Source organism: Pseudomonas sp. J452, assembly GCF_024666525.1.
GTDB lineage: Bacteria > Pseudomonadota > Gammaproteobacteria > Pseudomonadales > Pseudomonadaceae > Aquipseudomonas.
In genome coordinates, this window is record NZ_CP088294.1 from 2551868 (window position 1) to 2609538 (window position 57671).

The 57671-nt window shown below is 62.7% G+C and carries 48 protein-coding genes, 1 pseudogene and 1 riboswitch (2 of these 50 running past the window's edge); of the genes and pseudogenes, 34 read left to right on the plus strand and 15 right to left on the minus strand.

The window, feature by feature from the left end; genetic code table 11:
* From LRS11_RS11585 to LRS11_RS11600, 4 genes are all read right to left on the minus strand, one after another.
* A protein-coding gene (locus LRS11_RS11585; protein ID WP_260493148.1) for a SufE family protein crosses the window boundary here: on the minus strand, positions 1-234 show its 5' portion. The gene continues 174 nt to the left of window position 1, outside the view; only the first 234 of its 408 coding nucleotides appear in the window; the start codon lies at positions 232-234; its stop codon lies beyond the left edge, outside the window.
* Positions 231-1436, minus strand: coding sequence for an aminotransferase class V-fold PLP-dependent enzyme (locus LRS11_RS11590; RefSeq protein ID WP_260493149.1), 1206 nt, complete (start codon positions 1434-1436; stop codon positions 231-233). Before LRS11_RS11590 ends, LRS11_RS11585 begins: the two co-directional genes overlap by 4 nt.
* A 223-nt stretch (positions 1437-1659) precedes the next feature.
* On the minus strand, positions 1660-2694 hold the full coding sequence (dapD, locus tag LRS11_RS11595; protein ID WP_260493150.1) for a 2,3,4,5-tetrahydropyridine-2,6-dicarboxylate N-succinyltransferase: 1035 nt from the start codon (positions 2692-2694) through the stop codon (positions 1660-1662).
* Positions 2695-2764: 70 nt separating this feature from the next.
* Positions 2765-3106, minus strand: a complete 342-nt coding sequence (locus tag LRS11_RS11600; protein ID WP_260496905.1) for an ArsC family reductase — start codon at positions 3104-3106, stop codon at positions 2765-2767.
* Between the two features lie 234 nt (positions 3107-3340).
* Between LRS11_RS11600 and LRS11_RS11605 the strand changes: the two genes are divergently transcribed.
* Positions 3341-4006, plus strand: a complete 666-nt coding sequence (locus LRS11_RS11605) for a polysaccharide lyase family 7 protein (RefSeq protein ID WP_260493151.1) — start codon at positions 3341-3343, stop codon at positions 4004-4006.
* Here LRS11_RS11605 and dapC read toward each other — a convergent pair whose 3' ends face one another.
* The 3 genes from dapC to map are packed head-to-tail and all read right to left on the minus strand — an operon-like array spanning position 4007 to position 8778.
* Positions 4007-5200 carry a succinyldiaminopimelate transaminase gene (dapC, locus tag LRS11_RS11610; RefSeq protein ID WP_260493152.1) on the minus strand — a complete coding sequence of 398 codons (1194 nt, stop codon included), beginning with the start codon at positions 5198-5200 and terminating at the stop codon, positions 4007-4009.
* A gap of 41 nt (positions 5201-5241) precedes the next feature.
* The gene (locus LRS11_RS11615) at positions 5242-7944 is read right to left on the minus strand and encodes a [protein-PII] uridylyltransferase (RefSeq protein WP_260493153.1); all 2703 of its coding nucleotides are present in this window, start codon (positions 7942-7944) and stop codon (positions 5242-5244) included.
* A 33-nt stretch (positions 7945-7977) separates the two neighbouring features.
* The gene (gene map, locus LRS11_RS11620; RefSeq protein WP_260493154.1) at positions 7978-8778 is read right to left on the minus strand and encodes a type I methionyl aminopeptidase; all 801 of its coding nucleotides are present in this window, start codon (positions 8776-8778) and stop codon (positions 7978-7980) included.
* A 295-nt stretch (positions 8779-9073) separates the two neighbouring features.
* Here map and rpsB point away from each other — a divergent pair, with 295 nt between their 5' ends.
* The 23 genes from rpsB to ispD all read left to right on the plus strand — a co-directional run bounded on the left by rpsB (position 9074) and on the right by ispD (position 34586).
* Positions 9074-9814: a 30S ribosomal protein S2 gene (gene rpsB / locus LRS11_RS11625; protein ID WP_260493155.1), complete on the plus strand. Its 741-nt coding sequence runs from the start codon at positions 9074-9076 to the stop codon at positions 9812-9814.
* A gap of 122 nt (positions 9815-9936) precedes the next feature.
* Positions 9937-10803 carry a translation elongation factor Ts gene (gene tsf / locus LRS11_RS11630; protein WP_173204175.1) on the plus strand — a complete coding sequence of 289 codons (867 nt, stop codon included), beginning with the start codon at positions 9937-9939 and terminating at the stop codon, positions 10801-10803.
* 175 nt (positions 10804-10978) lie between these two features.
* Complete coding sequence (gene pyrH, locus LRS11_RS11635) at positions 10979-11722, plus strand: UMP kinase (protein WP_260493156.1); 744 nt, start codon at positions 10979-10981, stop codon at positions 11720-11722.
* The gene (gene frr / locus LRS11_RS11640; RefSeq protein WP_173204180.1) at positions 11719-12276 is read left to right on the plus strand and encodes a ribosome recycling factor; all 558 of its coding nucleotides are present in this window, start codon (positions 11719-11721) and stop codon (positions 12274-12276) included. Before pyrH ends, frr begins: the two co-directional genes overlap by 4 nt.
* A 13-nt stretch (positions 12277-12289) precedes the next feature.
* On the plus strand, positions 12290-13045 hold the full coding sequence (uppS, locus tag LRS11_RS11645) for a polyprenyl diphosphate synthase (protein ID WP_260493157.1): 756 nt from the start codon (positions 12290-12292) through the stop codon (positions 13043-13045).
* The gene (locus LRS11_RS11650; protein WP_260493158.1) at positions 13045-13860 is read left to right on the plus strand and encodes a phosphatidate cytidylyltransferase; all 816 of its coding nucleotides are present in this window, start codon (positions 13045-13047) and stop codon (positions 13858-13860) included. Before uppS ends, LRS11_RS11650 begins: the two co-directional genes overlap by 1 nt.
* Positions 13857-15047, plus strand: a complete 1191-nt coding sequence (gene ispC / locus LRS11_RS11655; protein WP_260493159.1) for a 1-deoxy-D-xylulose-5-phosphate reductoisomerase — start codon at positions 13857-13859, stop codon at positions 15045-15047. Before LRS11_RS11650 ends, ispC begins: the two co-directional genes overlap by 4 nt.
* A 15-nt stretch (positions 15048-15062) precedes the next feature.
* Positions 15063-16415 carry an RIP metalloprotease RseP gene (gene rseP, locus LRS11_RS11660; protein ID WP_260493160.1) on the plus strand — a complete coding sequence of 451 codons (1353 nt, stop codon included), beginning with the start codon at positions 15063-15065 and terminating at the stop codon, positions 16413-16415.
* 74 nt (positions 16416-16489) lie between these two features.
* Entirely contained in the window at positions 16490-18898 is a 2409-nt protein-coding gene (gene bamA, locus LRS11_RS11665) for an outer membrane protein assembly factor BamA (RefSeq protein WP_260493161.1), read from the plus strand.
* A gap of 42 nt (positions 18899-18940) precedes the next feature.
* Positions 18941-19444, plus strand: coding sequence for an OmpH family outer membrane protein (locus tag LRS11_RS11670; protein ID WP_173204193.1), 504 nt, complete (start codon positions 18941-18943; stop codon positions 19442-19444).
* Entirely contained in the window at positions 19444-20505 is a 1062-nt protein-coding gene (lpxD, locus tag LRS11_RS11675; protein WP_260496906.1) for a UDP-3-O-(3-hydroxymyristoyl)glucosamine N-acyltransferase, read from the plus strand. Before LRS11_RS11670 ends, lpxD begins: the two co-directional genes overlap by 1 nt.
* Positions 20506-20552: 47 nt before the next feature.
* On the plus strand, positions 20553-20993 hold the full coding sequence (gene fabZ / locus LRS11_RS11680) for a 3-hydroxyacyl-ACP dehydratase FabZ (protein ID WP_260493162.1): 441 nt from the start codon (positions 20553-20555) through the stop codon (positions 20991-20993).
* On the plus strand, positions 20990-21766 hold the full coding sequence (lpxA, locus tag LRS11_RS11685; protein ID WP_260493163.1) for an acyl-ACP--UDP-N-acetylglucosamine O-acyltransferase: 777 nt from the start codon (positions 20990-20992) through the stop codon (positions 21764-21766). The genes fabZ and lpxA overlap by 4 nt, the downstream gene beginning before the upstream one ends.
* 3 nt (positions 21767-21769) lie before the next feature.
* Positions 21770-22903 (plus strand): lipid-A-disaccharide synthase, encoded by a 1134-nt coding sequence (gene lpxB / locus LRS11_RS11690; RefSeq protein ID WP_260493164.1) that lies wholly within the window; start codon positions 21770-21772, stop codon positions 22901-22903.
* Positions 22903-23505: a ribonuclease HII gene (rnhB, locus tag LRS11_RS11695; protein ID WP_260493165.1), complete on the plus strand. Its 603-nt coding sequence runs from the start codon at positions 22903-22905 to the stop codon at positions 23503-23505. The genes lpxB and rnhB overlap by 1 nt, the downstream gene beginning before the upstream one ends.
* Before the next feature lie 80 nt (positions 23506-23585).
* On the plus strand, positions 23586-27104 hold the full coding sequence (dnaE, locus tag LRS11_RS11700) for a DNA polymerase III subunit alpha (protein WP_260493166.1): 3519 nt from the start codon (positions 23586-23588) through the stop codon (positions 27102-27104).
* Positions 27105-27222: 118 nt separating this feature from the next.
* The gene (gene accA / locus LRS11_RS11705) at positions 27223-28173 is read left to right on the plus strand and encodes an acetyl-CoA carboxylase carboxyl transferase subunit alpha (protein WP_260493167.1); all 951 of its coding nucleotides are present in this window, start codon (positions 27223-27225) and stop codon (positions 28171-28173) included.
* Positions 28174-28243: 70 nt separating this feature from the next.
* On the plus strand, positions 28244-29560 hold the full coding sequence (gene tilS, locus LRS11_RS11710; RefSeq protein WP_260493168.1) for a tRNA lysidine(34) synthetase TilS: 1317 nt from the start codon (positions 28244-28246) through the stop codon (positions 29558-29560).
* Positions 29561-29720: 160 nt separating this feature from the next.
* Positions 29721-31349, plus strand: a complete 1629-nt coding sequence (locus LRS11_RS11715) for a CTP synthase (RefSeq protein WP_260493169.1) — start codon at positions 29721-29723, stop codon at positions 31347-31349.
* A 10-nt stretch (positions 31350-31359) separates the two neighbouring features.
* Complete coding sequence (gene kdsA / locus LRS11_RS11720; protein ID WP_260493170.1) at positions 31360-32205, plus strand: 3-deoxy-8-phosphooctulonate synthase; 846 nt, start codon at positions 31360-31362, stop codon at positions 32203-32205.
* Between the two features lie 45 nt (positions 32206-32250).
* Positions 32251-33540, plus strand: coding sequence for a phosphopyruvate hydratase (gene eno / locus LRS11_RS11725; RefSeq protein ID WP_260493171.1), 1290 nt, complete (start codon positions 32251-32253; stop codon positions 33538-33540).
* Between the two features lie 57 nt (positions 33541-33597).
* Complete coding sequence (gene ftsB / locus LRS11_RS11730) at positions 33598-33879, plus strand: cell division protein FtsB (RefSeq protein WP_173204216.1); 282 nt, start codon at positions 33598-33600, stop codon at positions 33877-33879.
* Positions 33876-34586: a 2-C-methyl-D-erythritol 4-phosphate cytidylyltransferase gene (gene ispD, locus LRS11_RS11735; protein WP_260493172.1), complete on the plus strand. Its 711-nt coding sequence runs from the start codon at positions 33876-33878 to the stop codon at positions 34584-34586. Before ftsB ends, ispD begins: the two co-directional genes overlap by 4 nt.
* A gap of 87 nt (positions 34587-34673) precedes the next feature.
* Here ispD and LRS11_RS22500 read toward each other — a convergent pair whose 3' ends face one another.
* Together LRS11_RS22500 and LRS11_RS22505 are read right to left on the minus strand one after the other, a co-directional pair.
* Complete coding sequence (locus tag LRS11_RS22500) at positions 34674-35516, minus strand: methyl-accepting chemotaxis protein (protein ID WP_409519811.1); 843 nt, start codon at positions 35514-35516, stop codon at positions 34674-34676.
* A 15-nt stretch (positions 35517-35531) separates the two neighbouring features.
* Positions 35532-36875: pseudogene (locus LRS11_RS22505) on the minus strand (HAMP domain-containing protein); the annotation flags it as partial.
* Between the two features lie 254 nt (positions 36876-37129).
* Between LRS11_RS22505 and LRS11_RS11745 the strand changes: the two are divergent.
* Positions 37130-37951: a M48 family metallopeptidase gene (locus tag LRS11_RS11745; protein ID WP_260493174.1), complete on the plus strand. Its 822-nt coding sequence runs from the start codon at positions 37130-37132 to the stop codon at positions 37949-37951.
* 34 nt (positions 37952-37985) lie between these two features.
* On the opposite strand, the gene LRS11_RS11750 is transcribed toward LRS11_RS11745, so the two are convergent.
* From LRS11_RS11750 to LRS11_RS11765, 4 genes are all read right to left on the minus strand, one after another.
* Positions 37986-38429 (minus strand): ketosteroid isomerase-related protein, encoded by a 444-nt coding sequence (locus LRS11_RS11750; RefSeq protein ID WP_260493175.1) that lies wholly within the window; start codon positions 38427-38429, stop codon positions 37986-37988.
* Positions 38430-38534: 105 nt separating this feature from the next.
* Positions 38535-39116, minus strand: a complete 582-nt coding sequence (locus LRS11_RS11755; protein WP_260496907.1) for a TMEM165/GDT1 family protein — start codon at positions 39114-39116, stop codon at positions 38535-38537.
* Positions 39117-39209: 93 nt separating this feature from the next.
* Positions 39210-39323: riboswitch (yybP-ykoY riboswitch) on the minus strand.
* Between the two features lie 68 nt (positions 39324-39391).
* Positions 39392-40390: a class I SAM-dependent methyltransferase gene (locus LRS11_RS11760; protein WP_260493176.1), complete on the minus strand. Its 999-nt coding sequence runs from the start codon at positions 40388-40390 to the stop codon at positions 39392-39394.
* A gap of 34 nt (positions 40391-40424) precedes the next feature.
* The gene (locus LRS11_RS11765; RefSeq protein WP_260493177.1) at positions 40425-41393 is read right to left on the minus strand and encodes a 2-hydroxyacid dehydrogenase; all 969 of its coding nucleotides are present in this window, start codon (positions 41391-41393) and stop codon (positions 40425-40427) included.
* Positions 41394-41472: 79 nt separating this feature from the next.
* Between LRS11_RS11765 and LRS11_RS11770 the strand changes: the two genes are divergently transcribed.
* Positions 41473-42102, plus strand: coding sequence for a LysE family transporter (locus LRS11_RS11770; protein WP_260493178.1), 630 nt, complete (start codon positions 41473-41475; stop codon positions 42100-42102).
* A 151-nt stretch (positions 42103-42253) separates the two neighbouring features.
* On the opposite strand, the gene LRS11_RS11775 is transcribed toward LRS11_RS11770, so the two are convergent.
* Positions 42254-43429: a thiolase family protein gene (locus LRS11_RS11775; protein ID WP_260493179.1), complete on the minus strand. Its 1176-nt coding sequence runs from the start codon at positions 43427-43429 to the stop codon at positions 42254-42256.
* Positions 43430-43601: 172 nt separating this feature from the next.
* Between LRS11_RS11775 and LRS11_RS11780 the strand changes: the two genes are divergently transcribed.
* The 4 genes from LRS11_RS11780 to LRS11_RS11795 all read left to right on the plus strand — a co-directional run bounded on the left by LRS11_RS11780 (position 43602) and on the right by LRS11_RS11795 (position 51678).
* Positions 43602-45284, plus strand: a complete 1683-nt coding sequence (locus LRS11_RS11780) for a fatty acid--CoA ligase (protein WP_260493180.1) — start codon at positions 43602-43604, stop codon at positions 45282-45284.
* A gap of 217 nt (positions 45285-45501) precedes the next feature.
* Positions 45502-47406, plus strand: coding sequence for a DUF1302 domain-containing protein (locus tag LRS11_RS11785; RefSeq protein WP_260493181.1), 1905 nt, complete (start codon positions 45502-45504; stop codon positions 47404-47406).
* A 32-nt stretch (positions 47407-47438) separates the two neighbouring features.
* Complete coding sequence (locus tag LRS11_RS11790; RefSeq protein ID WP_260493182.1) at positions 47439-48806, plus strand: DUF1329 domain-containing protein; 1368 nt, start codon at positions 47439-47441, stop codon at positions 48804-48806.
* Between the two features lie 133 nt (positions 48807-48939).
* The gene (locus tag LRS11_RS11795) at positions 48940-51678 is read left to right on the plus strand and encodes a LuxR C-terminal-related transcriptional regulator (RefSeq protein ID WP_260493183.1); all 2739 of its coding nucleotides are present in this window, start codon (positions 48940-48942) and stop codon (positions 51676-51678) included.
* 42 nt (positions 51679-51720) lie between these two features.
* Here LRS11_RS11795 and LRS11_RS11800 read toward each other — a convergent pair whose 3' ends face one another.
* A complete protein-coding gene (locus LRS11_RS11800; protein ID WP_260493184.1) occupies positions 51721-52554 on the minus strand; it encodes a metal-dependent hydrolase in 834 nt (277 codons plus the stop codon).
* A 122-nt stretch (positions 52555-52676) separates the two neighbouring features.
* Here LRS11_RS11800 and LRS11_RS11805 point away from each other — a divergent pair, with 122 nt between their 5' ends.
* The 4 genes from LRS11_RS11805 to LRS11_RS11820 all read left to right on the plus strand — a co-directional run.
* A complete protein-coding gene (locus LRS11_RS11805; RefSeq protein WP_260493185.1) occupies positions 52677-53705 on the plus strand; it encodes an AraC family transcriptional regulator in 1029 nt (342 codons plus the stop codon).
* Between the two features lie 10 nt (positions 53706-53715).
* Positions 53716-54363 (plus strand): MBL fold metallo-hydrolase, encoded by a 648-nt coding sequence (locus tag LRS11_RS11810; protein ID WP_260493186.1) that lies wholly within the window; start codon positions 53716-53718, stop codon positions 54361-54363.
* Positions 54364-54486: 123 nt separating this feature from the next.
* On the plus strand, positions 54487-55173 hold the full coding sequence (locus tag LRS11_RS11815; RefSeq protein ID WP_260493187.1) for an OmpA family protein: 687 nt from the start codon (positions 54487-54489) through the stop codon (positions 55171-55173).
* 181 nt (positions 55174-55354) lie between these two features.
* Positions 55355-57671 carry the 5' portion of a CHASE domain-containing protein gene (locus tag LRS11_RS11820; protein WP_260493188.1) on the plus strand. 1436 nt of this gene lie beyond the right edge of the window, so 2317 of the gene's 3753 nt are visible here — the first part of the coding sequence; the start codon lies at positions 55355-55357; the stop codon falls past the right edge of the window.

The window sequence follows — 57671 nt, forward strand, 5'->3', positions numbered from 1 at the left end:
ACGAATCAGCCGTGCATCGCTGGTCGCGCGGAACTGCCAGCGACTCTCCTGCGCTGCACCGACCAGCCAGACCTGACTTTCGCAGCCCGATACCCGGTTGGCTTCCTGCTTTTCCTCTTCGCTCAGCGGCGCCAGGCGTTCGCCCCACTGCATCAGCAGGCGCGCGCGCTGTTCCCAGCCGGGGCATTGGCCAAAAACGTCGAGCGCCTCGCGGGCGCTGTCCGGCAGGCTCATCGCAGCAGCTCCAGGGCCTTGTCCAGGGCGACGAAGAAGCGCGCCAGATCATCGTCATCGTTGTACAGACCGAGTGACACGCGGATCGCTCCGGGCAGGCCGAGGCTTTTCAGCAGCGGCATGGCGCAGTGATGACCGGCGCGCACGGCGATGCCTTGCTCGGTCAGCAGGTGGGCGAGGTCGGCGCTGTGCACCTCGGCCACGGTGAAACTGGCCAGGGCTGCCTGCGGCTCACCGAGCAGCTGGATGCCGTCACGGGTGCTCAGACCGGCCAGCAATCTTGCGTGCAGGGCTGCCTCATGGCCGGCCACGGCCGCCTGATCCAGCCCGGCCAGGTAATCCAGGCTGGCGCCGAGGGCGATCACGCTGGATATCGCCGGGGTGCCGGCCTCGAAACCTAGCGGCGCCGGGCGGAAACGGGCGTGCTGGTAGTCGGCGTCCAGGACCATTTCGCCGCCGAACTGCCAGTGGCGCAGTTGCGCCAGGGCCGTGCTGCGCCCGTAGAGCAGGCCGACGCCGTCCGGGCCATATAGCTTGTGGCTGGAGCATACGTAGAAGTCGCAGCCCAGCGCCTGCACGTCATGCCGCCCATGCACCACGCCCTGGGCGCCATCGACCACGCTTAGCGCGCCTTGCGCCTGGGCCAGGGCGAGCAGTTCGCGCACCGGTTGCCAGCAGCCCAGCACGTTGGACAGCTGCGATACGGCCAGCAGGCGGGTGCGTGGGCCGATCAGCGTGGCGGCCTGCGCCAGGTCGATCTGCCCGCTGTTATCCAGCGGCAGGATCACCAGCTTGAGGCCGCGGCGCAGCGCCAGTTGCTGCCAGGGCAGCAGGTTGGCGTGGTGCTCCAGGGCGCTCACGACGATTTCGTCGCCGGGCTGTAGCAGGTGTTCCAGGCCATAGGCCAGCAGATTGAGGGATTCAGTGGTGCCGCGGGTGAAGAGGATCTCCTCGCTGCTGGGTGCATTCAGCCAGTGCGCCACCTTGCCCCGGCTGGTCTCGAAGGCGCGCGTGGCGCGTTCGCCCGGTAGGTGCTGGGCGCGGTGCACGTTGGCTGCGCCGCTGGCGTAGTAACCCAGCAGGCTGTCGAGCATGGCCTGTGGCTTCTGCGCGGTGGCGGCGCTGTCCAGATAGGTCTGGCCTTGGTTGTCGAGGGCCAAGATGCCGGGGAAGTCGGCGCGCCAGGGGGAAGTCAGTGACATGGGCTTTGGCACCGCAGGAATGTCTGCTGAGTATAAATAGACAGGCCGGGCATGAGCCCGGCCTGTTCACTATCACGCGGCCGAAAATCGGAGCTGAAGCGTTGCGAGCGACGGCCAGGCAAGGCGAAATCAGGCGAGGGCGCGGAGTTTACTGAGTGTAAATGAGCAGCCTGAGCCTGATTTCAACGCCGAATGGCCTAGCGCAGCAGCTTCAGCCCGATTTTCAGTTGTGGGCGTGCAGCGCCTCGTTGAGTTCGATCGCGGTCTTGTTGGTCTTGCACTCCACCGCACCGCTCTGCGAGTTGCGGCGGAACAGCAGGTCCGGCTGGCCAGCCAGCTCGCGGGCCTTGATCACCTGGACCAGATTGTTCTGCTCGTCGAGCAGGGCGACCTTGGTGCCGGCGGTGATGTACAGGCCGGACTCCACGGTGCTGCGATCACCCAGCGGGATGCCGATACCGGCGTTGGCGCCGATCAGGCAGCCTTCGCCGACGCTGATGATGATGTTGCCGCCACCGGACAGGGTGCCCATGGTCGAGCAGCCGCCACCCAGGTCCGAGCCCTTGCCGACGAATACGCCAGCGGAGACGCGGCCTTCGATCATGCCCGGGCCGGCGGTGCCGGCGTTGAAGTTGACGAAACCTTCGTGCATCACCGTGGTGCCTTCGCCGATGTAGGCGCCCAGGCGCACGCGGGCGCTGTCGGCGATACGCACGCCGGCCGGCACCACGTAGTCGGTCATTTTCGGGAACTTGTCAACCGAGAACACTTCCAGCAACTCGCCCTTCAGGCGCGCTTCCAGCTGGCGCTCGGCCAGCTCACTCAGGTCGACGGCGCCCTGGCTGGTCCAGGCCACGTTTGGCAGCAGCGGGAAGATGCCGGTCAGGTTCAGGCCATGCGGCTTGACCAGGCGGTGCGACAGCAGGTGCAACTTGAGGTAGGCCTCGGGGGTGCTGGTCAGGGCGATGTCGGCATCGAGGAAGGTTGCCACCAGCGGCTTGTGGCTTTCGGCCAGGCGGGTGAGCAGGGCGGCCTGGGTGGCATCGATGCCTTTCAGGGCTTCGGCCAGCTCGCCCGCCTGCTGGGTGGTGAAGGCGATGGCCTGGTTGCCGCCGGTGTAGCCGAGCTTCTGCGCGACCTTGTCGGACAGGGCGGCGGCCGGGTGCAGCAGCGGCTGGGCGTAGAAGATTTCCAGCCAGCTGCCTTGGCGGTTCTGGGTGCCGACACCGAAGGCGATGCTGAACAGTTGGGTAGACATGGCAATTCCTCTTGCTGAATTAGGTTGGATCAGGCCGGCGCATCAGCAGCCAGGCGAATTCGTGGGTGGCTCAGTTCAGTGCGGCGGCGTACAGCTCGGGCTTGAAGCCGACCAGGGTCTTGTCACCGAGGTCGAGCACCGGGCGCTTGATCATCGAAGGCTGGGCCAGCATCAGTTCGATGGCGCGCGCTTCATCGAGATCACTCTTCTGCGCCTCGTCGAGTTTACGGAAGGTGGTGCCGGCGCGGTTCAGCACGGTTTGCCAGCCGTGCTCGGCGCACCACTGCTGCAGGCGGGCGCGGTCGATACCGGCGACCTTGTAGTCATGGAAGGCATAGATGGCGCCCTGCTCGTCGAGCCAGGTGCGGGCTTTCTTCATCGTGTCACAGGCCTTGATGCCATACAGGTACAGGCTTTCGCTGGTTTTGCTCACTCTGCGCGCTCTCCGCAAGCGATTGAACGTTCGGTGCAATCAGCCGGCAATTATGCCACGCCCGGCTGCTTTCGGCCGTTTTCAGGCTGCTTTCAGTGATTCGCCTGAAATATGGCGTCAGACGAACGGCGGCTCAATATGAGACCTGGTCGAAAATTAGCCAGGCGTTGCCTCTCTATCCTGCGCGAGGTGCGAAGTAGAGAGGTGCACGCCATGATTGATCTTAGCTATTGGGATCTGTCGATCCCGGAAGGTAACCCCGTTATCGTCATTGAAAGCCCGCAGCTGGTGGCAGGTTACAACGACCAGTATTTCAAGCCTGCGGGCGGCTCCATCCAGTTCTGGGCCCCGGTCAGCGGTACCAGTACCAACCTCAGCGACTACCCGCGTACCGAGCTGCGTGAGGCTTATGCCGATGGCAAGCCACGCAATTGGCTGTACACCGAAGGTACTGCCACCCTCAGCGCGCGGTTGGAGGTGAACCAGCTGCCGTCCGTGGGCGGGGTGATCGTCGGGCAGATTCATGCCAAGGATAATCCCTACCCCTTCCTCAAACTGAGTTATCGCCTGGATCGGGGTGTCGGCTACCTAGACGTCACCCTGCGCAAGAAGCCGACGGACAGTGCCAGCCCGGTGGTGCTGACCTACAAGAGCATGCCGCTCAACACTGCCTTCGACTATTCCTTCAAGGTTTCGCCGAGCGGTCGCCTGGATGTGAATGTTGCCGGCATGCAATACAGCACCACGGTCAATAGCGCCTGGGCGAAGAAGGCTTTCTACTTCAAGACCGGCAACTACATCCCGGACAACCAGGGTCCGACTACCGAGGGTGGGCGGGTGACCTTCCATGACATCAAGGTCGGCCACCAGCCCAAGTAGTCAGCCGCGGATGAACTGGCGAATGCGCTCGGCGGCTTCCACGCACTCGGCCAGCGGTGCGACCAGGGCCATGCGCACGCGCCCGGCGCCCGGGTTGTCGCCGTTCACCTCGCGTGACAGGTAGGAGCCGGGCACCACGGTGACGTGCTGCTGGGCGAACAGTTCGCGGGTGAACTGGCTGTCGTCGCCCGGCGTCTTGGCCCACAGGTAGAAACCGCCGTCGGGGCGTTGCACGTCGAGCACCGGGCCGAGGATGTCGAGCATGGCGGCGAACTTCTCGCGGTACAGGTCGCGGTTGGCGCGTACGTGGGCTTCGTCGTTCCAGGCGGCGACACTGGCCAGCTGGGTCTGCACCGGCATGGCGCAGCCGTGGTAGGTGCGGTACAGCAGGAAGGCTTTGAGGATGTCGGCGTCGCCAGCCACGAAGCCTGAGCGCAGGCCTGGCAGGTTGGAGCGCTTGGACAGGCTGTGGAACACCACGCAGCGCTTGAAATCGCTGCGGCCCAGTTCGGCGCAAGCGCTGAGCAGGCCCGGTGGCGGGTTGTCCTCGTCGAAGTACAGCTCGCTGTAGCACTCGTCGGCGGCGATCACGAAATCATGCTCATCGGCCAGGGCGATCAGCTTATTCAGCTGTTCCAGCGGCACCAGGGCGCCGGTGGGGTTGCCGGGCGAGCAGAGGAAGAGAATCTGGCAGCGCTGCCAGACAGCGGCCGGTACGGCGTCGAAGTCCGGATTGAAACCATTGTCTTCCAGGCACGACAGGTAATGCGGGGTGGCGCCGGCGAGCAGGGCCGCGCCTTCGTAGATCTGGTAGAACGGGTTGGGGCTGACCACTAAGCCGCCGACATCACGCTGCACCACGGTCTGGGTGAAGGCAAACAGCGCCTCGCGCGTGCCGTTGACCGGCAGCACGTGGCGCGCGGCATCCAGCCAGCCGGCGGGCACCTTGAAGCGGCGTTCGCACCAGGCGGCGATGGCTTCGCGCAGGGCCGGGATGCCCAAAGTGGTCGGGTAGACGGCCAGCTGTTCGAGGTTGGCGCTCAGTGCCTCGGCGACGAAGGCCGGCGACTTGTGCTTGGGTTCGCCGATGGACAGGGCGATCGGGCGCTTGTCTGCCGGTGGCTGGGCGCCGGCGAGCAGGGCGCGCAGTTTCTCGAAGGGGTAGGGCTGCAGCTGGGTCAGGGCGTGGTTCATAACGTCTCTTTACTTGCGCGGGGCGGGCCGTGCGGCCCAGGTCAGATGCGGATGGCGCCGGTGGTCTGGGCTTCACCGTTGGCCTGCGACAGTTGCTGGACGATGGCGTCCTGCAGGTGGGCGCACAGTTCGGGGTCGGCCAGTGGCTGGTTGTGCGCGTCGGTGATGAAGAAGATGTCTTCCACGCGCTCGCCCAGGGTGGCGATCTTGGCGTTCTGCAACGACAGGTCGAAGTCCAGGAAGATCTTGCCGATACGTGCCAGCAGGCCGGGGCGGTCCGGGGCAGTCAGCTCGATCACCGTCACCGGGCGCTGCGCATCGTTGTGGATGCTCACCTGCGGGGCGAAAGCGAAGTGCTTGAGCTGGCGCGGCACCCGGCGCTGGATGATGTTCGGGTAGTCATCCGGGTTCTTCAGCGCGCCGATCAGGCCTTCGCGGATCTGCTTGATCCGCGCCGGGTTGTCGCCAATGCGCCCGCCCTCGGTATCCAGAACGATATAGGTGTCGAGGGTGAACTGGCTGGTGGAGGTGATCACCCGGGCGTCATGGATGTTCAGGTTGAGCTGGTCCATGGCGGCCACGGTCACGGCGAAGAAGTCGTGCTGGTCCGGGGCGTAGATGAAGATCTGGGTGGCGCCCTCGAACTCGCGCTGGGCGGTTTCCTTGATCAGCACCAGGGGGTCGTTGCCGGCCGGGTGCTGGAGGATGGCCTCGGTGTGCCAGGCCACATCGGCGGCAGCGTGGCGCAGGAAGTAGTCGTCGCCGAGCTGGCTCCACAGTTGCTCGGCGTCGTCCTGGTCGATGCCGCCGCGGACCAGGATGTCGATCGCCGAGCTCTGCGTCTGGCGGATCTGTTCCTCACGGTCCAGCGGGTTCTCCAGGCCGCGGCGCAGGGCGCGCTTGGTCTCGGTGTAGAGCTGGCGCAGCAGGCTGGCGCGCCAGGAGTTCCACAGGCTGGGGTTGGTGGCGTTGATGTCGGCCACGGTCAGCACGTAGAGGTAGTCGAGGCGGGTCTGGTCGCCGACCAGTTGGGCGAAGTCGAAGATTACCTGCGGGTCGGAGAGGTCCTTGCGCTGGGCAGTGGTCGACATCACCAGGTGGTTCTGCACCAGCCAGGTGATCAGGCGGGTGTCCCAGGTCGGCAGCTGGTGGCGCACGCAGAAGGCTTCGGCATCCACCGCGCCCAGTTCCGAATGGTCGCCGCCACGGCCCTTGCCGATGTCGTGGTAGAGGCCGGCGAGGTAGATCAGCTCGGGCTTGGGCAGCTTGCCAATGACCTTGCTGGCCAGCGGGAATTTCTCCGCCAGCTCCGGCCACTTGAGTTTGCGCAGGTGCTTGATCAGGTTCAGCGTGTGCGCATCGACCGTATAGATGTGGAACAGGTCGTGCTGCATCTGTCCGACGATCAGGCCGAACTCCGGCAGGTAGCGGCCGAGGATGCCGTAGCGGTTCATCCGTCGCAGGTTGCGGTGGATGCCCTGGGGCGACTTGAACAGCTCGATGAACAGGCTGGTGTTGCGGATGTCGCGGCGGAAGTCGTCGTCGATCAGGTGGCGGCTGTCGCGCAGCAAGCGAATGGTATCGGCGCGCACGCCCTTGATCTCGGGGTGCTGGGCCATCAGCGCGAAGACTTCGAGGATGGCGAACGGCGTGCGTTTGAACACCCCCGGGCTGGTCACTTCGATATAGCCGTCGCGCAGCTGGAAGCGGCTGTTCAGTGGCTGTGCCGTGCCGCATTCGCCAGCGCGCAGGATGACTTCCTCGAAATGCTGGTTGATCAGCTCGCTCAGCTCGGCGACGCCCATCACCACCCGGTAGTACTTCTGCATGAAGCGCTCGACGGCCATCCTGCCGTCGCCGTCTTCGAAGCCGAGCAGGGCGGCGATCTTGCGCTGGTGGTCGAACAGCAGGCGGTCTTCGGCGCGGCCGGCGAGCATGTGCAGGGCGTAGCGCACCTTCCACAGGAACTCCTGGCTGGCGGCGAGCATGCTGTACTCGCTGTCGACCAGGAAGCCTTCCTTGACCAGTGAGTGCAGGTTGAGGGTGGCGAGCTGGCGACGGGCGACCCAGAGGATGGTCTGGATGTCGCGCAGGCCGCCGGGCGAGCCCTTCACGTTGGGCTCGAGGTTGTATTCGGTGTCGTTGTACTTGCGGTGGCGGGCTTGTTGTTCCTTGCGCTTGGCCAGGAAGAAGTGCTTGCTCGGCCACATCTGCGTGCTGCTGGTGACCTCCTGCATGCGCAGGCGCAGGCGTTCGGGGCCGGCGATGGTGCGGCTTTCCATCAGGTTGGTGATCACCGTCAGGTCGGCGCGAGCCTCCTCGGCGCATTCGTCGACGCTGCGCACACTCTGGCCGACTTCCAGGCCGATGTCCCAGAGCAGGGTGAGGAAGCCTTCGATGGGGTTGCGGAAGACTTCGTGGTCGGCGCTGTCGAGCAGGATCAGCAGGTCGATGTCGGAGTTGGGGTGCAGCTCGCCGCGACCGTAGCCGCCGACCGCCAGCAGGGCGATGTCGGCGTCCTCGCTCCAGTCGAAGCGCTTCCAGGCCTCCTGCAGGATCTGGTCGACGAACCAGGCGCGGTCCTCGACCAGGCGGCGGATGTCGCGGCCTTCGCGGAATCGCCCGTCGAGCACTTCGCGGGCCTGCTTGAGGGCTTTCTTGAAGGCGGCGATGGGGCTGGACTTGAGCGCCAGTTCTGCCTGGAACTGGCCGCGATCAAACAACTCCGGGTCCATCTGCGGCATGCGTGCCTACCTTCTCTCTATATATGTGTGGGCTCAGGCGGAAGTGCGCGGCAGGGTATCGTCGCTGCGCAGGGTGAGAATCTCGTAGCCGTCGGCGGTGACCAGGATGGTGTGCTCCCATTGGGCGGAGAGCTTGCGGTCCTTGGTGATGGCGGTCCAGCCGTCGCCGAGCAGGCGGGTTTCCGCGCGGCCCTGGTTGATCATCGGCTCGATGGTGAAGGTCATGCCTTCCTTGAGTTCCATGCCGGTGCCGGCGCGGCCGTAGTGCAGCACCTGTGGTTCTTCATGGAAAACGGCGCCGATGCCGTGGCCGCAGTACTCGCGCACCACGCTGAAACCATGCTTTTCGGCGTGTTTCTGGATCACTTCGCCGATGTCGCCCAGGCGCGCGCCCGGCTTGACCAGCTGGATGCCCTTGTACATTGACTCCTGGGTGACCTGAGCCAGCTTGACCGCCCACTCGGGAACCTTGCCGACCATGAACATCTTGCTGGTGTCGCCGTGGTAGCCATCCTTGATCACGGTAACGTCGATGTTCAGCACGTCGCCGTCTTTCAGCGGCTTCTCGTTGGGGATGCCGTGGCAGACCACATGGTTGAGCGAGGTGCAGATCGACTTGGGGAAGCCTGGGCGGCCCGGTGCGGCGCCATAGTTGAGTGGCGCCGGGATGGCCTTCTGCACGTTGACGATATAGTCGTGGCAGATGCGGTCGATTTCTTCGGTGGTGATGCCGGGTTTGACGTGCTCGCCGATCATCTCCAGCACTTCGGCGGCCAGGCGGCCGGCGATGCGCATTTTTTCGATTTCTGCGGGAGTCTTGATGGTGACGGTCATGCAGTCTCTCTCGGCGCCGGCGGCGCAAGGCAAAAACAGGGAAGACGGCGATTCTAGCAGAAAGCAATCGCCCGGCGGCAGGGCGCGCGGGCTGCTGCTCGGCCCAGGTCGGCGGGCTGGAGGGGTTGTTTGCGCTAGCTTGGTGCGGCTTTCTATGGTATAAAACGCGCCGCTTTACGGGCAGTGGGCTCGTAAAGCTTTAATCCGCACACGTATCGACACGTTATCCTGGGTGCCTGCAAGGGTTGGATAGCGGGATGCGTGGAGGCCTAACCCGACTTATCAAGGAACTATCATGTCCCAAGTCAATATGCGCGATATGCTGAAGGCCGGTGTGCACTTCGGCCACCAGACCCGTTACTGGAACCCGAAAATGGGCAAGTTCATTTTCGGCGCGCGCAACAAGATCCACATCATCAACTTGGAAAAGACCCTGCCGATGTTCAACGAGGCCCTGTCCTTCGTTGAGAAACTGGCTAACGGCAAGAACAAGATTCTGTTCGTGGGCACCAAGCGTTCCGCTGGCAAGATCGTTGCTGAAGAAGCTGCACGTTGCGGTTCGCCGTACGTCGATCACCGCTGGTTGGGCGGCATGCTGACCAACTACAAAACCATCCGTGCTTCGATCAAGCGCCTGCGTGATCTGGAAACCCAGTCCCAGGACGGCACCTTCGCCAAGCTGACCAAGAAAGAAGCCCTGATGCGCACCCGCGACCTGCAAAAGCTGGATCGCAGCCTGGGTGGTATCAAGGACATGGGCGGTCTGCCGGACGCTCTGTTCGTGATCGACGTTGATCACGAGCGCATTGCTATCACCGAAGCCAACAAGCTGGGCATCCCGGTCATCGGCATCGTCGATACCAACAGCAGCCCGGAAGGCGTTGACTTCATCATCCCGGGTAACGACGACGCCATCCGCGCCATCCAGCTGTACATGGGTGCCATGGCCGACGCCGTAATCCGTGGTCGCACCAACGCTGCCGGTGGCGCCGACGAGTTCGTCGAAGAAGCGTCCTCCGAGGCCAGCGAAGGCTGATAGCGGGCGACTAACGTCACCCGTTGCGCAAGAAGGGGGCTAGGCCCCCTTTTTGCCACTTACGAATTTGTACCCGGTATCCGGGTTGATTGGTTGACTACCGATTCAAGAGGATCAAGAACATGGCAGAAATTACTGCAGCCCTGGTTAAAGAACTGCGCGAGCGCACTGGCGAAGGCATGATGGATTGCAAAAAGGCCTTGACCAAGGCCGGCGGCGACATCGAAAAAGCCATCGACGACATGCGCGCCTCGGGTGCCATCAAGGCCGCCAAGAAGGCTGGCAACATTGCCGCCGAAGGCGCCATCGCAGTCAAGGACGACGGTAAATCCGCCGTTCTGCTGGAAGTCAACTCGCAGACCGACTTCCTGGCCCTGCAAGACGACTTCAAGGCCTTCGTCGCTGCCAGCGTCGAGCAGGCTTTCGCTGACAAGCTGACTACCGTTGAGCCGCTGATCGAAGCCCGTGAAGCCGATCGTCTGGTGCTGGTTGGCAAGACCGGTGAAAACGTCAACATCCGCCGTCTGGCCCGTGTTGAAGGCGACGTGCTGGGTTCCTACCTGCACGGCAACAAGATTGGCGTAGTTGTGGCTCTGAAAGGCGGTAGCGTCGAGCTGGCCAAGGACATCGCCATGCACGTAGCTGCCAGCAACCCGGAATTCCTGCTGCCGAGCCAGGTCTCTGCCGAGGCCATCGAGCGCGAGAAGAACGTGTTCCTGTCCCTGAACGAAGACAAGATGAAGGGCAAGCCGGCTGAAATCGTCGAGAAGATGATTGCCGGTCGCATCAGCAAGTTCCTGGCCGAAGCCAGCCTGGTTGAGCAAGCCTTCGTCAAGGATCCGGAAATCACCGTCGGTGCTCTGGCCAAGAAAGGCGGCGCCGAAATCGTTTCCTTCACCCGCTTCGCGGTCGGTGAAGGCATCGAGAAGCCGGTCGACAACTTCGCTGACGAAGTTGCTGCTCAAGTGGCTGCCGCCAGCAAGCAGTAAGACGGTTCTACACTGTCGTACCGAAGAGGCTGCCCGCTATGCGTGCAGCCTCTTTTGCAAAGCGCGAGGCATAATTGCCAGCGCTGCACCCATTCACCGGGCAGTGGTCTGACTGCCGGGTAAAATACGAAGCCCCAGGCTTCGACTAGAAAACAACGCCGCAGGAGAGATACGCATGGCTCAGCAGGTGAGTGGTCGCCAACCTCGCTATAAACGCATTCTGCTCAAACTTAGCGGCGAGGCCCTGATGGGCTCGGAAGACTTCGGTATCGATCCGAAGGTTCTCGATCGCATGGCCCTGGAAGTCGGCCAGTTGGTCGGCATTGGTGTGCAGGTCGGTCTGGTGATCGGTGGCGGCAACCTGTTCCGTGGTGCGGCGCTGTCCGCGGCCGGTATGGATCGGGTCACCGGTGACCACATGGGCATGCTCGCCACCGTGATGAACGCCCTGGCCATGCGCGATGCGCTGGAGCGCTCGAATATCCCGGCTATCGTGATGTCGGCAATTTCCATGGTCGGCGTGACCGATCACTACGACCGGCGCAAGGCCATGCGCCACCTGAAAACCGGCGAAGTGGTGATTTTTGCGGCCGGTACCGGCAATCCGTTCTTCACCACTGATTCCGCCGCCTGTCTGCGCGCGATCGAGATCGATGCCGATATCGTGCTCAAGGCTACCAAGGTCGATGGCGTGTACACTGCCGATCCTTTCAAAGACCCCAATGCCGAGAAGTTCGATCGTCTGACCTATGACGAGGTGCTCGACCGCAAGCTGGGTGTCATGGATCTGACGGCCATCTGCCTGTGCCGCGATCACAAGATGCCGCTGCGGGTTTTCAACATGAACAAGCCAGGCGCCCTGCTGAATATCGTGGTGGGCGGCGCCGAAGGAACCCTGGTCGAGGAGGATGCACAATGATCAACGAGATCAAGAAAGACACCCAGGAGCGCATGCAGAAGAGTCTGGAGTCGCTGAGCCATGCGTTCAGCCGGATTCGTACCGGTCAGGCGCACCCGAGCATTCTGGGTGGCGTGATGGTGCCTTACTACGGCGCTGATACCCCGCTCAATCAGGTGGCCAACGTCACCGTCAAGGATGCCCGCACCCTGCAGGTGGTGGCGTTCGAGCGCGGCATGCTGGCTGCCGTCGACAAGGCGATCCAGAGCTCCGGCCTGGGCTTCAATCCGACCAACCTGGGTGAGCTGCTGCTGATCTCGATGCCCGCGCTGACTGAAGAAACCCGCAAGGGTTTCACCAAGCAGGCGCGTGGCGAGGCGGAAAACGCCCGGGTGGCGGTGCGCAATATTCGTCGTGATGCCCTGGCCCAGCTGAAAGACCTGGTCAAGGAAAAGGAAATCAGCGAAGACGAAGAGCGTCGCGCTTCCGACGAGGTGCAGAAGCTGACCGACAAGTTCGTCGCCGAGGTGGAAAAGGCTCTGGAAGCCAAAGAAGCCGATCTGATGGCGGTGTGACGGTCTCCTAGCCATGGTCAAGAGCAAGCAGGAAGCCCAGGCGATAGTGCCGCGTCACGTGGCCATCATCATGGATGGGAACAATCGCTGGGCGAAAAAACGTCTGCTGCCTGGCGTGGCTGGACACAAGGCCGGCGTCGATGCCGTGCGTGCGGTGATCGAGGTGTGCGCCGAGGCGGGGGTCGAGGTGTTGACCCTGTTCGCCTTCTCCAGTGAGAACTGGCAACGCCCGGCCGAAGAGGTCGGGGCGCTGATGGAGTTGTTCCTCGGCGCTCTGCGCCGCGAGGCGAAGAAGCTCAAGGACAACGCCATCAGTCTGCGCATCATCGGTGATCGCTCGCGCTTCCATCCGGAGTTGCAGGCCGCCATGCGCGAGGCCGAGCAGATCACCGCCGGGGAAAATCGCTTCGTCCTGCAGGTGGCGGCCAATTATGGTGGCCAGTGGGATATCGCCCAGGCCGCGCAGCGCCTGGCGCGTGATGTACAGGCTGGTCATCTGCAGCCGGAGGATCTGACGCCCGAGCTGTTGCAGAGCTGTCTGGTTACCGGTGATCTGCCGTTGCCGGATCTGTGCATTCGCACCGGTGGCGAGCATCGCATCAGCAATTTCCTGCTCTGGCAGCTGGCGTACTCCGAGCTGTATTTCTCCGACCTGTTCTGGCCGGATTTCAAACACGAGGCCATGCGCAAGGCGCTGGCCGATTTCTCTACCCGCCAGCGGCGCTTCGGCAAGACCAGCGAACAGGTAGAAGCCGAGGCGCGTAACTGATGCTCAAACAACGGATCATTACGGCGTTGCTTCTGCTGCCGATTGCTCTGGGTGGTTTCTTCTTGCTCGATGGCGGGCTGTTCGCCCTGTTCATTGGTGCGGTCGTCACTCTCGGCGCCTGGGAATGGGCGCGTCTGGCTGGCTTCGCCGCGCAAGGGCTGCGTGTCGGTTATGCCGCGCTGGTCGCTGCGCTGCTCTATCTGCTTTATCTCACCCCGGCGCTGGCGCCCTGGTTGCTGGGGGCTGCGGTGCTCTGGTGGGCGCTGGCGACCTTGCTGGTACTGACCTATCCGGATAGCAGTCGCTACTGGGGTGGCCTGCCTGGCAAGTTGCTGATCGGCCTGCTGATCCTCCTGCCGGCCTGGCAAGGTCTGGTGCTGCTCAAGCAGTGGCCGCAGGCGAACATGTTGATCATCGCGGTGATGGTATTGGTTTGGGGTGCCGACATCGGCGCCTATTTCGCCGGCAAGGCTTTCGGCAAGCGCAAGCTGGCGCCGAGCGTCAGTCCCGGCAAGAGCTGGGAAGGTCTGTATGGTGGGCTGCTGGCCAGCCTGCTGATCACCACGGCTGTCGGCCTGCAGCAGGGTTGGCAGGGCAAGGGCTTTGCCCTGGCGCTGGCGGGCGCTGCGTTGGTGGTGCTGGTGTCGGTGGTTGGTGATCTGACCGAGAGCATGTTCAAGCGCCAGTCCGGGATCAAGGACAGCAGCAACCTGCTGCCCGGTCACGGTGGCGTGCTGGATCGCATCGACAGCCTGACCGCCGCCGTACCGCTGTTTGCCGTATTGCTCTGGCTGGCCGGCTGGGGCGCCCTGTGAGTCAGCCGCAGCAGATCACGGTGCTGGGGGCGACCGGTTCGATCGGTCTCAGCACCCTGGATGTGATTGCCCGGCATCCCGAACGCTACCAGGTCTTTGCCCTGAGCGGTTTCTCGCGCCTGCAGGAGTTGGAACAGCTCTGCCGCAAACATCGCCCGCAATTCGCGGTAACCCCTGATGAGGTTTCGGCGGCTGCACTGCAGCGTGCGTTGCGCGCCGCCGATGTGCCGACCGAGGTGCTGGCGGGTGCGCAGGCACTGTGCGACGTGTCTGCCCATCCCGAGGTGGATGCGGTGATGGCCGCCATTGTCGGCGCTGCTGGCTTGCAGCCGACCCTGGCGGCAGTCGAGGCGGGCAAGAAGGTGCTGCTGGCCAACAAGGAAGCGCTGGTGATGTCCGGCGACCTGTTTATCCAGGCCGTGCGCCGCAGCGGTGCGGTGCTGCTGCCGATCGACAGCGAGCACAATGCGATCTTCCAGTGTCTGCCGGGCGACTACGCCCGCGGTCTGGGTGCGGTCGGCGTGCGGCGCATCCTGCTGACCGCTTCCGGCGGCCCGTTCCGCGAAACGCCGTTGGCCGAACTGGAGCAGGTCAGTCCCGAGCAGGCCTGCGCCCATCCCAACTGGTCGATGGGGCGCAAGATCTCGGTCGATTCGGCGAGCATGATGAACAAGGGCCTGGAGTTGATCGAGGCCTGCTGGCTGTTCGATGCCAAGCCGGCCCAGGTCGAGGTGGTGATTCACCCGCAGAGCGTGATCCATTCGCTGGTCGATTATGTCGACGGCTCGGTGCTCGCCCAGTTGGGCAATCCGGACATGCGTACGCCGATTGCCCATGCATTGGCCTGGCCGCAGCGGATCGACTCCGGGGTGGCGCCACTGGATCTGTTTGCCGTCGCACGTCTGGATTTCCAGCGCCCGGATGAACAGCGTTTTCCCTGTCTGCGCCTGGCGCGGCAGGCGGCAGAGGTTGGTGGCAGTGCGCCGGCCTTGCTCAATGCGGCTAATGAAGTGGCGGTGGCGGCCTTTCTCGAGCGGCGCATCCGCTTTCCCGAGATCGCGCGTATCATCGATGAAGTGCTGAATCTTGAAGCGGCCGTTGCGGTCGAAAGCCTCGATGCGGTACTGGCCGCCGATGCCCGGGCACGGGTGCTGGCCGGTGAATGGTTGAATCGCCACGGGCGTTGAGTCCGGAGGAAGACGATGAGCGCGTTGTACATGATTTTTGGCACCCTGATCGCTCTCGGGGTGCTGGTCACGATCCACGAGTTTGGGCATTTCTGGGTCGCCCGCCGCTGTGGGGTCAAGGTTCTGCGTTTTTCCGTGGGCTTCGGTAGCCCGCTGCTGCGCTGGCATGATCGCCAGGGTACCGAATTCGTCGTGGCCGCCATTCCGCTGGGCGGCTACGTGAAAATGCTCGATGAGCGCGAGGGCGATGTGCCGCTCGAGCAGGTCGAGCAGTCCTTCAATCGCAAGCCGGTGCAGCAGCGCATCGCCATTGTTGCGGCAGGGCCGATCGCCAACTTCCTCCTGGCCATTCTGTTCTTCTGGCTGCTGGCCATGCTCGGCAGTCAGCAGATCAAGCCGGTAATCGGTAGTGTGCAGCCGGATAGCCTGGCCGCGGCCGCCGGTCTGTTACCGGGGCAGGAAATTCTGGCGGTGGACGGTGAGCCGACCCAGGGTTGGGGTGCGGTCAATCTGCAGTTGGTGCGTCGTCTCGGTGAGAGCGGCACGCTGGAGTTGTTGCTGCAGGAACCTGGCTCGACGGCACAAAGTACCCGTCAGGTGATTCTGCGTGATTGGCAGAAGGGGGCGGATGAGCCTGATCCGCTGCACTCCCTGGGTATTCAGCCGTGGCGCCCGAGTATTCTGCCGGTATTGAAGGAAATCGATCCCGATGGCCCGGCGCATGCCGCGGGCGTGCGCCTGGGCGATCGTTTGCTGGCTATCGGTGAGCGACGTATCGATGACTGGCAGCAGGTGCTCGATGTGCTGCGCGAATTGCCCGCCAAACAGGTCACGCTGGTTGTCGAGCGTGCGGGTGAGCGGCTGGAGTTATCCGCCAACCTGGGTGTACGTGGCGAGGGTGACTCGCGTGGCGGCTATCTCGGGGTGGGCGTCGGCTCCGTCGAGTGGCCGACAGAAATGCTCCGCGAGGTGCGCTACGGGCCTTTGGATGGCGCGGTCGAGGGGCTGCGGCGGACTTGGCACATGACCCTGCTGACCTTCGATTCGGTGAGGAAAATGCTGGTCGGCGAGCTCTCGGTAAAAAACTTGAGTGGGCCGATAACCATTGCTAAAGTGGCGGGCGCTTCAGCCCAGTCGGGAGTGGGGGATTTTCTTTATTTCCTGTCCCTGCTGAGCATTAGTTTGGGGGTTCTCAACCTGTTGCCCATCCCCGTGCTGGATGGGGGGCATCTGCTGTTTTACCTGGTGGAATGGGTGCGTGGGCGTCCACTCTCCGAACGGGTGCAGGGTTGGGGAATGCAGATCGGCATCAGTCTGGTGCTTGGGGTGATGTTGCTGGCCCTGATCAACGACCTGGGCCGTCTGTAACAAATCGCTGAATTGTGAAGCTGCCGCGTATCGCGGCAGTTTCTTTATTGCCAGTTGGAATAAGAAAGGACTTCATGAAACGTCTGCTGCTACCTGCGGTGCTCGCCGCATTGATGATTGCCGAAGTTCACGCCGAGTCCTTCACCATCTCAGATATCCGCGTCAACGGCCTGCAGCGGGTTTCCGCCGGCAGCCTGTTCGGCGCTCTGCCGCTCAACGTAGGTGAGCAGGCGGATGATAATCGTCTGGTTGAAGCCACTCGTTCCCTGTTCAAGACCGGTTTCTTCCAGGATATCCAGCTGGGTCGCGAAGGCGATGTGCTGGTCATCAATGTGGTCGAGCGCCCGTCCATCTCCGGTGTCGAGATCGAAGGCAACAAGGCGATCACCACCGAAGACCTGATGAAAGGGCTGCAGCAGTCAGGTCTGGCGGAAGGCGAAATCTTCCAGCGCGCCACCCTTGAAGGCGTACGTAACGAGTTGCTGCGCCAGTACGTGGCCCAGGGCCGTTACTCGGCCACCATCGAGGCGGAAGTCATTCCGCAGCCACGCAACCGCGTGGCGCTGAAGATCGAGATCAACGAGGGTTCGGTTGCCGCTATTCAGCACATCAACGTGGTGGGTAACAGCGTATTCCCAGACGAAGACCTGATTGGCCTGTTCGAACTGAAGACCACCAACTGGCTGTCGTTCTTCAAGAACGATGACAAGTACGCCCGCGAAAAACTTTCCGGCGACCTGGAGCGCCTGCGTTCCTACTATCTGGATCGCGGCTACATCAACATGGATATCTCCTCTACCCAGGTGTCCATTACTCCCGACAAAAAGCACGTCTACGTCACGGTCAACGTCGAGGAAGGCGAGAAGTACAGCGTCAGCGAAGTCAAACTCTCCGGCGACCTGAAAGTGCCGCAGGAAGAAATCGAGAAGCTGCTGCTGGTCAAGCAGGGTCAGGTGTTCTCGCGCAAAGTGATGACCACCACCTCCGAGCTGATCACTCGGCGCCTGGGTAACGAAGGCTATACCTTCGCCAACGTCAACGGCGTGCCGCAGCCCAACGATGAAGACAAGACCGTTGCCATCACCTTTGTTGTCGATCCGGGCAAGCGTGCCTACGTCAATCGCATCAACTTCCGCGGCAACACCAAGACCGAAGACGAAGTACTGCGCCGCGAAATGCGCCAGATGGAAGGTGGCTGGGCTTCGACCTACCTGATCGACCAGTCCAAGACCCGCCTCGAGCGCCTCGGTTACTTCAAGGAAGTCAACGTCGAGACCCCGCAGGTTCCGGGTACCGACGACCAGGTTGACGTCAACTACAGCGTCGAGGAACAGGCTTCCGGTTCGATCACCGCTAGCGTCGGCTTCGCGCAGAACGCTGGCCTGATCCTCGGTGGCTCAATCAGCCAGAACAACTTCCTCGGCACCGGTAACAAGGTCAGCCTCGGTCTGACCCGCAGCGAATACCAGACCAGCTACAACTTCGGCTTCGTCGACCCCTACTGGACCGCCGATGGTGTCAGCCTGGGCTACAACGCCTTCTACCGCGCCACTGACTACGACGATCTCGATGTCGACGTATCCAGCTATGCGGTGGACAGCTATGGTGCCGGCCTCAGCATCGGTTACCCGATCAGCGAGATATCGCGCCTGACCTATGGCCTGACCATCCAGCAGGACAGCATCGATACCGGTGATTACACCGTGGACGAGATTCTCGACTTCCTCGAGGAAGAAGGGGATGACTACCTCAACCTGAAGGCTTCCATCGGTTGGTCCGAGTCGACCCTGAACCGTGGCGTGATGGCCAACCGCGGCCACTCGCAGAGCCTGGTGCTGGAAAGCACCGTGCCGGGTAGTGACCTGTCCTTCTTCAAACTCGATTACCGTGGCCAGCTGTTCAAGCCGGTGACCGATAACTACACCCTGCGTTTTCATACCGAACTGGGCTATGGCGACAGCTATGGATCTACCTCAGATCTGCCGTTCTATGAACATTACTATGCGGGTGGTTTCAACTCGGTACGCGGTTTCGAAGACAGCAGCCTGGGCCCACGTAGTACCCCGAGCAAGGTGCAGGTGGTCGATCCGGCTACCGGCAATCTTGTCACCGTCAATGGGCCGGACAAAGATGGGCGCTACACCGACCCTGACCAGGATCCGCTGCCCTTCGGCGGTAACGTGCTGATCCAGGGCGGCGTGGAAATGCTCTTCCCGTTGCCGTTCGTCAAAGATCAGCGCTCCCTGCGTACCGCGCTGTTCTGGGACGTGGGTAATGTCTTCGACACCAACTGCACCACTAGCCAGAAAGAAAATGGCAACACCTGTGACCTGGATATTGGCGAGCTGGCCAGTTCCGTGGGTGTGGGTGTGACCTGGGTTACTGCCCTGGGCCCACTGAGTTTCAGCTTGGCAGCACCGATCAAGAAGCCGGACGATGCCGACACACAGGTCTTCCAGTTCTCTCTTGGCCAGACTTTCTAATTGCTTGATAAATGACAACAGTGTTTGTTGCAGGAGTGCATCGTGCGTAAGTTGACTCAATTGGTTCTGATCACCATGGCCCTGGTGGCGACTCCGGCGTTTGCCGAGATGAAGGTGGCAGTACTGAACTACCAAATGGCCCTGCTTGAGTCTGATGCTGCGAAGAAATACGCCGTGGATGCCGAAAAGAAGTTCGGCCCGCAACTGAACAAGCTGAAGCAGCTGGAAACCGACGCCAAGCGTATTCAGGATCGCCTGGTCAAAGAAGGCGAGCGTATGCAGCAGGCCGAGCGTGAGCGCCTGGAACTCGAATTCAAGCAGAAAGCCCGTGACTTCCAGTTCCAGTCCAAGGAGCTCAACGAAGCCAAGGCCATTTCCGACCGCGACATGCTCAAGCAGCTCAAGCCGAAGCTGGACAAGGCGGTTGAAGAAGTGATCAAGGGCGGCAATTTTGACCTGGTGCTGGAGCGTGGTGCGGTAATCGACGTCAAACCGCAGCTCGACATTACCCGTCAGGTCATCGAGCGTATGAACAAGCTGCGCTGATCATGAGCGCAGTTTCGTTTACCCTCGGTCAGCTGGCCGAGCAGCTGGGCGCCACCTTGCGTGGCGCGGCCGACAAGCCGATTCATGGCCTGGCATCCTTGCAGGATGCTGGTGCCGAGCAGTTGAGCTTTCTGGCCAATGCCCAGTACCGCAAATTCCTGGCCGATACGCAGGCAGGCGCCGTGCTGCTCACCGCGGCGGATGCCGATGGCTTCGCGGGTGATGCGTTGATCGTGGCCAATCCCTATCTGGCTTATGCCCAGCTTTCCCATCTGTTCGATCGAAAACCCGTTGCCGCTGCCGGGATTCACCCGACGGCCGTGGTGGCTGCCGATGCACAGGTCGATGCGAGTGCCAGTGTTGGCGCCTATGCGGTAATCGAAAGCGCTGCGCAGATTGGTGCTGGCGTGACCATCGGCGCGCATTGCGTGATCGGTGCGCGCAGCTCTATCGGTGAGAATGGCTGGCTGGCGCCGCGCGTGACCCTGTATCACGACGTACACATCGGCAAGCGTGTGGTCATTCAGTCTGGCGCCGTACTCGGTGGCGAGGGCTTCGGCTTCGCCAACGAAAAGGGTGTCTGGCAGAAGATCGCGCAGATCGGTGGCGTGATTCTGGGTGATGATGTCGAGATCGGTGCCAATACCACCATCGACCGCGGCGCCCTGGCCGATACCCTGATCGGCAACGGGGTCAAGCTGGATAACCAGATCATGATCGCGCACAACGTGCAGATCGGCGACAACACGGCCATGGCCGGTTGTGCGGGTATTTCCGGCAGCACCAAGATTGGTAAGAACTGCATGATTGCCGGCGGCGTGGGCATGGTTGGGCATATCGAGGTGTGCGACAACGTGTTCGTCACCGGCATGACCATGGTCACCCGTTCGATTACCGAACCTGGGGCCTACTCCTCGGGTACTGCGATGCAAACTGCGGCCGATTGGAAGAAGAGTGCTGCGCGCATTCGCCAGTTGGACGATATGGCACGACGCCTGCGCGACATGGAAAAGCGCCTGGCTGCCGTGACCCCGGGCGCCGATGCCTCATCAGATGCCTGACCCGCGTCTGACGCACGTCCCCATTCTTTAGAACAGGCTTTCCGTACATGATGGACATCAACCAGATTCGCGAATACTTGCCGCACCGTTACCCGTTCCTGCTGGTGGATCGGGTGGCAGAGCTGGATCTCGAGGGCAAGAGCATTCGTGCCTACAAGAATGTCAGCATCAATGAGCCGTTTTTCAACGGGCATTTCCCCGAACACCCGATCATGCCGGGTGTGCTGATCATCGAGGCAATGGCCCAGGCCGCCGGGATTCTCGGTTTCAAGATGATGGATCTGAAACCCTCCGATGGCACCCTGTATTACTTTGTCGGCTCCGACAAGCTACGCTTTCGCCAGCCAGTGGTGCCGGGTGATCAGCTGATGCTCGAAGCCAAGTACCTGAGCAACAAGCGCAGCATCTGGAAGTTCGCGTGCAAGGCCACTGTCGATGGCAAGGAAGTCTGCTCGGCAGAAATCATCTGTGCGGAACGCAAACTATGAGTTTGATTGACCCTCGCGCCATCATCGATCCGTCGGCCAAGCTGGCGGATGACGTTCAGGTTGGCCCCTGGTCGATCATTGGACCCGATGTGGAAATAGGCGAGGGTAGCGTGGTCGGCCCCCATGTGATCATCAAGGGCCCGACCCAGATTGGTAAGCACAACCGCATCTACCAGTTTTCCTCGGTAGGTGAAGACACTCCGGATCTGAAATACAACGGTGAGCCGACTCGCCTGGTGATCGGTGATCACAACGTGATTCGCGAGGGTGTCACCATCCACCGCGGCACCGTGCAGGATCGCTCGGAAACCACCATCGGCGATCACAACCTGCTGATGGCCTATGTGCATATCGGTCATGACAGCGTGATCGGCAACCACTGCATCCTGGTCAACAACACGGCCCTGGCCGGCCACGTGAAGATGGACGACTGGGCGATCCTCTCGGGTTTCACCCTGGTTCACCAGTTCTGCCGTATCGGCGCGCACAGCTTCTCCGGCATGGGCACGGCGATCGGCAAGGATGTACCGGCTTATGTCACCGTGTTCGGCAACCCGGCCGAGGCGCGCAGCATGAACTTCGAAGGCATGCGCCGGCGTGGCTTCAGTGCCGAAGCCATCGCTTCGCTGCGCCGCGCCTACAAGGTGGTGTATCGCCAGGGGCTGACCGTGGAGCAGGCATTGGCCGAGCTGGCCGAATCCTCCGCGCAGTTCCCGGAGGTGGCGGTATTCCGCGACTCCATCCAGGCTTCCACCCGCGGCATCACCCGCTAAGTCATGGCGCGTCCTCTACGCATAGCGCTGGTGGCCGGCGAGGCCTCTGGCGACATTCTCGGCGCCGGCCTGATGCAAGCGCTCAAGCTCAAGCATCCGCAGGTCGAGTTCATCGGCATCGGTGGGCCGCGCATGGAGGCCGAGGGTCTGGCTTCCTACTTCCCGATGGAGCGCCTGGCGGTGATGGGCCTGGTCGAGGTGCTCGGCCGCCTGCCGGAGCTGCTGGCACGGCGCAAACGTCTGATCCGCACGCTGATCGACGCCAAGCCGGATGTGTTCATCGGTATCGATGCCCCGGACTTCAACCTGACCCTCGAACTCAAGCTGCGCCAGGCTGGGATCAAGACCGTGCATTACGTCAGTCCGTCGGTCTGGGCCTGGCGGCAGAAGCGCGTGCTGAAGATTCGCCAAGCCTGCGACCTGATGCTGACCCTGTTTCCCTTCGAGGCGCGGTTCTATCTCGATCATCAGGTGCCGGTGCGTTTCGTCGGGCATCCGCTGGCCAATACCATCCCGCTGCAGGCCGACCGCCAGGCTGCGCGCGAAACCCTAGGGCTGGATAGCGATGCGATGGTCGTGGCCCTGTTGCCGGGCAGCCGTGGCGGCGAAGTGGCGCGTCTGGGCGCTTTGTTCCTCGACGCCGCCGAGCGCCTGCGCGCCATGCGGCCGGGCGTGCGCTTCGTCCTGCCCTGCGCCAGCCGTGAGCGCCGCCAGCAACTGGAAGAGCTGTTGGGTAACCGCGATCTGCCGCTGCTGTTGCTCGATGGCCAGTCCCATGAAGCCCTGGCGGCCTGCGATGCGGTGCTGATCGCTTCCGGTACGGCGACCCTCGAAGCGCTGCTGTACAAGCGGCCGATGGTGGTGGCCTACAAGGTGGCGCCGCTGACCTATCGCATCCTCAAGCGCCTGGTGACCAGCCCCTATATTTCCCTGCCCAACCTGCTGGCCGAGCGCCTGCTGGTGCCGGAGCTGATTCAGGATGCGGCCACCCCGGATGCCCTGGCGCAGACTCTGGCGCCGTTGCTGGATGATGGGGCGGTGCAAACCGAAGGTTTTGATGTGATCCATCGCGCCCTGCGCCATGATGCCTCGACCCAGGCGGCCGAGGCCGTGCTGGCCCTGGCGGGGCGTGCCTGATGCAGCTCGGTCTGGACTTCAGCCTGGTCGAGGAGCTGGTCGCCGGTGTCGACGAAGTCGGCCGTGGCCCGCTCTGCGGCCCGGTGGTCACCGCCGCGGTGATCCTTGATCCGGCGCGGCCGATCCTCGGGCTTAACGACTCGAAGAAGCTCAGCGAGGCGCGCCGCGAGAAGCTGTTCGACGAAATTTGCGAAAAAGCCCTGGCCTGGTGCATCGCTCGCGCCGAAGTGGAAGAGATCGACCGCCTGAATATCCTGCACGCCACCATGCTGGCCATGCAGCGTGCGGTGGAGGGCCTCAGCGTCACGCCACGCCTGGCGTTGATCGACGGCAATCGTTGTCCCAAGCTGGCGGTGCCCAGCGCGCCGGTGGTCAAGGGCGATAGCCAGGTGCCGGCCATCGCCGCCGCCTCGATCCTGGCCAAGGTCAGCCGTGACCGTGAGATGCAGGCGCTGGAAGCCCTATACCCCGGCTACGGCATCGGCGGACACAAGGGTTATCCCACACCGGTGCACCTAGAGGCGCTCAAGCGCCTGGGTGCCACGCCGATCCACCGGCGTTCCTTCGCGCCGGTGCGCAGTGTGCTGGAAGGTATCGACTAGCGACAGTCTCAAGCTGTCGTTTGAGTGCAGGCCCGGTACAATCCGGGCCTTATTGTTTTTGTGTTCTGTACAGGATCGTCATGACCACCACCTTCGTCCATCTGCGCCTGCATACCGAGTTTTCCCTGGTCGATGGCCTGGTCCGGGTCAAACCCTTGGTCAAGGCGGTGGCTGGTGCCGGCATGCCAGCGGTGGCGGTGACCGACCAGAGCAACATGTGCTCGCTGGTGAAGTTCTACAAGGCGGCCATGGGCGCCGGGATCAAGCCGATCTGTGGCGCCGATATCTGGCTGGCCAGCGATCAGGAAGATGGCCCGCTGACCCGCATGACCCTGCTGGCGATGAATGCCAAGGGCTATCGCAACCTCACCGAACTGGTTTCGCGCGGCTGGAGCGACGGGCAGAGCAACGACCTGGTGATCATCCAGCGTGACTGGGTCAAGGAAGCGGCCGAAGGCCTGATCGCCCTGTCCGGTGCGCGCGACGGCGAGATCGGTCATGCCTTGCTGGCCGGCGAGCAGGCGCGTGCCGAGGCACTGCTGAGTGAATGGCAGGCGGTCTTCCCCGAGCGTTTCTACCTCGAACTGCACCGCTGTAACCGGATCAACGACGAGGAACATGTGCATGCCGCCGTGGCCCTGGCCGCTCGCTGTGGTGCGGCGCTGGTGGCGACCAACGATGTGCGCTTCCTCAAGCAGGGCGACTTCGAGGCTCACGAAACCCGCGTGTGCATCGGCGAGAGCCGCACCCTGGATGATCCGCGCCGGCCGCGCACCTATTCCGACCAGCAGTACCTGAAAACCCCGGCCGAGATGGCCGAGCTGTTCAGCGACATCCCCGAGGCGCTGGAAAACACCGTCGAAATCGCCAAGCGTTGCAACATCGAAGTGCAGTTGGGCAAGTACTTCCTGCCCGACTTCCCGGTGCCGGATGGCATGACCATCGACGAGTACTTCCGCAAGGTCTCCTTCGACGGTCTCGACGAGCGCCTGGAGGTCTTGTTGCCCAAGGACACTCCGGACTACGAGGCGAAGAAGCAGGTCTATATCGATCGGCTGAATTTCGAGCTGGATATCATCATCCAGATGGGTTTCCCCGGTTACTTCCTGATCGTTATGGACTTCATCCAGTGGGCCAAGAGCAACGGCGTGCCGGTCGGCCCGGGCCGCGGTTCGGGTGCCGGTTCGCTGGTGGCCTATGTGCAGAAGATCACCGACCTCGACCCGCTGGCCTACGACCTGCTGTTCGAGCGCTTCCTCAACCCAGAACGCGTCTCCATGCCCGACTTCGACGTCGACTTCTGCATGGACGGCCGCGACCGGGTGATCGACTACGTGGCCGAGAAATACGGCCGTAACGCAGTGAGCCAGATCATCACCTTTGGCACCATGGCGGCCAAGGCGGTGGTGCGCGACGTGGCGCGGGTGCAGGGCAAGTCCTACGGGCTGGCCGACCGCCTGTCGAAGATGATCCCCTTCGAGGTCGGCATGACCCTGGAGAAGGCCTACGAGATGGAGGAGCCGCTGCGCGACTTCCTCAAGGTCGACGAGGAGGCGGCGGAAATCTGGGAGATGTCGCTCAAGCTCGAAGGCATCTGCCGCGGTACCGGCAAGCACGCCGGGGGCGTGGTGATCGCGCCGACCAAGCTCACCGACTTCTCGCCGATCGCCTGCGATGAAGAGGGCGGCGGCCTGGTCACCCAGTTCGACAAGGACGACGTGGAGGCGGCCGGCCTGGTCAAGTTCGACTTCCTCGGCCTGCGCACCCTGACCATCATCAAGTGGGCGATGGAGACGATCAACCGCGAGCAGGCGAAGAAGGGCCTGCCCGATGTGAACATCGACTTCATTCCGCTGGATGACAAGAAAACCTACGACATGCTGCAGAAGGCCGAGACCACTGCGGTGTTCCAGCTTGAATCGCGCGGCATGAAGGAGCTGATCAAGAAGCTCAAGCCGGACTGTCTGGAAGACATGATCGCCCTGGTGGCGCTGTTCCGTCCCGGTCCGCTGCAGTCGGGCATGGTGGACGACTTCATCAACCGCAAACATGGCCGCGAACAGCTCTCCTACCCGCACCCGGACTACCAGTACGCGGGCCTGGAGCCGGTGCTCAAGCCGACCTACGGCATCATCCTGTACCAGGAACAGGTGATGCAGATTGCTCAGGTCATGGCCGGCTACACCCTCGGCGGTGCGGACATGCTGCGCCGCGCCATGGGCAAGAAGAAACCCGAGGAGATGGCCAAACAGCGCGGCGGTTTCATTGAGGGTTGTGCTAGCAACAACATCTCGGCGGACCTGGCGGGCAACATCTTCGACCTGGTGGAAAAGTTCGCCGGCTACGGCTTCAACAAATCCCACTCGGCCGCCTATGGCCTGGTCTCCTACCAGACCGCCTGGCTCAAGGCGCATTTCCCGTCTCCGTTCATGGCGGCGGTGCTCTCGGCGGATATGCACAACACCGAGAAGGTCGTGACCCTGATCGAAGAGTGCCGCAGCATGAAGCTGCGCATTCTCGCCCCGGATGTGAACAACTCCGAATTCAAGTTCACCGTCGATGACGACGGGCGCATCGTATATGGCCTGGGTGCGATCAAGGGCGTGGGCGAGGGGCCGGTGGAGGCCATCGTCGAGTCGCGTCAGGATGGCCCGTTCAAGGACCTGTTCGACTTCTGCTCGCGGGTCGACCTCAAACGCATCAACAAGCGCACCCTGGAAGCGCTGATCCGCGGCGGCGCGCTGGATCGCCTGGGGCCGTACTTCGCTGACGAGCTCAAGGCCTACCAGGCCGGTATCGATCGCAACCGTGCGGTGCTGCTGGCGGCTATGGAAGAGGCGGTGCAGGCGGCCGAGCAGGCGGCGCGCAGCCATGACAGCGGGCATGCCGACCTGTTCGGCGGGCTGTTCTCCGAGCCGGAGGCGGACGTCTACGTCAACCACCGCAACGCCCGCGAGCTGTCGCTGAAAGAGCGCCTGAAGGGCGAGAAGGACTGCCTCGGTCTGTACCTCACCGGCCACCCGATCGACGAATACGAAGGTGAGGTGCGCCGCTTCGCCCGTCAGCGCATCATCGACCTGCGTCCGGCGCGCGAGAGCCAGACCATCGCCGGTCTGATCGTCAACCTGCGGGTGATGAAGAACAAGAAGGGCGACAAGATGGGCTTCATCACTCTAGACGACCGCTCCGGGCGGATCGAGGCCTCGTTGTTCGCCGAGGCCTTCGCCAGCAACCAGGCGCTGCTGCAGAGCGATGCGCTGGTGGTGGTCGAGGGCGAGGTGAGCAATGACGACTTCTCCGGCGGCCTGCGCCTGCGCGCCAAGCGGGTGATGAGTCTGGAAGAGGCGCGTACCGGCCTGGCGGAAAGCCTGCGCCTGCGTGTCGGTCGCGAGGCGCTGCAGGGCGATCGCCTGCGCTGGTTGGGCGAGTTGCTCGGCAAGTACCGCGGCGCCTGCCCGCTGACCCTGGATTACAGTGGCAGCGACGCCAAGGCCGTGTTGCAGTTCGGTGAGCAGTGGCGCATCGATCCGGCCGATGGTCTGATCCAAAGCCTGCGTGACCAGTTCGGCAAAGACAACGTCTTCCTCCAATACCGCTGAGTGGCAGGCCACAGGTCTGCTTTCTCGGTCTCGACCCCAGGCGCCTTATCCCTTAAGGTAATGCGCCAGATGGAACCAGCCGCCCGGCCACTCGGCCGCCGATGCAAGACGGACGCCTATGAACCCGAACTTTCTCGACTTCGAACAGCCGATCGCCGACCTGCAAGCCAAGATCGAAGAGTTGCGCCTGGTCGGTAACGACAATGCGCTGAACATCAGCGACGAGATTGCCCGCCTGCAGGACAAGAGCAATACGCTGACCGAGAGCATCTTCAGCAATCTCAGCAGCTGGCAGATCTCCAAGCTGTCACGCCATCCGCATCGTCCCTACACCCTCGATTACATCGAACATATCTTTACCGAGTTCGACGAGTTGCATGGTGACCGGCACTTCTCCGACGATGCCGCCCTGGTCGGCGGTGTTGCCCGTCTGGATGATCAGCCGGTGATGGTGATCGGTCACCAGAAGGGCCGCGAAGTGCGCGAGAAGGTGCGCCGCAACTTCGGCATGCCGCGTCCTGAAGGCTATCGCAAGGCCTGCCGCCTGATGGAAATGGCCGAGCGCTTCAAGCTGCCGATCCTGACCTTTATCGACACCCCGGGGGCTTACCCGGGTATCGACGCCGAAGAGCGCAACCAGAGCGAGGCCATCGCCTGGAACCTGCGCGTGATGTCGCGCCTGAAAACCCCGATCATCGCCACCGTGATCGGCGAAGGCGGTTCCGGCGGCGCGCTGGCCATCGGCGTCTGCGACCAGCTGAACATGCTGCAGTATTCCACCTACTCGGTGATCTCGCCGGAAGGCTGTGCCTCGATCCTGTGGAAAACCTCGGAGAAAGCGCCGGATGCGGCCGAGGCCATGGGTATTACTGCCGATCGCCTGAAAGGTCTAGGCATCGTCGACAAGGTGATCGCCGAGCCATTGGGTGGTGCCCACCGTGACCCAGTTCTGGCGGCGGCGAGCATTCGCAAGGAGCTGCTGTCGCAGCTCAAGGGCCTGAAGAAGCTCGATAACGACAAGCTGTTGGAGCGTCGTTACCAGCGTCTGATGAGCTACGGCATCGCCTGATCATCCTGCTGCACGCACAATGGGCCTTCGGGCCCGTTGTTGTTATTGGCTGTTGCTTTAAGCTTGGCCGATGACTTCTCTCGAAAACCGACTGCTCGCAGCACTACAGCCCTGGCTGGCAGCCCCGGCCTGGCGGGTGGCGCTGTCCGGTGGTCTGGATTCCAGCGTATTGCTGCACTTGCTGGCGCGTCTGCGCGACCGTCAGGCCTTGCCGCCGCTCTCGGCTATTCATGTGCACCATGGTCTGCAGGCGATTGCCGATACCTGGCCGCAGCACTGCCAGCAGCTGTGCGATGGGCTGGGCGTGCCGCTGCAGATCGCCTATGTACAGGTCGCTGCCGGAGCCAGCCTTGAGCGGGCGGCGCGTGAGGCGCGCTATTCCGCATTCGAACGCTGTCTGGGTGCTGGCGAGCTATTGTTGACCGGGCAGCACCGCGATGATCAGGCCGAAACCCTGCTGTTCCGTCTGTTGCGCGGTGCTGGCGTGCGCGGTCTGGCCGCTATGCCGGCGCAGCGGGCGCTTGGCCAGGGCGTTTTGCTGCGCCCATTGCTGGCGGTCTCGCGCAGCGAACTGGAGGCTTACGCGCAGCAGCATGAACTGCGCTGGGTCGAGGACCCGTCCAATGCGGATACGCGTTTCGCGCGTAACTTCCTGCGTGCGGAAGTCCTGCCCCTGCTGGCGCGCCAGTGGCCGCAGGCTAGGCAGAACCTGGCACGCAGCGCCGAGCATATGCGCGAGGCGCAGGGCCTGCTCGATGAGCTGGCTGAGCTGGATCTGGCCGCCGCTGCGCCCTCCTCGGAATATGCCTGGCTGGGACTGCCTTCGCTGGCGCTCGGGCCGCTGCGGCAGTTGTCGGCAGCACGCCAGCGCAATGCGCTGCGTCACTGGCTGGCGCCGCGCACGGCGCTGCCGGATAGCGAGCACTGGCAGGGCTGGCAGGATCTGCGCGATGCGGCAGTCGACAGTGCGCCGGTCTGGCGTCTGGCGGCGGGGGAGCTGAGGCGCGCCGACGAACGGTTGTGGTGGCTGGCAGGTGAATGGCTGAGCACGCCGTCATTGCCCGCAGCCTGGTTTGAACCGGCGCAGTCGCTGCAATTGCCGGGCAATGGTCGGCTCCATTTGCGCGGCGAATACCCCGTGGGCGAGTTGCAGGTGCGCTACAGAATCGGTGGTGAAGTGCTGGAGCTGCCGGGGCGCGGTCATCGCGATCTGAAACGTTTGCTCAACGAACGTGGCGTGCCGGCCTTTGTCCGCGGCCGATTGCCGCTGCTGTATCGCGGTGAGGAGCTGCTGGCCGTGGCCAACCTGCCTGGCTTGGACGGTTCGCAGTGGGGCGATTGGCAATTGTCCTGGCAGCCGCCGACGAGCGAGCAAGGTTTGAGCTGAAAGGGCCTTTCCGGTAGACTACGCTCCCGTCTTGTTACTGCTTTCTGCGAGTTCCCCGGAACCCGCGGAAGCTTGCTTATTTCAGGTTGGCCAAGAGTGCCGGCCTGCGCTTTCACCCCGGCGGCGCTGACCGCTTGAACGCAGACTTCTAGGATTTTTCATGACGCGCTACATCTTCGTCACGGGTGGTGTTGTTTCTTCATTGGGGAAAGGCATCGCTTCGGCTTCACTGGCAGCCATCCTGGAGGCGCGGGGCCTGAAGGTCACCATGCTCAAGCTGGATCCCTATATCAACGTCGATCCGGGCACCATGAGCCCGTTCCAGCACGGTGAGGTGTTCGTCACCCACGACGGCGCCGAGACCGACCTCGACCTGGGCCACTACGAGCGGTTCATCCGCACCACCATGACCCAGAACAACAACTTCACCACCGGCCGCGTCTACGAAGACGTGCTGCGCAAGGAGCGCCGTGGTGATTATCTGGGCGCGACCATCCAGGTCATCCCGCACATCACTGACGAGATCAAGCGCCGCATCATCAAGGGTGCCGGCGATGCCGACGTGGCCATGGTCGAGATCGGCGGTACGGTCGGCGACATCGAATCGCAACCGTTCCTCGAGGCGATCCGCCAGCTGCGTGTGGAAGTGGGCGCCAAGCGTGCCATGCTGATGCATCTGACCCTGGTGCCCTACATCGCCACCGCGGGCGAGACCAAGACCAAGCCGACCCAGCACTCGGTCAAGGAGTTGCGCTCCATTGGCCTGCAGCCGGATGTGCTGATCTGCCGCTCCGACCATGAAGTCGACCAGTCCTCGCGGCGCAAGATCGCCCTGTTCACCAACGTCGAAGAGCGCGCGGTGATCGGCCTGGAAGACGTCGACACCATCTACAAGATTCCGTCCGTGCTGCATGCTCAGGGCCTGGACGACTTCGTCGTCGAGCGCTTCGGTCTGCAATGCAACCCGGCCGACCTCTCCGAGTGGGACCGCGTGGTGGATGCCAAGCTGAACCCGGAGAAGGAAGTCACCATCGCCATGGTCGGCAAGTACATGGAGCTGCTGGATGCCTACAAATCGCTGATCGAAGCGATGAGCCATGCCGGCATCGAGAACCGCACCAAGGTCAACCTGCGCTATATCGACTCCGAAGACATCGAGAACAAAGGCACCGGCCTGCTCGAAGGCGTTGATGCCATCCTGGTGCCCGGCGGCTTCGGTCTGCGCGGCGTGGAAGGCAAGATCACCACCGTGCAGTACGCTCGCGAGAACAAGATCCCGTACCTGGGCATCTGCCTCGGCATGCAGGTCGCGGTGATCGAGTTCGCCCGCAACGTGCTGGGCTGGAAAGACGCCAACTCCACCGAGTTCGATCAGAACGGCGCGCACCCGGTGGTCGGTCTGATCACCGAATGGCAAGACGCCACCGGCGCCACCGAAGTCCGTACCGATGCCTCCGATCTGGGCGGCACCATGCGCCTGGGCGCCCAGGACTGCCAGCTGCTGGCCGGCTCCAATGTGCGTGAGTGCTACGGCAAGGATGTCATCGTCGAGCGTCACCGCCACCGTTACGAAGTGAACAACAACCTGCTGCCGCAACTGCTGCAGGCCGGCCTGAAAGTCACCGGTCGCTCCGCCGACGGCGCCCTGGTCGAAGTGGTCGAGGCGCCGGATCATCCGTGGTTCGTCGCCTGCCAGTTTCACCCGGAATTCACCTCCACCCCGCGTGATGGCCACCCGCTGTTCAGCGGTTTCGTCAAGGCCGCACTGAAGCAGGCCGGCAAGGCATAAGGCAAAGGACATGACCCAGAAGATCATCAAGGTTGGCGGCATCGAGATCGCCAACGACAAGCCATTCGTGCTGTTCGGTGGCATCAACGTCATGGAATCGCGCGACCTGGCGATGAAGGCCTGTGAAGAATACGTGCGGGTTACCGAGAAGCTCGGCATCCCCTACGTGTTCAAAGCCAGCTTCGACAAGGCCAACCGTTCCTCGATCACTTCCTTCCGCGGCCCGGGCCTGGAAGAGGGCATGAAGATCTTCGAGGAAGTGAAGAAGACCTTTGGCGTGCCGGTGATTACCGACGTCCACGAGCCGCATCAAGCTGCTCCGGTGGCCGAGGTCTGCGACATCATCCAGTTGCCTGCCTTCCTCTCGCGACAGACCGATCTGGTGGTGGCCATGGCCAAGACCGGCGCGGTGATCAATATCAAGAAGGCCCAGTTCCTCGCCCCGCAGGAGATGAAACATATCCTGACCAAGTGCGAAGAGGCGGGTAACGACCAGCTGATTCTCTGCGAGCGCGGCTCCTCCTTCGGTTACAACAACCTGGTGGTGGACATGCTCGGCTTCGGCATCATGAAGCAGTTCAACTACCCGGTGTTCTTCGACGTCACCCATGCCCTGCAGATGCCGGGCGGGCGCGCCGATTCCGCCGGTGGTCGCCGTGCCCAGGTCACCGACCTGGCCAAGGCCGGCATGAGCCAGGGTCTGGCCGGCCTGTTCCTCGAGGCCCATCCGGATCCGGACAACGCCAAGTGCGACGGTCCTTGCGCCCTGCGTCTGGACAAGCTGGAACCCTTCCTCACCCAGCTCAAGCAGCTGGATGACCTGATCAAGAGTTTTGCGCCGATCGAAACTGCCTGAGTTTCGTATCCGGATCGCGTATTTCAACTGTTGGAGCTGACAAGAATGGCAAAGATCGTCGACATCAAGGGCCGTGAGGTTCTCGACTCCCGTGGCAACCCCACTGTAGAAGCCGATGTAATCCTCGACAACGGCATCATCGGCAGCGCCTGTGCGCCGTCCGGTGCTTCCACCGGTTCGCGCGAAGCGCTGGAACTGCGTGATGGCGACAAGAGCCGTTACCTGGGCAAGGGCGTGCTGAAGGCCGTGGCCAACATCAACGGCCCGATCCGTGACCTGCTGCTGGGCTTCGATGCCCGCGAGCAGAAAGCCCTCGACCTGGCCATGATCGACCTCGATGGCACCGAGAACAAAGGCAAGCTGGGCGCCAACGCCATCCTCGCCGTGTCCCTGGCCGCCGCCAAGGCTGCCGCCCAGGCCAAGGGCGTGCCGCTGTACGCACACATCGCCGACCTCAACGGCACCCCGGGTGTCTACTCGATGCCGGTCCCGATGATGAACATCATCAACGGCGGCGAGCATGCTGACAACAACGTCGACATCCAGGAGTTCATGGTCCAGCCGGTTGGCGCCAAGACCTTCTCCGACGCACTGCGCATGGGCACCGAGATCTTCCATCACCTGAAAGCCGTGCTCAAAGCCCGTGGCCTGAGCACTTCCGTCGGTGACGAAGGCGGCTTTGCGCCGAACCTGGCTTCCAACGAAGACGCCCTGGCGGCTATCGCCGAGGCCGTGGCCAACGCCGGCTACAAGCTGGGCACTGACGTGACCCTGGCCCTGGACTGCGCTTCCTCCGAGTTCTTCGAAGACGGCCAGTACGACCTGGCTGGCGAAGGCAAGGTATTCAGCGCCGAAGGTTTCGCCGACTACCTGGCCGGCCTGACCCAGCGCTACCCGATCATCTCCATCGAAGACGGCATGGACGAGTCCGACTGGGCCGGCTGGAAAGTGCTGACCGACAAGATCGGCGAGAAAGTCCAGTTGGTTGGCGACGATCTGTTCGTCACCAACACCAAGATCCTCAAGCGCGGCATCGACGAGTCGATCGGCAACTCGATCCTGATCAAGTTCAACCAGATCGGCTCGCTGACCGAAACCCTGGAAGCCATCCAGATGGCCAAGGCCGCCGGTTACACCGCGGTGATCTCGCACCGTTCCGGTGAAACCGAAGACAGCACCATCGCCGACCTGGCCGTGGGCACTGCTGCTGGCCAGATCAAGACCGGCTCGCTGTGCCGCTCGGATCGCGTGTCCAAGTACAACCAGCTGCTGCGTATCGAAGAGCAGTTGGGCGGCAAGGCTCCTTATAAAGGCCGCGCCGAGTTCCGCGGCTAAGCCGGGAATGGTAAAAGGGCAGCGCAAGCTGCCCTTTGCTTATGGATTCTGAGTTCGATGGCTAAAGCCCCTTACTGGTTGTTCCTCGCTCTGCTGCTGGTGCTGTCCGGCCTGCAGTATCGCCTGTGGGTGGGCGATGGCAGCCTGGCCCAGGTTACCGAGCTGAAGCGCCAGATCGCCGAACAGCAAGGCGAGAACGAGCGCCTGCTGGAGCGCAACCAGATTCTCGAAGCCGAGGTCATGGAGCTCAAACAGGGCACCGAGACCGTCGAGGAGCGGGCGCGCCACGAACTGGGCATGGTCAAAGAGGGCGAGACCCTCTATCAGCTGGCCGAATGACCACTGCTGCCTTGCCGCCGTTCTGGGTGGTGATTCCCGCTGCCGGCATCGGTTCGCGCATGCGTGCCGACCGTCCCAAGCAGTACCTGCAGCTGGCTGGGCGCAGCATTCTCGAGCACACCCTCGATTGTTTTCTCGATCATCCGCAGCTCAAGGGCCTGGTGCTCTGCCTGGCAGCGGACGATCCCTTCTGGCCGGCACTGCCCGCTGCCCGTGATCCACGCATCCAGCGTGTCGATGGCGGCGGCGAACGCGCCGACTCGGTACTCAATGGCCTGCTGCACCTGCGCGAGCTGGGTGCGCAGGAAGGTGATTGGGTGCTGGTGCACGATGCGGCGCGACCCAACCTGGCGCGCGCCGATCTCGACCTGCTGCTGGCCGAGCTGGCCGATGATCCGGTTGGCGGCCTGCTGGCCGTACCGGCACGCGACACCCTCAAGCGTGCCGGCGCGGATGGTCGAGTGCAGGAAACCGTCGATCGTAGCGTGATCTGGCAGGCCTATACGCCGCAGATGTTCCATTTCGCCGCGCTGCACCGTGCCCTGGCCGATGCCCTGGTTGCGGGTGTGGCGGTGACCGACGAGGCGTCGGCGCTGGAGTGGGCAGGCTTGGCGCCGCGCCTGATCGAGGGGCGGGCGGATAACCTGAAGATCACTCGCCCGGAAGACCTGGAGTGGCTGCGTCAGCGTTGGGCGCACAAGGGCTGACAGAGGCGTAGCCCGGACTTCAGTCCGGGATCTGTCGACAGCCCCGGACTGAAGTCCGGGCTACGGTCTGGGCTTTCGCTCTCCTGATTACACGCGGAACTGGTTGATCAGTCGCCGCTGCTGCTCGGCCAGCTTGGTCAGCTCGGCGCTGGCCTGGCTAGCCTCGTCGGCGCCGCCGGCCACTTCCCCGGCGACCTGGCCGATATTGGTGACGTTGCGGTTGATGTCTTCGGCCACCGCGCTCTGCTCCTCGGCGGCACTGGCGATTTGTGTGTTCATGTCGTTGATCACCGATACCGCCTGGGTGATCGACTCCAGCGCCTGAGCCGCTGCAGCAGCCTGTTGCACGCTGTCGTCGGTACGCGCCTGGCTCTGCTCCATGACGTTGACCACTTCGCGGGTGCCGTGCTGCAGCTGCTGGATCATCGTCTGGATCTCTCCGGTGGCCTGCTGGGTCTTCTGTGCCAGGTTGCGCACCTCGTCGGCCACCACGGCGAAGCCGCGACCCTGCTCGCCGGCCCGTGCCGCCTCGATCGCAGCATTGAGGGCCAGCAGGTTGGTCTGCTCGGCGATGCCGCGGATGGCTACCAGGATGGCGTTGATGTTCTCGCTGTCCTTGGCCAGGGTCTGCACCACGCCGGTGGCGCGGCCGATCTCGGTGGCCAGCGAGGCAATCGCTGCGGAGGTTTTTTGCACGATGTTCTTGCCGTCGTTGGCCGACCGGTCGGCATGGTTGGCGGCTTCGGCGGCCTGGGTAGCGTTGCGCGCCACGTCCTGGGCGGTGGCGGTCATCTCGTGCACGGCGGTGGCGACCTGGTCGATCTCAGCCATCTGCCGTTGCACGCCTTCGTTGGTGCGGATGGCGATGTCGGCGGTGTGCTCGGAGGAGTCGCTGACCTTCTGCACCGAGGTGACCACGTCGCGGATCATGTTCTGCAGTTTGTTGAGGAAGGTGTTGAAGCCGTTGGCGATCTGCCCGAGTTCGTCGGCGCGGTCCACCCGCAGGCGCACAGTCAGGTCACCGTCGCCCTTGGCAATGTCGTCGAGCATGGCGGCCATGTCCTTCAGCGGGCGGGCGATGCCGTAGCCGACGAACCAGATCACCAGCAGGCCGAGGGCGGCCACCAGCAGGCCGACCAGGGTCATGCCCAGGGTGTCGTCTTGCGCTTGCTCGGCGAGCACGCCCTGGAGTTTTTCCAGATCGGCGAAGACGGCCTTGGCCGGCAGCTCGATGGCCAGCGTCCAGCGCGTTGCGGTGCCGGCTACCTGGAAGGGCAGCAGCAGCTGGAATAGCTGCTGTTCCTGGTCGAGGTTATAGATAGGGGTGTCGTCGCGGCTTTCCTTCAGTTTGCCCATCAGGGTAGTGCCGAGTGCTGCGTCGGCCGGCTTGCCGATCAGGCTGGCATCCTTGGTCGCGGCGATCAGCGTGCCGTTGGCTGCGATCAGCGCGAGTTCGCCGGCGCCACCATACAACTTGCCTTTGGACTGGTTGAGTAGGCCCTGGATGAAGTCTAGAGCCAGGTCATTGCCGACCACGCCACGGAACTGGCCGTCGACCAGGATCGGCGCGTTGAAGGAGGAGACCAGCACCTGCTTACCGCCATAGTCGTAGGATGCCGGGTCGACCACGCAGGGCTGCTTGCTGCTTTTCGGGCAGAGGTAGTACTCGCCCTCGCGGACTCCGGTGGGCAGGCGTTTCTCGCTTTCCATCTGTACCGCGGTCAGCGCTGCCACCTTGAGTTCATTTCCTTCGCGGTACCACCAGGGCATGAAACGCCCGGTGGCATCGTAGCCGCTGGCTTCCTGGCCGGCGTAAAGATCATCGTCTTGGTCGAGGGCGTTGGGTTCCCAGCCGATATAGAGATCGAGCAGTTCCGGGTTGGCCTTGAGCGTATCGGCGACCAATGCTGACAGTTCATCGCGGCTCAGGCTGATGGAGGGTGTACCGTTCACTCCGCTGCCCAGGCTGCTGTTGAGGGTTGCCAGGGATTTGGCAATGGTCATGGGGCGCTCGAATTGACGCTGCAGCTGGCCGACCTGCGCTTCGGCCAGGGCGACCAGGCGTTGGTCGATCACTTCCTCCAGCAGGCCCTGGGTGCGTTCTTGCAGCAGGGCTTGGGTGCGCGACCCGGCGAACAGCGCGTAGAGCACCAGTGCCACCACCACGGCCAGGATGCTCGCGCCGGCCATGATGACCACGGAAAACTGGATGGACTTGAATCGCATAGAAACTCCATGTCGCTCGGATGGCGCCTTTCCCGGCATATCGGCAGCCCGGTGGCAAAGCATTAGCCTGATTTGCAACCAGTGAAGATGCCGCTGGTCTCAGGTTCTGTATAAAAGTCGTAGTGCATCGATTGGGTAGGGCAAAGGCTGCGGGACGATGCACGGACTCCTCGTATAGAGACTAGTACCAGTGAGGCCATTGTTTCGTCTCTGAGGGCGGCCTAGCATAGCCGCCCTCTTGAAATGGAGGATTGCCCTTCTCCGACTCGCTTGTATCCAAATTCGCCATAGGCCTCTCGTTCACCTGGAGAACCTTCATGAATACCTTGTTTCGCCTGACGGCCCTAGCGGCCTGCTCCCTGCTGGCGTCCTGTCAGGCCGTGAACACCACCAGCGGCGGCGCCGTTGGCGTCGAGCGCAAGCAGTACATGTTCAGCATGCTGTCGACCGCCGAGGTCAACCAGATGTATGCGCAGTCCTACCAGCAGACCCTCAGCGAGGCATCGGGTAAGGGGGTGTTGGACAAGCGCAGCAAAAATGCCAAGCGTGTCGATGCCATTGCCAGGCGTCTGATTGCCCAGGCGCCGGTATTTCGCGCGGATGCGGCGCAGTGGGACTGGCAGGTCAATCTGATCGACAGCAAGGAGCTGAATGCCAACTGTGGGCCGGGCGGCAAGATCATCGTCTACAGCGGTCTGATCGAGCAGCTGCAACTGACGGACGATGAGCTCGCTGCGGTGATGGGCCATGAGATCGCCCATGCGCTGCGTGAACACAGCCGCGAGGCGATGTCCAAGGCCTACGGCATGGAAATGGCCAAGCAGGGCGCAGGGGCCTTGCTGGGACTCGGTCAGGACAGCCTGGCGCTGGCCGATGCCGCGGTGGAGTACGGGATGATGTTGCCCAACAGCCGCGGCAACGAAAACGAAGCGGATATCATCGGTCTGGAACTGGCGGCGCGCGCTGGCTACAACCCGAATGCGGCGATCAGCCTGTGGCAGAAGATGAGTCAGGCCGGCGGTGGCGCACCGCCCGAGTTCATGAGCACTCACCCATCGTCCAGTACGCGTATCTCGTCACTGCAGGCGGCGATCCCCAAGGTCATGCCGTTGTATCAGCAGGCCAGGGGTAGGCAATGAAGTAACAACGGCGCCCAAGGGCGCCGTTTTCATTTCAGGGCAGGGCTTTTTCGGCGAACGGGCGGGTTTCCAGACCGAGCTGGGCGCGGAAGCTTTCCATGTCGAACATGGTGCAGATCTCGCGGATATCGCCGGCCGGGGTAAAGGTCCAGAAGGCCATGGCCGAGATGCTCATGACCTTGTCGCTGGGCGGGTATCCCAAAGCGGGTTTCTGGATGGTGCCGATCAGGGTGCTCCAGGTAACGACCTTGAGGCCTTCGGCGATGCAGTCCTCAATCACCACTTCCAGATCCGGCATGGCGTGGCGGATGTCCTGCACCATCTGCACGTAACCGCTACTGCTCAGCGGCCGGCCCACGAATGAGCTCTTGTAGAGAAAATCCTGACTGTGCAGCTGTTCGGCCAGGGCCAGGCGACCCTTGTTCCAAGACAGGTCGATATGCTGGCGAACCCGCTTTTTCATCTCTTCCAATGACATCTACTGCTCCTTGCCTGAGTTGGTAACTGCGCAACTTGCTGCACAGATTACCAGCCCGCCGGGTGCCGTCATCAGCCCTGAAAGGGTGCGCGGGTTCGCCGTTGCTCAGACTCCGCTGCCCAGGCCTAGAGCTTGAGAGGCTGCGTAAAGAGCCAGGGCGGCAAACGCCAGAGCGGCGAGGCGACGAATGAGCGTCAGCGGCAGACGATCGGCGGCAAAGTTGCCGGCCAGCACGACCGGCACATTGGCCAGCAGCATGCCCAGGGTGGTGCCGATGACCACCAGGAGGAAGTCCGGGTATTGCGCGGCCAGCATCACGGTAGCGATCTGCGTCTTGTCGCCCATCTCGGCGAGGAAGAACGCCACCAGGGTGGTGAGGAAGGGACCATAGCGCTTGAGGCTGGAAGCTTCGTCATCGTCGAGTTTGTCCGGAATCAGCGTCCACAGGGCCACGGCGGCAAAGCAGGCGGCCAGCACCCAGCTCAGGGTGGTGGCGGAGAAGAAGCTGGCGACCCAGTTGCCGACAGCGCCAGCGGCGGCGTGATTGGCCAGGGTGGCGACGACAATGCCCCAGATGATCGGCCAAGGTTTGCGAAAGCGGGCGGCCAGCAGCAAGGCGAGTAGTTGCGTCTTGTCGCCGATTTCAGCGAGGGCAACGATGGCGGTAGGGACGAACAGGGATTCCAACATCAGGCGGTTCCTAAGGGGCGGGTTTGACTGTGCTATGACACGTACGACCTCCCCGCCCCGGGTAAGGTGTGCGTGTCATAGGTCTTGTCAAACCCAGGCCGGTTAGGGTCTTGGGTCGCATGCGCCATGCTCTGCGGAGCAAGTGTGTTGACGCATGCCGGGTGAGCGGGCGCTCACGGGAGACTACTCCCCTAGGACGGGCGGCATTTTGCCCAACTCGGCCGGCTTGGGCAACCTAGGGCGACAGATAGTCGCGTCCGTTGGGCCTCGACTTAGCGCCGGATGGCGCGGTAGATGCGAAAGCCCTCGGCGTCCTTGAGCGTCTGGCAGCTGCCCAGGTGCTGCTCGATCAGCGGTGGATACTTGAGGAAGCTGTTGGCCACCAGGCGCAACTCGCCGCCGCGCACCAGATGGCTGGCAGCCTGGCGCAGCAGGTGTTCGCTGGCCTGGTAGTCGGTGTGCACGCCCTGGTGGAAGGGCGGATTGCTGAGGATGGCGGCCAGTTCCCGTGGCGCTGCATCGATGCCATCGCCGGCGATCACCGTGCCCTCCAGGCCATTGGCAGCCAGGGTCAGGCGGCTGCTTTCGACGGCGAAGGCATCTACGTCCAGCAGGCTGACCTGGCTCTGCGGGTAGCGGCGCTTGAGTACCGCACCGAGTACGCCGGCGCCACAGCCGAAATCGAGCAGATGACCGCTGGGCAGGCCGTCCAGGTGTTCCAGCAGCAGGGCGCTGCCACGGTCCAGGCGACCATGGCTGAACACGCCCGGCAGGCTGAGCACTTGCAGTGGGCCGTCGCTCAGCTCCAGCCGATAGCGTTGCGCCAGGCTGTGCAGGTCAGGCGTCGCGGGGGAGTGCGTGACGCTGACCTGCCACAGCTGGCAGTGGCGGGCGCTGTCCAGCTTGCGCGGTTTGCCATAGGCGGCCAGCTGCTTGGCGGCGCGTTCGATGCCGCCGCGTTTCTCGCCGACCAGATACAGCTCGCCACCAGCCAGGCGCGCGGCTAGCGCCTGCAGCAGGTAATCGGTGAGTTCGCGTGATTTGGGCAGGAACAGCACGGCGCTGGCGAAACTGCGCTGCGGGGCGCGGGTGCCGAACTGGCTGCGCCCGGCGAAGCGTGCCTCCAGTACCTGCTGCTCGCCGGCATGCCAGCTCCAGCCGTGGGCGTGCGGCAACTGGCCGAGCAGGTCATCGGCGGGCAGCCCGGCGAGCAGCAGGTCGCCTTGGAAGAGTTCTGCCTGGCGCAGGAGTACTTCGCTGCGTGGGTCCATTCCTGTTCTCCGGCCGCTGAAAAAGGCGCGTAGTTTACCCGCTGACTACCCGTTTGGGCGCGCCGGAAAAGAACGCCGTCGCGTTCTCGGCCAGTTGCCCGACGATGCGCTGGCGCGCCTCGCGGCTGCCCCAGGCATTGTGCGGGGTGATGATCAGGCTCGGAATGTCCGTTGCCAGAAGTGGATTGCCGTGGCGCGGCGGTTCCTCGCTGAGCACGTCGCAGGCCGCGCCGCCCAGATGGCCGGCGCGCAGGGCATCGGCCAGGGCCTGTTCGTCGACCAGGCCGCCGCGGGCGGTGTTGATCAGCAGCGCTTGCGGCTTCATCAGGGCCAGCTCGGCGGCACCGATCAGGTGGCGGGTGTCCTCGGTTAGCGGGCAGTGCAGGGTCAGGGCATCCACCTGGGGTAGCAGTTGCTGCAGCGGCAAACGGTCGGCACGCGGCGGGCGGCCGGGCAGGGCGCCGAGTAGCACGCGCATGCCGAAGGCCTCGGCCAGGCGCGCCACCGCACCGCCCAGTTCGCCATGGCCGAGCAGGCCGAGGGTCTTGCCCTCCAGCTCGATGATCGGGAAGTCCAGCAGGCAGAACTGGCTGGCGCGCTGCCAGGCGCCGTCACGGATGGCGCGCTGGTAGTCCGGCAGGCGGGTGGCCAGGGCGAGCAGTAGCATCAGGCAGTGCTGCGCCACCGACGGGGTGCCGTAGCCCTGGCAGTTGCAGACGCTGATGCCCCGTGCGCGGGCGGCCGCCAGGTCGATATTGTTGGTGCCGGTGGCGGAGACCAGGATCAGTTTGAGCTCGGGGCAGGCGGCCAGGGTGGCGGCATCCAGGCGCACCTTGTTGCTGATCGCCACCTGGGCGCCCTGCAGGCGTTCGGCCACCTGCTCAGGTGCGCTGCTGGCGTGCAGGGTCAGCTCGCTGAAGGCCAGGCGCAGTGGCGCCATGTCCAGGTCGCCAAGGTCGAGGGAGGCGTGATCGAGGAAGACCGCGCGGGTGCTGTTGTTCATCAACTGTGCCTGTCGTCAGCAAGGGGGCTGGCGTAAGGTTGCCAGCCTGGACAGATGTTTCCCACTATTTGGAGGTTGTATGTACTGGGCGGAGTTTCTCACCGTGGCGCTGATCCACCTGCTGGCTGTGGCCAGCCCGGGGCCGGATTTTGCCATCGTGGTGCGCGAGAGCGTGGCCCATGGCCGCCGTGCCGGCACCTGGACCGCCGTGGGTGTTGGGACGGGCATCTTCGTGCATGTCGCTTATTCGCTGCTGGGTATCGGCCTGATCGTGTCGCAGTCGATCGTGCTGTTCAACGCGCTGAAGTGGCTGGCGGCGGCCTACCTGTTCTATATCGGCATCAAGGCCTTGCGCGCGCGCCCGGCGCCGGCGGGTGCCCTGGAGGTACAGGCGGATGGGCTGGCGCGCTCGGCACGCAGCGCGTTCATGACCGGCTTCGTCACCAATGGTGTGAATCCCAAGGCCACGCTGTTCTTCCTGTCGCTGTTCACCGTGGTGATCAATCCGCATACCCCGCTCACCGTGCAGGCGGGTTACGGGGTCTACCTGGCCTTTGCTACGGGCTTGTGGTTCTGCTTGGTGGCGCTGTTGTTCAGTCAGGCGCGAGTGCGCTCTGGTTTCGCACGGATGGGCCACTGGTTCGACCGGATGATGGGTGCTGTGCTGGTCGGGTTGGGCATCAAGCTGGCCTTTACCGAGCTGCGCTGAGCGGTGCCGTTGTAGGAGCGAGCTCTGCTCGCGAAGCGCTTTACGGGCCTGATTCGCGAGCAGAGCTCGCTCCTACAAGTGCTGTGTACCTTCTCAAGCCATATGTCATAAAAAAGCCCCGCCTAGGCGGGGCTTTTCGTTGGCGCACTAGTTACAGCAGTTCGATCGCCACTGCGGTGGCTTCGCCGCCGCCGATGCACAGCGAGGCCACGCCGCGCTTGCCGCCTTTCTTCTGCAGGGCGTTGATCAGGGTGACGATCAGGCGCGAGCCGGTGGAGCCGACCGGGTGGCCCTGGGCGCAGGCGCCGCCATAGACGTTGACCTTGGCGTGATCCAGGCCGTGCTCACGAATGGCCAGCATGGTGACCATGGCGAAGGCTTCGTTGATCTCGAACAGATCGACATCAGCCTTGCTCCAGCCGGTCTTCTTGAACAGGTTACTCATGGCACCGATCGGCGCGATGGTGAACTCGCTCGGGTCCTGGCTCTGGGTGGCGTGGGCGACGATCCTGGCCAGCGGCTTGAGGCCACGCTTGGCGGCTTCTTCTGCGGTCATCAGCACCAGGGCACTGGCGCCGTCGGAGATCGAGCTGGCGTTGGCGGCGGTGATGGTGCCGTCCTTCTTGAACGCCGGCTTGAGGCCGGGGATCTTATCCAGGTTGGCATTCAGCGGCTGCTCGTCGTCCTTGACCACGACTTCGCCCTTGCGGCTGGTGACGGTGACCGGAACGATCTCGCTGGCCAGCGAGCCGTCGGCGATGGCGGCCTGGGCGCGCTTGAGCGACTCGATGGCGTAGGCGTCCATCTCTTCACGGCTGATGCCGTACTGGTCGGCGGTTTCCTGAGCGAAGGAACCCATCAGGCGCCCGGTGCGGGCGTCTTCCAGGCCGTCGAGGAACATGTGGTCCTTGATCTCGCCATGGCCCATGCGCAGGCCGGTACGGGCTTTTTCAAGGATATAGGGGGCATTGGACATGCTTTCCATGCCGCCGGCGACCATGATCTGGTTGCTGCCGGCCTTGAGCGCGTCGAAGGCCTGCATCACGGCCTTCATGCCGGAACCGCACAGTTTGTTGATGGTGGTGCAGCCAGTGGCGGCAGGCAGGCCGGCACCCAGCGAAGCCTGGCGGGCTGGGCCCTGCTTGAGGCCGGCGGGCAGCACGCAGCCCATGATCACTTCCTGCACGTCGGCGGGCTGGATGCCGGCACGGGCCACGGCTTCGCGGATGGCGATGGCGCCCAGCTCCACGGCGGGCACGCCGGACAGGCTGCCCTGAAAGCCACCCATGGGGGTGCGGGCGCCGCTGACGATGACGATATCGGACATCGGTATTACCTCTTGTTGGAAAACCTAATACCACTGGATTGGGGTGATTCTACTCCGTGACTAAAAGTGGCCAAAGAGTCATGGGGAAAATCATTCTTTGGGCTGATTAAGCATGGCTTGCGCCCCTCTAGATTGGGCGCCATAGAACAACTCCAAGAAATCAGGTGCCGACATGCTGCAGACCAAGATCATCCCGCCAACCGAAAGTGCTAACCAGGCGCCGCTGCTGATCAAGCGTCTGCTGCTTTCTGGCGTCCGCTATGAAAAGACCCGCGAGATCGTCTATCGCGATCTGGTGCGCTACAACTACGCCACCTTCAATGAGCGTGTGGCGCGCCTGGCCAATGTGCTGAGCGAGGCCGGGGTCAAGGCTGGCGATACCGTGGCGGTGATGGACTGGGACAGCCATCGTTACCTGGAGTGCATGTTTGCCATTCCGATGATCGGCGCGGTGCTGCATACCATCAACATCCGCCTGTCTGCCGATCAGATCCTCTACACCATGAACCATGCCGAGGATAAGTTCGTCCTGGTCAACAGCGAGTTCGTGCCGCTCTACAAGGGTATCGAAAGTCAGCTGACTACTGTGGCCAAGACCATTTTGCTGACAGACGCGCCGGAAAAAACCGCAGACATCACCAATCTGGTGGGCGAATACGAGAACCTGCTGGCCGCTGCCAGCACGAAGTATGACTTCCCGGATTTCGACGAGAACTCGGTAGCCACCACCTTCTACACCACCGGCACCACGGGTAATCCCAAGGGCGTGTACTTCACCCACCGCCAACTGGTGCTGCACACCCTGGCCGAGGCCAGTGTGCTGGGCAGCCTGGATAGCGTGCGCCTGCTCGGTACCAATGATGTGTACATGCCGATCACGCCGATGTTCCACGTGCATGCCTGGGGCATTCCGTATGTGGCCACCATGCTTGGCGTGAAACAGGTCTATCCGGGGCGTTACGACCCCGAGCTGCTGGTGCAGTTGTGGCAAAAGGAGAAGGTCACCTTCTCCCACTGTGTGCCGACCATCCTGCAGATGGTGCTCAATGCCAAGGCTGGGCAGGGCGTGGATTTTGGCGGCTGGAAACTGATCATCGGCGGCAGCGCGCTGAATCGTGCCCTGTACGAGACTTCTAAGGCGCGCGGCATTCAGCTTACTGCGGCCTATGGCATGTCCGAGACCTGCCCGCTGATTTCCTGTGGCCATATCAATGATGAGTTGTTCGCGGGCAGCGAAAACGAGCGCATCAGCTATCGGATCAAGGCGGGTGTCCCGGTGCCGCTGGTGGAGGCGGCCATCATGGCTGCGGATGGGAGTCTGCTGCCGGCCGATGGCGAGACTCAGGGGGAGCTGGTGTTGCGTGCGCCCTGGCTGACCATGGGTTACTTCAACGAGCCGCAAAAAAGTGCCGAGCTGTGGGAGCACGGCTGGCTGCATACCGGCGATGTGGCGACCCTGGATGACTTCGGTTTCATCGATATCCGTGATCGCATCAAGGATGTGATCAAGACCGGTGGCGAGTGGCTGTCTTCGCTGGAGCTGGAGGATCTGATCAGTCGCCATCCAGCCGTGCGTGAAGTGGCAGTGGTGGGGATTGCCGACCCGCAGTGGGGGGAGCGTCCATTCGCGTTACTGGTCGTCCGTGAGGGGCAAACCCTCGATGCGCGTGGGCTGAAGGAGCATCTCAAGCCCTTCGTCGAGCAGGGCAGTATCAACAAGTGGGCGATACCCAGTCAGATTGCACTTGTTACCGATATTCCCAAGACCAGCGTGGGTAAGCTGGATAAGAAACGCATTCGCCTGGATATCGCCCAGTGGCAGGCTGCGGGGAGTGCATTCCTGTCTACTCTGTAGGCGCCTGGTCACGCCAGTCGCGGCCTTTATCAAGAACCGAGCAAACGCTTGGCTTGTAAATTGCTGTCTAACGGCGTGCTTTCAGCCCGTATGAGTTTACTGACTCGGCGGTCTAGAGGGGTTGGGCTCGGAAATCACACTTTCGGGGGATCAAGCTCAAGAGACCACTGGCTATAGTCCGCACCATCCATAACAAAAAACACATGGAGTAGCGTCGATGACAACAACTAAACCGTTCTGGCGTCTGGCCAAACTGCCTCTGGCAGTCAGCCTTGCCTCAACCCTGGCTGCCCCGGCATTCGGCGTCACCTTCAACATCGGTGAGATCGAGGGTCAGCTCGACTCCTCTCTCTCCGTAGGTGCAAGCTGGTCCACGCGCGGTGCCGATCCTGATCTGATCGGTGTCAACAACGGCGGCCAAGGCCTGTCGCAGACCACCGACGACGGTCGCCTGAACTTCAAGAAGGGCGAAACCTTCTCGAAGATCTTCAAGGGCATCCACGACCTCGAGCTGAAGTACGGCGACACCGGCGTGTTCGTCCGTGGCAAGTACTGGTACGACTTCGAATTGAAGGACGAGAGCCGTCTGTTCAAGGATATCGACGACAGCAACCGTAAAGAGGGTGCCCAGGCATCCGGTGCGGAAATCCTCGACGCCTTCGTCTACCACAACTACTCCATCGCCGATCAGCCGGGCTCCGTGCGTCTGGGCAAGCAGGTGGTGAGCTGGGGTGAAAGTACTTTCATCCAGAACAGCATCAACGCAGTCAACCCGGTCGACGTTTCTGCGTTCCGTCGCCCTGGCGCCGAGATCAAGGAAGGCCTGATTCCGGTCAACATGTTCTACGTGTCGCAGAGTCTTACTGAGAATCTGTCTGCCGAAGCCTTCTATCAGCTTGAGTGGAGCCAGACTGTAGTCGACAACTGCGGTACTTTCTTCTCCCAAGTCGATGTGGCTGCAGACGGTTGTGATGACAACCTGCGTCTGCTGTCCAACAACATTGATCGGGTCGATGGGATTCTCAACCCGATTCTGGTAGGGGGCGGTCTGGACCCGCTAGACGTCAATTCCGAGGGTAACCTGGTTGTCCGTGCGGATGATCGCGACGCTCGTGATAGCGGGCAGTGGGGTTTGGCGTTCCGCTACTTCTTCGAGCCGCTGGACACTGAGTTCGGCGCTTATGCGATGAACTACCACAGTCGTGCACCGATTCTCAGTGCCACTGCTCCTGGTCAAGATGTGTATGACGTTGCCAACGCCATTCTGCCGGTTCTTAACGGTTCCGCCTCTGCGCTGGCGATTGCCGGTAGCTCCAGCTATTTCATGGAGTATCCGGAAGACATCCGTCTCTATGGCTTGAGCTTCTCCACTACTCTGCCTACCGGTACTGCTTGGAGTGGCGAGGTCAGCTATCGCCCCAACGCCCCGGTTGCGCTCAATACCACGGACGTTCTCTACTCGGCTGTGCGTCCGTTGACCAACCCTGGCTTTGACAACCCGTATGCTGACGCTTCGGTCCTTGATGGGGCCGTGGGTTCTACTCGTCATGGGTATAACCGCAAGGAAGTTACCCAGATTCAAACCACCTTCACCCACTTCGTCGATCAGGTTATGGGCGCCAGCCGTCTGACTCTGGTGGGCGAGGTTGGTATGACCTTCGTGGGTGGTTTGGAGCACTCCAGCGAAGCACGCTATGGTCGTGATCCGGTCTTCGGCCCGGGCGAACTGCCAAATGGCACTTGTGAACTCCTGAACAACGCCACTGTCGCTGGTGCTCTCGACAATGCCGACTACTCCAACGCCACCAAAGACTGCAACGACGACGGTTACACCACGCACAGCTCCTGGGGCTATCGCACCCGTGCCATCTGGGATTACCCGGACGTGTTCGCCGGTGTGAACCTGCGCCCGAGCGTAGCCTGGTCGCATGACGTTGACGGTTACTCGCCTGGTCCTGCTGCCAACTTCGAAGAAGGCCGTAAGGCTGTCAGCCTTGGCGTGGAAGCCGAGTACCAGAACACCTACACGGCCAACCTGTCCTACACCGACTTCTTCGGTGGCGAGTACAACACTTCGATCGACCGTGACTTCGTAGCCTTTAGCGTCGGCGCCAGCTTCTAAGCGACCAGGATCCTTTGAGGAAAGACATGCAAATGAAAACAACAAAATACCTGCTGCAATCCGGTGCCCTGGCTCTGTCTCTGATGGCTACCAGTGTGATGGCTGCAGTTTCTGCCGATGAAGTAGCCAAGCTGGGCACCAGCCTGACTCCGCTGGGGGCGGAGAAGGCCGGTAATGCCGATGGCTCGATTCCCGAGTGGACCGGCGGTCTGCCGAAATCCGCGGGTACGGTCGATGAGCGCGGCTTCCTGTCCAACCCGTTCGCCAGTGAGCAGCCGCTGTTCACCATCACTGCGCAGAACCTGGATCAGTACAAGGACAAACTGACCCCGGGTCAGGTTGCGATGTTCAAGCGCTATCCGGACAGCTACAAGATTCCGGTGTACAAGACCCATCGTTCCGCCACCGTGCCGCAGAACGTGCAGGACGATGCCAAGTTCAACGCCGCCAACACCAAGCTGGTTGAAGGTGGTAACGGCCTGGAGAACTTCAAGTCCGCGTACCCCTTCCCGATGCCGCAGAACGGCCTGGAAGCAATCTGGAACCAGATCACCCGTTACCGCGGTGGCAGCGTGCGTCGTCTGGTCACCCAGGCCACTCCGCAGCCGAACGGTTCCTATAGCCTGGTGTACTTCCAGGACGAGTTCAGCTTCCCGACCAGTCTGACCGACTATGACCCGAGCAAGCCGAGCAACATCCTGTTTTACTTCAAGCAGCGTGTAACCGCTCCTTCGCGTCTGGCTGGTAACGTGCTGCTGGTGCACGAAACCCTCAACCAGGTGAAAGAGCCGCGTCTGGCCTGGCTGTACAACGCCGGTCAGCGTCGCGTGCGTCGTGCCCCGCAGGTTTCCTACGACGGCCCAGGTACCGCCGCCGACGGCCTGCGTACTTCCGACAACTTCGACATGTATAACGGCGCACCTGACCGTTATGACTGGAAGCTGAACGGCAAGAAGGAGATCTATATCCCGTACAACACCTACGCGCTGGATTCGCCGAAGGTCAAGTACGCCGATATCGTCAAGGCTGGCCACATCAACCAGGAACTGAGCCGTTACGAGCTGCACCGTGTGTGGCACGTGACCGGTACCCTGAAGGCGGGCGAGCGTCACATCTACGCCAAGCGTGATGTGTACATTGATGAAGATACCTGGCAAGCCGCGGTAATCGACCACTACGACGGTCGTGGTGCCCTGTGGCGTGTGGCTGAAGCCCATGCTCAGTACTACTACGACAAAGAAGTGCCGTGGTACACCGTGGAAACCCTGTACGACATCATCTCCGGTCGTTACCTGGCTCTGGGTATGAAGAACGAGGAAAAACAATCCTACGACTTCAACTACAAGGCTGGCACCAGCGATTACACCCCGGCAGCCCTGCGTCAGGCTGGCGTGCGTTAATCCGCTACCCGCAACAAGAAAAAGCCGGCCTAGTGCCGGCTTTTTTCTTTCCGGGGACAAAGCGGGCTTCAAATACAGAGAGCAAGGGGCTAGGCTGCGCTCATTTAACTGCCGATGAGCCGCAATCTGCCCAGTGACTGACCTGTCCCGCTCGCCCAGCATCGCCTGTTTGCCTGTCAACTCTGGGGAAGGGCGTTTCTTTCGTCCGCCGTTGCCAGACGGCTATGTTCTGCGTCCGCGTTTGTGCGAGCGGCTTGCCGAGGGTATGGCGGGGCGTTTGCTGCTGGTCTGTGCGCCTGCAGGCTTCGGTAAGAGTTCACTGGCCATCGAGTTCTGCGAGCGTTTGCCGGAGCAGTGGCAGAGTCTCTGGCTTGGCCTGAGTCGGCGCGACAGCGATCCAGGACGTTTCCTGGAACGTCTATTGGACGGCTTGCGCCAGTCGTTCCCGGCCATTGGCGAGGAAGCGCTGGGGCTGTTGAAGATGCGTCAGCGGCATCAGCCGTTTGCCTTCGAGGAGCTGCTGGATGGGCTGCTCGATGAGTTGGGCCAGCGCTTGGATCCTGCGGCCCCCCTCTTGTTGGTCCTGGACGACTACCACCTGGCCCAAGGCGCGGTGCTGGATCGTTGCCTGCAGTTTTTCCTCAATCACCTGCCTGCGGGAATGCTGCTGCTGGTCACCAGTCGCCAGCGTCCGGACTGGCATCTGGCCCGCTTGCGCCTGTCGCGGCTGTTGCTTGAGCTGCAGGAGCAGGATCTGCGTCTGACCACGGAGGAGACCCAAGAGCTGCTGGCCAGCCAAGGGGCGAGCCTCGATGGTGAGGCCTTGCACAATCTCCTGCAGCGCAGTGAGGGTTGGGTGGCTGGGCTGCGCCTGTGGCTGCTGACGGCGGATGAAGCGGGTAGCGAAGAATCGGTGCGGGACCTGCACGGCGCCCAGGGGCTGATTCGCGACTACTTGCTGGAAGAAGTCATTGAGCGCCAGCCTGCCGAGGTGCAGAGCTTCCTCTACGATACGGCGTGCCTGGAGCGTTTCTGCGTCGAACTGTGCGATGCGGTGCGTGAGAGCCATGACAGCGCGGCGATCCTGCAACACTTGCAGGCCAACCAGATATTTCTGGTGCCGCTGGATGAGCACGGGCGCTGGTTCCGCTATCACCACCTGTTTTCCGACTTGCTGCGCGCCAGTCCGGCGCTAGGACTGACCCTGCCGTTGTCGAGCCTGCACTTGCGCGCCTGCCGCTGGTTCAGTGGGCAAGGCGTGCTTGATGAGGCGGTGGAGCAGGCCTTGCGCGCCGGTCAGCCGGATGTAGCAGCCAACCTGGTGCAGAATTTCTCCGAAGAACATCTGCTGGCCGAGCAAAATGTGGCCATGCTGCTGCGCTGGAAGATGGATTTGCCCGATAGCCTGCTGGGTAGCACGCCACGCTTGATTGTGTTGTATAGCTGGGCTCTGGCCCTGGCCTGTCAGTTGGATGCGGCGGAAGACTTGGCCAGCCAGCTTGTGCGTTTCCTGCCCGCCCCCTCAGCGGTGGAGCAACAATCGCTGCTGGCCCAATGGCTGGCCGTAAGTGGCGTGATTGCCCGTGGCCGTGGCGATAGCGCACGAGCCGAGGAATATTGCACGGCGGCCTTGGCGACCCTGCCGGTACAACGCTTCGGGCCGCGGCTTTTGTGCCTGTCGACACTGGCCAACCTGGCGGTGGTCAGCGGTGATCTGTGGCGCGCCCGCGGTCTCAATCGAGAGGCCCTGGAGTTGGCTCAGCGCCAGGGTAATCCGTTGTTCGAGGCCTTCTGTCACTACGATCGTGGCAGGGTGCTGCAGGCGCGTGGCGAAGTGACCCGTGCGCTCGAAGAGGTGCGCCACGGTCTGCAATGTCTGCGCGAGTTACCCGCGCAGCGTTTGTATGCCGTGCGGGCGCGACTGACCTTGTACGAGGGCTTCCTGCTGGCATTGCGTCTGCAACCCGATGAGGCGAAGAGTCGCCTGCTGGCCGGCGTTGCCGAAGCCCGTGGTTGTCGGGATATCAGCCTGCTGATCGGATATTGCATTCTGGCCAGCCAAGAGGGGCGTTCTGGACGTTTTGCCGAGGCCTTTGCCTATCTGGCCGAGGCCGAGCGGCTGATGCATGTCTGGGATGTTCCGCCGGTTTACTACCTGGCAATGATCACCCTGAGCAAGTGTGAGTTGTGGTTGACCCAGGGGCAGGTCGAGTTGGCCAATGCCTGGTTGGTGCGTCTGGCGGATACCTACAGTGGCGAGCAGGCGGCGACGGCGCCGGAGTTTCATCCACAGCTGTCCCTGCACATTGAAATCCACCGTGCTGCACTGGAGCGTCGTCAGGGCCAGGTGGAGGCTGCCGAGCGCCGTCTGCGGGCTCTGGTGATAAGGGCGCAGAGCTGCGGCGGGCAGTTGCTCGGCACTTTCGCCCATGTCCAGTTGACCTTGCTGTTGTGCTCCACCGGTCGTGAACGGGAAGCCCAGCAGCAACTGCTGAGTTGCCTGGAGGCTGCTGCCGGTGGCTGCCTGTTACCCTTCCACGAATTGCTTGCCCATCAGCCGGACTGGCTGCGCGAGCAGTTGCAGACCGCGCCGAACACCGTCCTGACCGAGGCCTTGCAACTGCATTTGCCGGAGAGTGCGGAAGTGGGGCAGAACTTCGCTTCTCTGGGCGCGGCGGAGAGCCTGAGTACCCGCGAGCTGGCGGTTCTGCGCCTGATTGCGCTGGGTTGCTCGAATCAGGAAATCAGCGAGCGTCTGTTCATCTCGCTGCATACCGTGAAGACCCATGCCCGCCACATCAACAGCAAGCTGGGGGTGGAGCGGCGCACCCAGGCCGTGGCGCGGGCCAAGAGCCTAGGGCTGTTGCGTTAGAGGCTGTTGCCGTTTCGTTCGCGAGCGAAGCGCGAACAGACCCTAAGCGGTCTCGACTACCCCGTCGAACTCGCGGCGATACTGCAGAATCACCTGCATGTTGTCGTGCTGCCAGGGGTGGAAGTCGCGCTTGTAGAAGTCCAGGTAGGTGCGCACCAGCGGACGCAGGATGCCGCGGCTGCCCCACAACCAACCCAGCCCGTCGCGCCATACCCGCCAGTTCCACAGCAGTCCATCGCGCTTGAGCATGTGCACCAGGCCCTTGAAGGTATCCAGGGTGAAATACAGCGTGCTGTGCAGCATGGCCCGCCGCCGCAGCCAGACGCTGCCGCAGACCTGTTGGTAGAGATCGAAGGCAACCGCCTTGTGTTCGCTTTCTTCCAGCGCATGCCAACGCCACAGTTTAGCCATGCTCGGTTCGGCTCCGGCCAGCCAATCCGGGTTCTGCAGAATGGCGTCGGCCATTATCGCGGTGAAATGCTCAACGGCCACGGTGGAAGCCAGGTGCACCTTGGGCGGCAGATGTTTGCGCACAAAGGCCAGGCGGCGCTTCAGGCGATGCTCCAGGTAGTCAAGGTCGTAGCCGCAGTGGCGCAGTGCCTCGCTGTAGCGATCATGCTCGCGGCTGTGGTGTGCCTCCTGGCCGATAAATCCACTGATCTGCTTCTGCAGGTGCGGGTCCGTGGCCTGGTCGCGGTAGTGCCGCACCGAGTCGATGAAGAAGCGCTCGCCATCCGGAAACAGCAGCGACATGGCATCGAAGAAGTGGCTCTTGAAGGCATTGTCGCCGTGCCAGTGGCGCACCCAGGGCTGGGGCAGGGTAAAGCCGGGCTGGCGTGCCTTGATCAGCAGGTCTGGCGGTGTCGGGCTGGGCATGGCGCCTCCCCTGTAATTGTTATGGTCTGCCAGGACTATGGGCTTGTGGGCTTTTGGTGGGCAAGGTTATCTTCTGCCATTATTCGGGTCATTTCCGGCCACTGCTGATAGGCGGCAGACTGATGAAGAAGCTGCTCACGCTGAACTCCGCGCTGGTCCCGCTGGCGTACGCACAGGCGTTGATCGAGCTTGCTGGGGAGTTGGGCGTGCCGCATGATCAGCTCTTGCTGGTCGCCGGCATCGGCCCGCAGGTTCTGCAGAATCCAGCTGGCCGGCTGTCTTTTCTCGACTTCCGCCAGCTCGCCAACGCCGCGTTGCTCGCGGCTGACGATCCAGCCCTGGGGCTGCTGCTAGGGCAGCGCCTGAATGCCTCGGCGCATGGCATCCTCGGCTATGCACTGCTCTCCAGCGCCACCCTGGAGAAGGCCCTGCACTTTGCGCTCAAGTACTACCGCGTCCTCGGGCTGAGCTTCGATCTGGAGCTGATCGAACATGCCGACCGCCTGGAGTTGCGCGCCAGTGAATCGATTCCGCTCGGGGCGCTCAGCCGTTTTGCCGCAGAGGGTCTGCTTGCCAGTCTGTACAGCATCGCCCAGTTCCTTCTCGGCGAGGCACCGCAAGGCGTGGCGGTCGGTTTTGCCTATCCGGCTCCCGCCTATGCCGAACGTTATCGCGACGTCTTCGGTAGGGTAGTGGCGTTCGAGCAACCCTGGCACTGGCTGAGTCTGCCGCGGGTCTATCTGGATCGGCCGATGGCCCTGGCCAATCCGGCGACCATGCAGATGTGCGAGCAGCAATGCGAAGCCCTGTTGGCGACGCTCGATGTCCAGGATGGCCTGCTCAGCCGGGTGCGCCGTCTGCTGCTGGCCCGTCCTGGCGAGTTTCCCGATCTGGATAGCGCCGCGCGGGCTCTGCATATCAGTGGCCGTAGCTTGCGTCGTCATCTGGCGAGCTCTGGTACCAGTTACCAGCAGATCCTCGATGAGGTGCGCAAGCGTCTGGCCTTGCAGTACCTGGGCACTACCCACCTGCCGCTCTATGAAATCGCCGTCTTGCTGGGTTTCAGCGACCCCTCCAATTTCCGCCGCGCCTTCCGCAAATGGACGGGGCGGCAGCCGAACGATTATCGTGCCGGCCCTGATCACCGATGAGGATTGCCAGATGAGCACCAGCCCCCAGCCCCAGCTGATTCGTGAAACCTTCCCGGTCGGGCCTTTGCAGTGCAATTGCACCATCATCGGCGACCCGCTGACCAAGAAGGCCATCGTCGTTGATCCGGGTGGCAATCCCGAGTTGATCATGGCGCGCCTGGAGGCCCATGGCCTGCAAGTGGTGAGCATCATTCACACTCATGCCCACCTCGATCACTTCCTCGCTTCGGGGCAGATGAAGGAGAAGACTGGCGCTACCCTGCACCTGCACAAGGACGACCAGTTCCTTTGGGACAACCTGGAGATGCAGTGCCGCATGTTCGGTGTGCCCTACACCCCGGTGCCGGCGCCGGACCAGTGGCTGGCCGATGATGAGGAACTGGCCTGCGGCTGTGGTGTGGCTCTGCATACACCAGGGCATACGCCAGGCTCGATGAGTTTCTGGTTCCCCCAGGACAAGTTGCTGATCGCCGGTGACACCCTGTTCCGTCGTGGCATCGGTCGTACCGACCTGTGGGGCGGTGACTACGCCACCATCGAGCGTTCGATCAAGCAACGCCTGTACAGTCTCGACGAGGAGGCCACAGTAGTAACCGGGCATGGGCCGGACACGCGCCTGGGCGAGGAAATGCGCGAGAATCCCTTTATTCGCGCCTGAGGCTTGGCGCACTGGCTGTGGCTGATTGTGACGCACGTCTGTAGCGAGGGAATCTTCTGCGTGGCCAGTGCTCTAAACTGCACCTGTTTATCTGCACGCAAGACTGCCTCAGGAGCTTCAAGCATGTTTACCCCCTCACGCCTCGTCCTCGCCGCTACCCTGGCTGCCCTGATGACCGGCTGTGCCTCGCAAAACCCCTATGACAACCAAGGCTCCCAGCAAAGCTCTGGCGGCATGAGCAAGACGGCCAAATATGGTGGCCTCGGTGCTCTAGCTGGCGCGGTCGCCGGTGCGGCGATCAACCATGACAACCGGGGCAAAGGTGCGCTGATCGGTGCCGCGGTTGCCGGAGCCGCGGGTGCAGGTTACGGCTACTACGCCGACAAGCAGGAAGCCGAACTGCGGCGCAGCATGGAAGGTACCGGCGTACAGGTCGAACGCCAGGGCGACAACATCCAGTTGATCATGCCGGGCAACATTACCTTTGCCACCGACTCGGCAGATATCGCCAGTAACTTTTACAACCCGCTGAACAACCTGGCCAATTCGTTCCGCCAGTACGACCAGAACAGCATCGAGATCATCGGGCACACCGACAGCACCGGCAGCCATGCCTACAACATGGGCCTGTCGCAGCGTCGCGCGCAGAGCGTGGCCAACTACCTGCTGGCGCAAGGGGTCAATGCCGGCCGCGTGAGTACCCGTGGTGCCGGCCCGGATCAACCGATTGCCAGCAATGCCACAGAAGAGGGGCGTTCGCAGAACCGTCGCGTAGAGATCAACCTGCGCCCCTTGCCCGGCCAGCAATAGCTGCAACTGCTGTACAAGAGGCCCCGATCAGGGGCCTTTTTGCATTCTGAGTGCCGGCCGTCGCGTGACTCGACGGCCTTAAATTCCTGACTAGACTGCTCAACATATGTTCTGCAGTCCGCGTTCCTGACAGGTGCGCATCCGCCGATTGCCGCGCATCGATCAAGGATCAGGAGAGTTCATGGACGACACCACCCCGGCTTTTCCCCCGCGCAAACCCTGGATTCCCCTGCTGGTCACCCTGGTTCTGCTGGCGGGCCTGAGCGCCCTGGTGACCTGGCAGTGGCTGGTGCTGGGGGCCAACAACCGCGACGAACAGGACGCCCGCTTTGCCCTGGCGGTGGATGGCGTCGAGCAGAGCGTGCGCGAACGCATGCTGGCTTACGAAATGGTTCTGCGGGGCATGTCCGGGCTGATGGCTGGCAGCAGCGACGTGTCCCATGAGGAGTGGCAGCGTGCGGCGGACCAGTTGCAGTTGCAGGAACGCTACCCCGGCATCCAGGCTCTGAGCTGGGGCCGCTACCTGCGTGACAGCGAGTTGGATGTCTTCGTGCAGCGCGAGCGCGGCAACGGCCGGCCAGAGTTTCAGGCCTATCCCCCAGGGCCGCGTGACGAGTACCTGATCGTCGACTTCATCAACCCGTTGGACTGGCGCAACCGGCGGGCCCTGGGCTTCGACATGTACAGCGAGGCGACCCGGCGTCTGGCTATCAGCCAGGCCCGCGACAGTGGTGAAGCGGTGCTGACCGGGCCGCTCAAGCTCAGGCAGGAGATCGAACAGGATGTGCAGGCCGGAGCACTCTTGTACCTGCCGGTTTATCGCCAGAATGCGCCGCAGACCAATGTCGATGAGCGGCGTGCCGCGGTGCTTGGCATGGTCGCCGGCACCTTCCGCATGGGTGACCTGATGCACGGCATCCTCGGCAGCAGCAGCGAACTGTTCTGGGTCGAGCTGCGCGACAGCCAGGATGCCGCCAATCCGCTGCTCACAGCGGTCTCGACAGATACCCAGCGACCCCGCTTCGAGACCCTGCGCACGCTGAACATCTACGGCCGGACCTGGCAGCTCAAGGTCAGCAGCACCCCCCAGTACGAGCAGACGCTGCACAACAGCAGCCTGAGTATCGGCCTGGGCAGCGGCTTGCTGGCCGCACTACTGTTGTCCTTGCTGATTGGTGGTTACCTGTTCCTGCGCGAGCGGGCGCTGGCCAGCAGCGAGCGCCTCAATCAGGGCGTGCGCGAGCGCGAAGAACGTTTCCGTCTGGTAATCGAGGCATCGCCCAACGCCATCGTGCTGGTCGACAGCCATGGCCATGTCGCCATGATCAATCGGCAGACCGAACTGATGTTCGGCTATGGCCGCGAAGAGATTCTCGGCCAACCGGTGGAAAAGCTCTTGCCGGAGTCCATCCGCAAGGCTCACGTCGGCATGCGCGAGAACTTCCAGGCGGCGCCGGAGCCACGTCGCATGGGCGGCAGCCGCGAGCTGTTCGGTCAGCACCGCGATGGCCGACAGATTCCCCTGGAAGTCGGCCTGTCACCGATCCGTGCCGGTAATGAGGTGCTGGTGCAGGCGGTGATCATCGATATCAGCGAGCGCAAGTCCGCTGAGGAACGCTTCCGCCTGGTGGTCGAGGCCTCGCCCAACGCCATCGTGCTGGTCGATGGCCATGGCCTGGTGGCCATGGTCAATCGGCAGACCGAGCAGATGTTCGGCTACTCGCGCGATGAGTTGCTCGGCCAGCCGGTCGAGCAACTGCTGCCCGAGTCCCTGCGCAAGATGCACCCACACCTGCGCGAAAGTTTCGTCAACGACCCGTCGCCGCGGCGCATGGGCGGCAACCGCGAGCTGTTTGGCCAGCACCGCGATGGTCACCTGATTCCCCTGGAAGTCGGCCTCTCGCCCTTGCGCAGTGGCACCGATGTGCTGGTGCAGGCAGTGATCATCGACATCAGCGAGCGCAAGGCTGCCGAGCAGCGCCTGCGCGAGCAGGCCGAGCAGTTGGCGCTGGCCAACCGCTACAAGTCAGAATTCCTCGCCAACATGTCCCACGAGTTGCGTACCCCGCTGAACAGCATCCTGATCCTCAGCGAGCAGTTGAAGCAGAACATGGCTGGCAACCTCACGGAAAAGCAGGTCAAGCATGCCGACATTGTCTACAGAGCCGGCAACGACCTGCTGCAACTGATCAACGATGTGCTCGATCTGGCAAAGATCGAAGCCGGCCGGGTGCAGCTCAAGCTCGAACCGCTGAATGTCCACGACATGCTGGTCGAGCTGGATGCCAGCCTGCGGCCGATGGCCGAGCTCAAGGGCCTGCGTCTGCTCAATACCATGGAGCCCGGCGTACCGCGGGTGATTCATACCGACCGCGGGCGCCTGCATCAGATCCTGCGCAACCTGCTGTCCAACGCGTTGAAGTTCACCGAAGCGGGCGAGGTGGAGCTGTCCATCAGCCGCTCGCCGACGCCGCTGGATGATGAGCGCGAAACCCTGC

Excerpts from the sequence above, each read along its gene's own strand:
- LRS11_RS11590 (WP_260493149.1), bottom strand. The coding sequence starts at position 1,436 with ATGTCACTGACTTCCCCCTGGCGCGCCGACTTCCCCGGCATCTTGGCC.
- dapD (WP_260493150.1), bottom strand. The coding sequence starts at position 2,694 with ATGTCTACCCAACTGTTCAGCATCGCCTTCGGTGTCGGCACCCAGAAC.
- LRS11_RS11605 (WP_260493151.1), top strand. The coding sequence starts at position 3,341 with ATGATTGATCTTAGCTATTGGGATCTGTCGATCCCGGAAGGTAACCCC.
- dapC (WP_260493152.1), bottom strand. The coding sequence starts at position 5,200 with ATGAACCACGCCCTGACCCAGCTGCAGCCCTACCCCTTCGAGAAACTG.
- LRS11_RS11615 (WP_260493153.1), bottom strand. The coding sequence starts at position 7,944 with ATGCCGCAGATGGACCCGGAGTTGTTTGATCGCGGCCAGTTCCAGGCA.
- map (WP_260493154.1), bottom strand. The coding sequence starts at position 8,778 with ATGACCGTCACCATCAAGACTCCCGCAGAAATCGAAAAAATGCGCATC.
- rpsB (WP_260493155.1), top strand. The coding sequence starts at position 9,074 with ATGTCCCAAGTCAATATGCGCGATATGCTGAAGGCCGGTGTGCACTTC.
- tsf (WP_173204175.1), top strand. The coding sequence starts at position 9,937 with ATGGCAGAAATTACTGCAGCCCTGGTTAAAGAACTGCGCGAGCGCACT.
- pyrH (WP_260493156.1), top strand. The coding sequence starts at position 10,979 with ATGGCTCAGCAGGTGAGTGGTCGCCAACCTCGCTATAAACGCATTCTG.
- frr (WP_173204180.1), top strand. The coding sequence starts at position 11,719 with ATGATCAACGAGATCAAGAAAGACACCCAGGAGCGCATGCAGAAGAGT.
- uppS (WP_260493157.1), top strand. The coding sequence starts at position 12,290 with ATGGTCAAGAGCAAGCAGGAAGCCCAGGCGATAGTGCCGCGTCACGTG.
- LRS11_RS11650 (WP_260493158.1), top strand. The coding sequence starts at position 13,045 with ATGCTCAAACAACGGATCATTACGGCGTTGCTTCTGCTGCCGATTGCT.
- rseP (WP_260493160.1), top strand. The coding sequence starts at position 15,063 with ATGAGCGCGTTGTACATGATTTTTGGCACCCTGATCGCTCTCGGGGTG.
- bamA (WP_260493161.1), top strand. The coding sequence starts at position 16,490 with ATGAAACGTCTGCTGCTACCTGCGGTGCTCGCCGCATTGATGATTGCC.
- fabZ (WP_260493162.1), top strand. The coding sequence starts at position 20,553 with ATGATGGACATCAACCAGATTCGCGAATACTTGCCGCACCGTTACCCG.
- lpxA (WP_260493163.1), top strand. The coding sequence starts at position 20,990 with ATGAGTTTGATTGACCCTCGCGCCATCATCGATCCGTCGGCCAAGCTG.
- lpxB (WP_260493164.1), top strand. The coding sequence starts at position 21,770 with ATGGCGCGTCCTCTACGCATAGCGCTGGTGGCCGGCGAGGCCTCTGGC.
- rnhB (WP_260493165.1), top strand. The coding sequence starts at position 22,903 with ATGCAGCTCGGTCTGGACTTCAGCCTGGTCGAGGAGCTGGTCGCCGGT.
- dnaE (WP_260493166.1), top strand. The coding sequence starts at position 23,586 with ATGACCACCACCTTCGTCCATCTGCGCCTGCATACCGAGTTTTCCCTG.
- accA (WP_260493167.1), top strand. The coding sequence starts at position 27,223 with ATGAACCCGAACTTTCTCGACTTCGAACAGCCGATCGCCGACCTGCAA.
- tilS (WP_260493168.1), top strand. The coding sequence starts at position 28,244 with ATGACTTCTCTCGAAAACCGACTGCTCGCAGCACTACAGCCCTGGCTG.
- LRS11_RS11715 (WP_260493169.1), top strand. The coding sequence starts at position 29,721 with ATGACGCGCTACATCTTCGTCACGGGTGGTGTTGTTTCTTCATTGGGG.
- kdsA (WP_260493170.1), top strand. The coding sequence starts at position 31,360 with ATGACCCAGAAGATCATCAAGGTTGGCGGCATCGAGATCGCCAACGAC.
- eno (WP_260493171.1), top strand. The coding sequence starts at position 32,251 with ATGGCAAAGATCGTCGACATCAAGGGCCGTGAGGTTCTCGACTCCCGT.
- ftsB (WP_173204216.1), top strand. The coding sequence starts at position 33,598 with ATGGCTAAAGCCCCTTACTGGTTGTTCCTCGCTCTGCTGCTGGTGCTG.
- ispD (WP_260493172.1), top strand. The coding sequence starts at position 33,876 with ATGACCACTGCTGCCTTGCCGCCGTTCTGGGTGGTGATTCCCGCTGCC.
- LRS11_RS22500 (WP_409519811.1), bottom strand. The coding sequence starts at position 35,516 with ATGATCCGCGACGTGGTCACCTCGGTGCAGAAGGTCAGCGACTCCTCC.
- LRS11_RS11745 (WP_260493174.1), top strand. The coding sequence starts at position 37,130 with ATGAATACCTTGTTTCGCCTGACGGCCCTAGCGGCCTGCTCCCTGCTG.
- LRS11_RS11750 (WP_260493175.1), bottom strand. The coding sequence starts at position 38,429 with ATGTCATTGGAAGAGATGAAAAAGCGGGTTCGCCAGCATATCGACCTG.
- LRS11_RS11760 (WP_260493176.1), bottom strand. The coding sequence starts at position 40,390 with ATGGACCCACGCAGCGAAGTACTCCTGCGCCAGGCAGAACTCTTCCAA.
- LRS11_RS11765 (WP_260493177.1), bottom strand. The coding sequence starts at position 41,393 with ATGAACAACAGCACCCGCGCGGTCTTCCTCGATCACGCCTCCCTCGAC.
- LRS11_RS11770 (WP_260493178.1), top strand. The coding sequence starts at position 41,473 with ATGTACTGGGCGGAGTTTCTCACCGTGGCGCTGATCCACCTGCTGGCT.
- LRS11_RS11775 (WP_260493179.1), bottom strand. The coding sequence starts at position 43,429 with ATGTCCGATATCGTCATCGTCAGCGGCGCCCGCACCCCCATGGGTGGC.
- LRS11_RS11780 (WP_260493180.1), top strand. The coding sequence starts at position 43,602 with ATGCTGCAGACCAAGATCATCCCGCCAACCGAAAGTGCTAACCAGGCG.
- LRS11_RS11785 (WP_260493181.1), top strand. The coding sequence starts at position 45,502 with ATGACAACAACTAAACCGTTCTGGCGTCTGGCCAAACTGCCTCTGGCA.
- LRS11_RS11790 (WP_260493182.1), top strand. The coding sequence starts at position 47,439 with ATGAAAACAACAAAATACCTGCTGCAATCCGGTGCCCTGGCTCTGTCT.
- LRS11_RS11800 (WP_260493184.1), bottom strand. The coding sequence starts at position 52,554 with ATGCCCAGCCCGACACCGCCAGACCTGCTGATCAAGGCACGCCAGCCC.
- LRS11_RS11805 (WP_260493185.1), top strand. The coding sequence starts at position 52,677 with ATGAAGAAGCTGCTCACGCTGAACTCCGCGCTGGTCCCGCTGGCGTAC.
- LRS11_RS11810 (WP_260493186.1), top strand. The coding sequence starts at position 53,716 with ATGAGCACCAGCCCCCAGCCCCAGCTGATTCGTGAAACCTTCCCGGTC.
- LRS11_RS11815 (WP_260493187.1), top strand. The coding sequence starts at position 54,487 with ATGTTTACCCCCTCACGCCTCGTCCTCGCCGCTACCCTGGCTGCCCTG.